Raw genomic sequence first — 56,621 nt, forward strand, 5'->3', positions numbered from 1 at the left:
CGGGCGTGGCGCACCCTGCGGACGTCCGGCTGGGGAAGCCCCATCCGTGATCCCGATACGAAGTGAAGGTGCGAAATTGATACGTCGACACACCCGGCGCCGTGGCACGCGTGCCGCGGCGATGATCGCGACTACTGCGGTGTTCGCGGGACTCATGTCCGGACTCGGCGCATCCTCGGCGACGGCTGACCCGATCATCGACTCCAAGGCGCTGCTGGCCAACCCCACCGCCCCGGACGGATCGAAGATCACCAAGGCGGAGATCAAGGACGACCGCAACCTGCGCCTGTACGTGTACTCGGCCGCGATGGACGAGAACGTCATCATCGACGTGCAGCGCCCTGCCGACGCGTCGGTGCCGCGGCCCACGCTCTATCTGCTCAACGGTGCGGGCGGCGGCGAGGACGACGCCTCCTGGGTCGCCAAGTCCGACGCGCTGAAGTTCCTCAGCGACAAGAACGTCAACGTCATCCAGCCCATCGGTGGCAAGTGGAGCTACTACACCGACTGGATCAAGGACGATCCGACGCTGGGTCGCAACAAGTGGAAGACCTTCTTCACCGAGGAGCTGCCGCCGCTGGTCGACGGCGCGCTGGGCACCAACGGCATCAACGCCATCGCGGGCCTGTCCACCTCGGGCACCACCGTGCTGGCACTGCCGATCGCCAAGCCGGGCCTGTACAAGGCCGCCGCGGCCTACAGCGGCTGCGCGCAGACCAGTGACCCGGTGGGTTCGGAGTTCGTCAAGCTGACCGTCGAGACCTGGGGCGGCGGCGACACCGAGAACATGTGGGGCCCGCAGGGCTCGGAGGAGTGGGTCAAGAACGATCCGTACGTCAACGCCGAGGGCCTGCGCGGGCTGGAGCTCTACATCTCCACCGGCAACGGCATCCCCGGCCCGTACGACACCCTCAACGGCCCCTACGCGCTGCCCGGTTCCTACGGTCTGGCCAACCAGATCCTGATCGGCGGCGTCATCGAGGCGGGCACCAACTACTGCACCAACAACCTCAAGACCCGACTCGACGAGCTGGGCATCCCGGCCACCTACAACTTCCGCCCCAACGGCACCCACTCGTGGGGCTACTGGAACGAGGAGTTCCCGAAGTCCTGGCCGGTGCTGGCCAAGGGCCTCGGCCTGTGAGTGCCACCTGAGCGATCCTCGCTCGACCGCCCCGCACACCCCGAGTGTGCGGGGCGGTTCGCTTTCTCACGCGCCGTTCTCGGTCCAGTACTTCCAGATGCGCGGCGCGTAGTCGGCCAGTGGCGGCACGGTGATGTCGGTGCCCGCCAGCCCGGCCGTGGTGTTGGCGCGGTCGAACCAGCAGCCGAATTCGTTGTGCTCGAGCACCGCCGGGTCGATGCCCACGCTCGGCAGCATCCGTTGTGCGCCCGGCAGCCGCAGCACCGCGCGCAGGGTGTCCTTGGGCATCACCTCCACCAGGTGCGGGGCGCCGGCTTCGTCGGCGAAGAGGTTCAGCGCGTCGACCGCACGGGTGCGGACCGGGTCGACCAGGTGGAAGGTGGTGTGCCGCCCGCCCGGGGCGTGGGCGAGATGATCCAGCGCCGCGACGACGAAATCCACCGGCACCATGTTGGTTTCGCCGAGCCGTGGCACGAGCACCGGCAGCAGCCGTGGCAGCTGGGCCGCCATCCGCAGCATCCGGAAGAACCGCTGGGCGCTGCCCGCCCGGTCGATCTCCCCGGTGCGGGAGTGACCGATCACGATGGCGGGCCGGTAGATCCGCCAGTCCAGGCCGCTGGCGCGGACGGCGCGTTCGGCGTCGAGGTGGACGCGCTGGGCCGGGCGCAGGGTCTGGCCGACGTCGAACATGTCCTCGGTGAAGGCCCCGTGGTGATCGCCGGAGATCTCCACGGTCGAAACATGGTGCAGGCGGGCCGCATCCAATCCGGCGGCGAGCGCGATCGCGTGGTGGGCGGCGCCGGCGGCGGGGTCGAGGTGGAAGACGTGCTCGATGTCCCCGCGGTGCGCGCGCACCCAGGCCGGGTCGACGCGGTCGAGATCGGCCTCGACCGGCCGTACCCGTTCGCCGCCCGCCCAATCGCGCGCGCAGGTGTCGTACCGGCCGCGCTCGTCCGGCGGAACCAGTACGTGCACGGTGTCGCCACGGCGCAGCAGCGCGGGCACGAGGAATCGGCCGATGAATCCGGTGGCCCCGGTGACCAGAGAAGTCATAGCCGATGAACATAGTCGGCCGGGGGCGGTTGTGTGTCCGGTGTCACCGAACCGGTGGGAGTTCGCGGGCCCGAGCTACCCGTGGGCGACCCGCGAACCACCGAACCGCGCCGGCACGACCGGCGCGGTGGCTTCGGGACTGCCGTCAGTCGGCGAAGACCGGCTTGCGCTTGGTGAGCATCGCGGTGGCGCCCTCCGCGAAGTCCGGCGACTGGAGCAGTTCGGTCTGCCCGGCCTTCTCGGTGGCGAGGGTCTCGTCCAGCGCGGCCAGCGTCGCCTGGTTCAGTGCCCGCTTGGTCAGCTCGAGCGCCCGGCGCGGACCGGTGGCGATCTTCTGCGCGGCGGCTTCGACGGCGGCGTCGAGCTCGGTCGCGGGCAGCACCGCGGTGAACAGCCCGGCCCGCGCGGCCTCGGTCGCGGGCAGCCGCTCGCCCAGCAGCGCCATCCGCGAGGCCAGCGGGCGGCCCGCCGCGGCGGCGACGAGCGCGGCCGCGCCGCCGTCGGGCATCAGGCCGATGTTGATGAACGCCAGCAGCAGGTAGGAATTCTCGGCCGCGTAGACGAGATCGGCGGCCAGCGCGATGCCCACACCCACGCCCGCGGCGGCGCCCTTGATCGAGACGATCACCGGCACCGGCGCGTCCACGATCGCGCGCACCAGCCGGTTGGCCGCGTCCATCACCATGTCGGAGGTGATGCCGCGTTGGCTCTCGGCCGCCGAGGCGGACAGGTCGGCGCCGGTGCAGAAATCCCCGCCCTCGCCGGTGAGTACGATCGCCCGGACGGCGCGGTCCTGCGCCGCCGCCAGGAACGTGTCGCCGAGCGCGACCATCGTGTCGTAGTCGATGGCGTTCTTCCGCTTGGGATTGGTGATGGTGACGCGCAGGATCCTGCCGTCCTGAACCGCCGAGAAACCGGCTGTGGCCGGCGCTGCGGACGCGGATTCGGTAGTGCTCATGTGGTGCGCTCCTGATGGGAGATTCGGCGGGCGCCGGACCGTGAATGGTGGTTAACTTTGCGAATTGTGGTTAACTTAAGGTGACTTGTCCGGCGCTGTCAACCACGCGGCGCCGGTCCGGAACGGGAGAGGTGCATGGTCGCGGAACACGGCGAGGTCGATCTCGCGGCGGCGCGACCCGACTCGGGCCCGACCGCGGCGGCGGCCCCGGCCGGGAACGGTTCGGGTGCGACGGCGAACCGCTCGGGCGGCGAAGCCGGCGTGCGGCGTCGGCCCAAGGACCGCAAGGCGCAGATCGTGCGGGCGGCCGCGCGCGCGTTCAGCGAACGCGGCTACTACCCGGTCGGCGTCGACGAGATCGCGGCCGAGGTCGGCATCTCCGGCCCCGCCCTGTACCGGCACTTCGCCAACAAGTACGCGCTGCTCGTGGCCGCCGCCGAGGAGGGCGCCCGGCACCTGCTGCAGGTGGCCCAGGCCGCCGACGACCCGGCGCTCGACCCCGAGCCGCGCCTGGACGCGGTCATCAAGGCGATCAGCGAGCACACCATCGACATCCGCCGCGAGGCCGGCCTGTACCGCTGGGAGCGCCGCTACCTCGAGCGCGAGGACCGGTTGCGCATCCGCCGCATCTACGACGAACTCAACGACACCATCGCCGCCCCGATCGCCCGGCTGCGGCCCGGCGCCGACCCGGCGGACCTGCGGATGCTGTCGGCCGCGGTGATGAGCGCGGTCGCCAGCATCGCCGCGCACCGCACCGCGCTCTCCGGCGCCCGGCTGCTGCCGCTGCTGCGCGACATGTGCTGGGCGATCCTGCGCACCGAGTTGCCGCCCGCGCCGGTGAACACCGAGGACGAGCCCGCCCCGCGCGGCCTGCCGGTCACCTCGAAACGCGAGCAACTGCTCACCGAGGCGATCCGCATCTTCGGCCGCCAGGGCTATCACGAGGCCAGCATCGAGGAGATCGGCGCCGCCGTCGGCATCAACGCCTCCAGCGTGTACCGCTACTTCTCCAGCAAGGCCGACCTGCTCGCCGCGGCCTTCCACCGCACCGGCGACCGCGTCTCGGTGGCGATCACCGAAGCGCTGGCCGAGGCGACCAGCCGCCCCGACGCGGTGCGCCGCATCGCCGCGCGGCAGGCCAAGCTGACCTTCGCGATGCCGGAGATCATGCCGGTGTACTACGCCGAGTTCAGCAACCTGCCGCAGGCCGAACAGCACAAGCTGCGCGCCATCCAGCGCCAGAACGTGCTCGAGTGGGCCAACCTGCTCGACGGTGACCCGATCGAGGCGCGCTTCCGCGTGCACGCCGCGATCGGTCAGGTCATCGACGTCGGGCGGCTGATCCGGTTCGACTCGCGCCCGGCCCAGCTCGCCCGCGTCACCGCGCTGATGGAGGCGGTCCTGCTCGGCTGATCAGGGCCGCCGGGCGTGGCGCAGCTGGAAGATCGCGGTCGCCGCCCGCAGGTGCCGGGGATGGCGATCGAAGGTGGTCAGGTTCACCGTCCCGCGGTAGCGCTTGCGCGCGATCGACAGCGTGCGGCTGAACTCGCGCAATCCCTCGTCGCCGTGGCTGTGGCCGTGCCCGTACTCGCCGACGCCGCCGTAGGGCAGGGCGGGGATCCCGGTGTAGGCGGTGGCCGAGTTGATCGTCACCACACCCACGCGCAGCCGCTCGGCGAAGGCCTCGATGCTGTGCACGTCGCGGGTGAACACCGAGACCGCGACCGCGTTGCCGGTCGCGTTGACGCGTTCGGCCGCCTCCTCCATGCTCGCCACCCGGTTCACCACCAGCACCGGACCGATCGCCTCGCCGGTGACGGCCAGGCTCTCCTCGGGCACCTCGGCCAGCACGATCGGCTCGATATAGGGCTCGCGGATGGACTCCAGGCCGCCGACGACCGCCCGCCCGCCGCGGGCCAGCGCGTCGCGCACCTGCCTGCGCACCACGTCCGCCTGCGCCTCCATGATCATCGGACCGTAGGAGGCGCGCCGGTCGGCGCCCGGGCGCAGCCTGCGCGCCTGGGCGATCACCAGGTGCAGGAAGGAGTCGTAGACCGAATCGGCGACGTAGGCGCACTGGACACCGCTGGGATTCTGGCCGGCGTTGGCCATCGCGCCGTACACCGCGGCCTCGGCGGCGTCGTCGAGTTTGGCGTCGACGTGCACGATCATCGCGCCCTTGTCGTCGCGTTCGACGACGACCGGGGTCATCGTCTCCGCGCACCCGGCGATCACTTCCCGCGCGCCCGCCTCCGTCCCGGCGTAGGCGACCTTGTCGACCTCGGCGCGGCACAATGCGAGCCCGGTGGCGTCGTCGCCGGTCACCGCCTGCAACACCGGCTGGTCGGGAGCCAGCGCCCGCCAGCTCTCGGCGAGCCACACCCCGACCCCGGTGGTCAGTTCGTGCGGTTTGAACACCACCGCGTTCCCGGCCGCCATCGCGTAGGCGATCGAGCCCATCGGGGTGTAGACGGGGTTGTTCCACGGGCCGAGCACGCCGACCACGCCCAGCGGCAGGTAGCCGACGGTGGCCTTGTGGTTGCGGGTGAGCCAGTTGCGGCCGAGGGAGCGCCTGCCCAGCGCGCGGGCGGCGTTGCGGGCGGCCCAGTCGAGATTCTCGATGGCCAGCACCACCTCGATGGCCGCGTCGGCCTCCGGTTTGCCGGTCTCGGTGCAGATCAGCTCGACCAGCTCGCCGGACCGGCGGGCGATGGCGCGCTTCCAGTCCAGCAGCCAGCGCTTGCGGCCGCCGAAACCCAGCCCGCCCCACCACTTCTCGGCAGCGCGGGCCGCGCGGACGGCGCGCGCCACCTCGGCGGTGCGCTGCACCGGATACTCGCCGACCGCTTCCCCGGTGCGCGGGTCGTAGGACGTCAACACACTCGTTCGGCCCGTGCCTCCCGGATGCGCCGCCAGGCGTGGCTGCGCAGACTCGGCCATCGATCACCTCTTCGCAGTATCGACCCGCTGGTGGTCCCACCCGAATCGAGCCGACCCAGCGGGCCGAACTGCCGGCGCGTCCCACCGGACGAGTGAGTTCTCGGTCCCCCGTGGACCACCCTATGGGTGGCCGCGTCCGGCCGACAAGGCGCGCGCACTGCCCTTGCGCTGCCCGAAATCACTTCGACCAGGGGCGATTCCGGGCAGCGGCGAGAACGCCGGGCGAATGTGAGCAAGGACACATTTGATCGGCACTGTGAGCGGGTACAGAACGCCGACCCGACGTTTGAAGTGAATGCCGGTAACATCGCGCCGGGCGGTACGGATCACCACCCCGGACGTGTTCGACAGGTGTTCGGCGATCGAGTCGCCGCCCAGAGACAGTGGAGAGTTGATGCCGAGTTCCCCCCAGGCAGAGTCGGCCGCGGACGGCGCCGTACCGCCCGCGGTCCGCGTCGAGGACGTGCGCAAGTCCTTCGGCGATGTGCACGCCCTGCGCGGCATCAGTTTCACCGCCGCCAAGGCGAGCGTGCTCGGCATCCTCGGCCCCAACGGTGCGGGCAAGACCACCACGGTGAAGATCCTGTCCACGCTGCTGCGTCCGGACTCCGGCACCGCCGTGGTCGCCGGACACGACGTGCGCAAGGACCCGGCGGGCGTGCGCCGCTCGATCATGATGACCGGCCAGTACGCCGCCCTGGACGAGAACCTGTCCGGCCGGGAGAACCTCGAGCTGTTCGGCAGGCTGATGGGCCTGAGCAAATCCGCCGCCCGCAAGCGCGCCGACACCCTGCTCGAGGAATTCGACCTCGTCGGTGCGGGCAGGCGCGCGGTGCGGCACTACTCCGGCGGCATGCGCCGGCGCGTCGACATCGCCTGCGGCCTGGTGGTCCGGCCCGAGGTGGTGTTCCTCGACGAACCGACCACCGGCCTGGACCCGCGCAGCCGCCAGGGCGTGTGGGATCTGGTGCGGGTGCTCAAGGACCAGGGCATCACGGTGCTGCTCACCACGCAGTACCTCGAGGAAGCCGACGTGCTCAGCGACAACATCATCGTCATCGACAAGGGCACCGTCATCGCCGAGGGCACCGCCGACGAACTCAAGGAGCGCACCGGCGGCAGCTACTGCGAGGTGGTCCCACTGGACCCGACCCAGCTGCGCATCGCCGCCGACGCGCTCGGCGACCTGGTGCCCGCCGCGGTGGCCGCCGAGCTGAACGGCGGCGACCGGCTCTCCATCCCCGCGCCCGAGGGCGCCGCCACCCTCGCCGAGGCGCTGCGCAGGCTCGACTCGGCCGGCGTCGAACTGGCCGACATCGCCTTGCGCAGGCCCTCCCTCGACGACGTGTTCCTGTCCATCACCGGCCACTCGGGCGGGCACGCGTGACCGCGGCCGTCACCGATCGGGCCGGCGCGGATCTGTTCGCCGAACTCCCGGCGGCGCGCCCGTCGTCGTTCGCGCAGTGGCGCGCGCTCACCGGCCGGGTGGTGTGGACGATGGCCACCAAGGGCGAGCTGATCGTCGCGTTCGTCACCCCGCTGGTCTTCACGCTCGGCTTCTACCTGCCGCTGCGCTACGTGATGAAGTTCCAGGGCATCGACTACGCGCAGTTCGTGATGCCGATCATCGTGCTGCAGACGATGGCGTTCACCATGCTGTCCAACGCGCAGCTGGCCGCCTTCGAGGCGCTCACCGGGCTGAGCACCCGGTTGCAGACCATGCCCATCGGCACGCTGGTGCCGTTCACCTCGCGCATCTGCGCGGGCTTCGTGCGCTCGCTGACCTCGATGGCGGGCGCCCTGCTGTTCGGGCACGCCATCGGCTTCCGGTTCGGCGCCGGATTCGGGCAGGCCGTGCTGTTCTGCGTGTTCTCCCTGGCGGTCGGCACGGTGCTGGCGATCGGCGCCGACGGGCTGGGGAGCCTGACCAAGAGCCCCGAGCAGTTGAGCCAGGCGCTGACGCTGCCGACTCTCATCTTCGGCATGCTCTCGTGCGGGTTCGTCCCCGAGCGCAGTTTCCCCGAATGGATCCAGCCGTTCGTGCGCAACCAGCCGATCTCGCAGTTCTCCTTCGCCCTGCGCGACATGGCGGCGGACGGGGTCACCTGGCAGGTGCTGTGGGTACCGCTGGTGTGGCTGATCGGTTTGGCGTTGGTGTTCACCCCGTTCGCGGTGTGGGCGAGTGTGAGGCGGTCATGAGTTCGGTGGAGACGACGGCGAGGCAGACGACGGCACCGGAGGAGGCGAGCGCGACGACCGCGGACACCGAGGGTTTCCGGCCGCTGCCGACCGTGCGGCCGCGGTCGGAGAACGCGCCCGCCACCTGGGCCAGGCACAGCCTGCTCCAGTGCAAGCGCCTGCTGATCGGCTGGCTGCGCGACCCCGCCACGACCATCCAGACGCTGATCTATCCGGCGGCGACGCTGCTGATGTTCAAGATCGTGCTGGGCAACGCCATCGGCTCGGCCACCGGCATGCCCGCCGTCTACGGCCAGGTGCCGATGATCACGCTGGTGGCGGCCATGTCGGGTGCGGTGGTGAGCGCGCTCGGGTTCAAGGTCGAGCGCGCCACCGGCCTGCTCGGCCGCTTCTACACCATGCCGATGAACCGGGCGGCCGGGCTCACCGGACGCCTGCTCGCCGAGGCCGTGCGCGTGCTCATCACGACGCTGTTCGTGCTGGCCGTCGGCCTCGCGCTCGGTTTCCGGTTCGGGCAGGGCCCGCTGGCGGCGCTCGCCCTGATCGGCATCCCGGTGCTGTTCGGCGTCGGCTTCGCGGTGCTGGTCACCGCGTTGGCCACGCTCACCGAAGGCGTGCTGCTGGTCAGCATCATCGGCATCGTCAACACGCTGCTGATGTTCTTCAACACCGGCTTCGTGCCGGTCTTCGCCTACCCGACCTGGTTGCAGGACGTGGTGGCGAACCAGCCGATGAGCACGGCCATCGACGCCATGCGCGGGCTCAGCTACGGCGGGCCGGTGGCCGAGCCGCTGCTGAAGACCCTGGCCTGGACCATCGGGCTGATCGTGGTGTTCGCCTGGCCCGCGATCCGCGGTTACCGGCGCGCGGCCGAACGCGGCTGAGCTCGGGGCCGGCCTCAGCCGCGTTCGGGGCTCGCCGCGCGGGCGGGAGCGAACTCGTAGCCGACCCAGCGGTTGCGGTTGGTCCAGCCGACCAGGTCGTAGCGCCAGCGGAACGGCCAGGTGTGCGCCACGGTGTCGACGAGCACGGCGCCGAGCGCGGTGTAGTCGGCATGCGCGGAGAGCAGCGCCCGCTGCCCGCGCTCGGACTGGGTGAAGAACGACTCGAACATGGCGATGGACTGGTCGGTGGTCAACCGGCCCAGCCCGTACAGCCCGCGCATGCGCATCCAATAGACCAGCCGGGCCGCCCGGGGCCACAGCGCCGCCACCGGGTCCGCCCCGGCCAGCACCGCCTGGACCGCGGTGTCGGCCAGGGCGAGCGAGTCCGCCACGCTGTAGCCGGTGCAGGGGTGCATCATCCCGCCGCGGGAGCCGAAGGGGACCGCGCGGGCGGTGCCCCGCCGCGGCGGCGGCTGATCCAGCGGGTAGTGCGCGGCTTCGCTCGGCTCCTCGCCGGTGAGCCGGATGCCGTGCGCGGTGAGGCGGTTGAGGGTGCGCTTGCGCAGCTCGTGCTGGGGCATGCCGCCGCGCAGGCCGAGGCTGGTCTCCTCGAAGATCACCGTGCCGTCGCCGAGCGGCACCGCGTAGAGGAACGAGGGCGGCTCGTCGGGGCCGGCGCCGTTCTCCGGCCGCCAGTCCAGCAGCAGCCCTTCGCCCTCGGCCACCATCGGCGCCGCGGTCTCGGCGTCGACGAAGATGCCGTGCGCGCTGGCGGCCCGGCGCTGCCCGACCGTGGGCAGGCCGCGGGTGTCGAACACGGTGCCCGCCCGCAGCAGGGTGCCGTCGGCCAGTTCCACCTCGTGTGCGTCGACCCGGGTGGCGCGCCCGGCGAGCACGGTGGCGTCGTCGAGGGGGAGCGCGTCACGCAGGCCGGGCTTGGAGAGCACGCAGTAGGGGCGCTGGATCCGGTGGGCGGTCCTGGTCCACACCGTCGGTGCGTCGATGCGGCTGGCGATCGCGGTCGCGGGCAGCCAGTCCGGCAGTTCGTCGATCCAGCAGGAGAACGTCGGCGGCCACAGCCGCTCCGGCCGCGGATCGACCGCGAGCACCCGCAGCCCCGCCCGCATCGCCCGATGCGCCAGCGCGCGCCCGGTGGGGCCGAGCCCCACGACGCAGACGTCGGCTTCCTTGCCGCCACTACCCATGAGGGCATCAAATCGGACACCGGTGCGGTGCGCAACGAGGTGTAGCCCGAATTACTTCGGTGTCACCCAGGTGGTGATGTCGGCGTGGACGACCTCGACGCCGTGCTTGTCGTAGATCGCGACCGGCACCACCAGCTCGGTGCCTTCGGTGATCGCGGCGAAATCGGGGATCCGGGGCAGGTGCGCGACGGCACGCAATCCGGTCTCCGCCTTGGTCAGGTACCGCACGTTCATCGCCTTGGGAATCCAGCGATGGGTGGTCGGCACCGTCGCCTCGCTGAGCATCCCCATCGCCACCTCGGCCAGGTTGCAGGCGGCGATGGCGTGGAAGGTGCCGAGGTGGTTGCGGATGCCGAACCACTTCGGCGCCGACACCTCGCACAGTCCCGGCTCCAGCCGCACCACCGTCGGCAGCACCGTGCCGAAGTAGGGCACCCGCGCCACCATCCCCAGCGAGAACAGCGCGTGCCCGATCCGGTTGTCGGGCAACTTCTTCCACCCGCGATAGGTGGCGGTCGCATCGGTCATGGCCATTATCTTACTTCGCAGTAAGTTCCGAGGACAGTCTCACCAGCGATTGCGCGCTTCCTCGGCGAAACCGATCACCTCGCGCAGCTCCAGCCGCGCACCGCCCTCGTCGACGATCGTGCCCGACCAGCGGCCGAAACACTGGTGCACCTCCATCGCGATCAGGCCCGCGCCGGTGCGCGCGTACCGGTCGTGGTCGGGCGTCAACACCACATCCACCCGGCCCGCCCGGTCCCGCACCCGCCACGGCCGCATCGGGTGGTCCCAGTCGTAGCTCCACTCCAGCTCCTCGCCGATCTTGGTCAGCCGCCCGTTGACGCACAGCCCGTTCTCGGTGTAGCCGGTGCCCGCGGTCCACGTGCCGCCGAACTGCAGGCCCACCGTCCGGCCGTCCACCGCCACCCCCGAGGCGGCCGCCCAGTTCCAGCGGTTGCGGTACTTCCACACCCCGCGTCCGAGATCGAGCGTGCCGAAGGCGGGCAGGCCGTCGCCGCCGAGTTCCCAGCGGTCCGCGCCCCGGCGCACGACACCGGTCGCCGGGCGGGTGTTCTGCTTGCTCGTGTACTGGAACCGGCGCGCCGACCACGGGATGACCACGTTGACCGACTCGTGCCCCGCGGGCCGGGCCACCTCGACATCGATCTCGAGCGGGCCGTCCGGGGTCTGCGCGCACGCGGCGCGCAGCCGGGTGCGGTCGGCCAGTTCCTCGATCTCGACGCGCAGGCCGCCCACGTCGGCGGTCATCCGCCCGGTGCCCGGCCGGTCCGGCAAGGCGAATCCCCGTGCGCCCGGGACGATCCGGTCCACGGTGGTGGCACGCCCGGTGGAGGGCCGGCACACCCACACCGTCGCCGTGCCCAGATAGTCGATGTCGGCGTAGGTGATCGCCGCGTAGAGATCGGGCGCGGTCACGCACCAGTAGTCCCACCGCTTCTTGCGACCCCACGCCCGCGCCAGGTTCGCGCGGTGCAGCGGCTGCCGGGACCAGCCGACGGCGGCGGGATTCAGGCGTCCGCGGGCGTCGCAGAGGTCGACGGGGGCGGTCAACTCGCGTTCGATCATCCCGCGATCATGGCAGCCGGCGCGCCGCCGCGAGCGGGTCCGCGCGAGGGCGGGTACCCTGGCCGACCAGGGCCGAACGACGTGATCCGACCCGTTCCGGGGGCGATTTGAAGTCCCTCCCCGGCGTCGTGCATACTGTTCGGGTTGCCTTGCACGGGGTTGCGTTCGTTTCCTGGTGGAACGGGTCGTGGCCGGGGTGGGGCGAGCAGTACCCAATCGTGTACTTCACCGGGCGACCGGTGTGAGTGCGTCCGGGACGTTGTTCCGAAGCCTGCCGACGAAGTTTTCGATCCGGGCCGAGGAATGAGCGGAGAGGCGACACGCCCGACCGCGTGGACCGGAGAACCATGACAGATGAACAGCGGCGAGAGATCGGGCATGCCCCGGTCGTGGTCTCCACTGAGACGTCTTCGTGTGTTCGGGCTGTGCAAATTGAGGGTGGTACGGACGCCTCCGGCATCCGGGCCACGAAGGAAAGCGGAGAAAAGGACACTTAGCGTGGCGGGACAAAAGATCCGCATCAGGCTCAAGGCCTACGACCACGAGGCGATCGACGCGTCTGCGCGCAAGATCGTGGAGACGGTCACCCGCACCGGGGCCCGCGTGGTCGGCCCGGTGCCGTTGCCGACCGAGAAGAACGTGTACTGCGTCATCCGTTCGCCGCACAAGTACAAGGACTCGCGCGAACACTTCGAGATGCGCACGCACAAGCGTCTCATCGACATCCTCGACCCGACGCCGAAGACGGTCGACGCGCTCATGCGCATCGACCTGCCGGCCAGCGTCGACGTCAACATTCAGTGACGGGGACTCGAGATATGACTGACAACAAGAACCGGCCTGCCGCCGGAATCCTGGGCACCAAGCTCGGCATGACCCAGGTCTTCGACGAGAAGAACCGCGTCGTCCCGGTGACCGTGATCAAGGCCGGCCCGAACGTGGTCACCCAGATCCGCACCGAGGAGCGCGACGGCTACAGCGCCGTGCAGGTCGCCTTCGGCGCGATCGACCCCCGCAAGGTGAACAAGCCGGTCGCCGGCCAGTTCGCCAAGGCCGGTGTCACCCCGCGCCGTCACATCGCCGAGATCCGCGTCGCCGACGCCTCGAGCTTCGAGGTCGGCCAGGAGATCAACGCCGACGTGTTCGAAGAGGGCAGCTACGTCGACGTCACCGGCACCAGCAAGGGCAAGGGCTACGCCGGCACCATGAAGCGCCACGGCTTCCGTGGTCAGGGCGCCTCGCACGGTGCGCAGGCCGTGCACCGCCGGCCGGGCTCCATCGGTGGCTGTGCCACCCCCGGTCGCGTGTTCAAGGGCATGCGCATGGCGGGTCGCATGGGTAACGACCGCGTGACCACGCAGAACCTGTCGGTTCACAAGGTCGACGCCGAGAACGGCCTGCTGCTGATCAAGGGTGCGATCCCGGGTCGCAAGGGCGGCGTCGTGATCGTCAAGAGCGCCGTGAAGGGTGGTGCGCACGCATGAGCGCGGTGAGCACTCAGAAGGACACCGAGAAGAAGGCGAACCTGGTCCTCCCCGTCAAGGAGGCCGGTGGCAAGAGCAACGGCACCGTCGAACTCCCCGCGGAGATCTTCGACGTGACCGCGAACATCGCGCTGATGCACCAGGTCGTCACCGCGCAGCTGGCCGCGGCCCGGCAGGGCACCCACGCGACCAAGACCCGCGGTGAGGTCTCCGGCGGCGGCAAGAAGCCGTACCGGCAGAAGGGCACCGGCCGCGCCCGTCAGGGCTCGACCCGCGCGCCGCAGTTCACCGGCGGTGGCACCGTGCACGGCCCGCAGCCGCGCGACTACAGCCAGCGCACCCCCAAGAAGATGATTCGCGCCGCGCTCCACGGTGCGCTGTCCGACCGCGCCCGCAACGACCGCATCCACGTGGTCAGCGAGCTGGTGGCCGGGCAGACCCCGTCGACCAAGACCGCCAAGAACTTCCTGGCCGAGCTGTCGGACCGCAAGAAGTTCCTGGTCGTCGTCGGTCGCGAGGACGTCACCGCGTGGAAGAGCGTGGCGAACCTGCAGAACGTGCAGCCGATCGCCCCGGATCAGCTGAACACCTACGACGTGCTGAACAGCGACGACGTGGTCTTCAGCGTCGAGGCTCTGAACGCTTTCGTTCACGGCCCGACCGAGGCGGCTCAGGAGGAGAGCAAGTGACCACCATCGCCGACCCCCGCGACATCCTGCTGGCGCCGGTCATCTCGGAGAAGTCCTACGGACTGATCGAGGAAGGCACCTACACCTTCCTGGTGCACCCGGACTCCAACAAGACGCAGATCAAGATCGCCGTCGAGAAGGTCTTCGGTGTGAAGGTCACCAGCGTCAACACCGCCAACCGTCAGGGCAAGCGCAAGCGGACCCGCTTCGGTTACGGCAAGCGCAAGAACACCAAGCGTGCGCTCGTGACCATCTCGGCCGACAGCAAGCCCATCGAGATCTTCGGAGGCCCGGTCGCGTAAGCGGACGGGAATCCAGAAAGCAGAGAAGAACTCATGGCAATTCGCAAGTACAAGCCGACAACGCCGGGCCGCCGCGGCTCCAGCGTCTCGGACTTCGCCGAGATCACCCGGTCCACCCCGGAGAAGTCGCTGCTGCGTCCGCTGACCAAGAGCGGTGGTCGTAACGCCCACGGCCGCATCACCACTCGCCACCGTGGTGGCGGGCACAAGCGCGCCTACCGCATCATCGACTTCCGTCGCCTGGACAAGGACGGCATCCCGGCCAAGGTCGCGCACATCGAGTACGACCCCAACCGGACCGCCAACATCGCGCTGCTGCACTACGTGGACGGCGAGAAGCGCTACATCCTGGCGCCCAAGGGCGTCACGCAGGGCACCCCGATCGAGTCCGGCCCCACCGCCGACATCAAGCCGGGTAACAACCTGCCGCTGCGCAACATCCCGACCGGTACCACCATCCACAACGTGGAGCTGCGTCCGGGCGGCGGCGCCAAGCTGGCCCGTGCCGCCGGCATGAGCATCCAGCTGCTCGGCAAGGAAGGCCCCTACGCCACCCTGCGTATGCCCTCCGGCGAGATCCGTCGCGTCGACGTGCGCTGCCGCGCCACCGTCGGCGAGGTCGGCAACGCCGAGCAGTCGAACATCAACTGGGGCAAGGCCGGCCGTATGCGCTGGAAGGGCCGTCGTCCCACGGTGCGTGGTGTCGTCATGAACCCCGTCGACCACCCGCACGGTGGTGGTGAGGGCAAGACCTCCGGTGGTCGCCACCCGGTCTCGCCGTGGGGTCAGCCGGAAGGCCGCACCCGCAAGCCCAACCGTCCGAGCGACAAGCTCATCGTCCGCCGCCGCAAGACCGGCAAGAAGCGCTGAAGGAGGAGGTAAGAAATGCCACGTAGCCTCAAGAAGGGCCCGTTCGTCGACGACCACCTCCAGGCGAAGGTGGACGTGCAGAACGAGAAGGGCACGAAGCAGGTCATCAAGACCTGGTCGCGTCGTTCGACCATCACCCCGGATTTCATCGGTCACACCTTCGCGGTCCACGACGGCCGCAAGCACGTTCCGGTGTTCGTGTCCGAGAACATGGTCGGGCACAAGCTCGGTGAGTTCGCGCCGACCAGGACGTTCAAGAGCCACGTCAAGGAAGACCGGAAGAGCAAGCGGCGATGACCACGACCGAGACTCAGAACCCCACCGCCCGGGCGACCGCCAAGCATGTGCGCGTCACCCCGATGAAGGCTCGTCGTGTCGTGGACCTGGTCCGCGGCAAGCGGGTCGAGGACGCCCTCGCGATCCTGAAGTTCGCGCCGCAGGCCGCGAGCGAGCCGGTCGCCAAGGTCGTCGCCAGTGCCGCCGCCAACGCCGAGAACAACCTCGGCCTCGATCCGGCCACGCTGGTCATCTCGACCGCGTACGTCGACGAGGGCGCGACCCTGAAGCGTTTCCAGCCGCGGGCCCAGGGCCGCGCGTTCCGGATCCGCAAGCGCACCAGCCACATCACCATCGAGGTCGAGAGCGTCCCCACCGCCGGTGGCACTCGTGGCCGCCGGAAGGGAGGGGCAAAGTAAATGGGACAGAAGATCAATCCCCACGGCTTCCGCCTCGGTATCACCACCGACTGGAAGTCCCGTTGGTACGCGGACAAGCAGTACGCGGACTACGTGAAGGAAGACGTCGCGATCCGCAAGCTCCTGGCCACCGGCATGGAGCGCGCGGGCATCTCGAAGGTCGAGATCGAGCGCACCCGTGACCGCGTGCGGGTGGACATCCACACCGCGCGTCCGGGCATCGTGATCGGCCGTCGCGGCGCCGAGGCCGACCGCATCCGCGCCGAGCTGGAGAAGCTCACCGGCAAGCAGGTGCAGCTGAACATCCTCGAGGTCAAGAACCCCGAGTCGGATGCCCAGCTCGTCGCCCAGGGTGTGGCCGAGCAGCTGTCCAACCGTGTGGCGTTCCGTCGCGCGATGCGCAAGGCCATCCAGTCGGCCATGCGTTCGCCGAACGTCAAGGGCATCCGGGTGCAGTGCTCGGGCCGCCTCGGCGGCGCCGAAATGTCGCGCTCGGAGTTCTACCGTGAGGGTCGGGTGCCGCTGCACACGCTGCGCGCCGACATCGACTACGGCCTCTACGAGGCCAAGACCACCTTCGGTCGCATCGGCGTGAAGGTCTGGATCTACAAGGGCGACATCGTCGGTGGCAAGCGTGAGCTGACCGCCGCGAGCGCTCCGGCCGGCGATCGTGATCGTCCGCGCCGCGAGCGGCCGAGCCGTCCGCGTCGGTCCGGTTCCACCGGCACCACCGCGACCAGCACTGAGGCCGGGCGCGCCGCCACCGCGGTGGTGGAAGCTCCGGCAGAGAATCAGGAGGGCTGACGCATGCTGATGCCTCGTAAGGTCAAGCACCGCAAGCAGCATCACCCGAGCCGCACCGGTATGGCCAAGGGCGGCACGTCGGTGGCCTTCGGTGACTACGGCATCCAGGCGCTCGAGCCTGCCTACGTCACCAACCGGCAGATCGAGTCCGCGCGTATCGCGATGACTCGCCACATCCGCCGTGGCGGCAAGATCTGGATCAACATCTACCCGGATCGCCCGCTGACCAAGAAGCCCGCCGAGACCCGCATGGGTTCCGGTAAGGGTTCGCCGGAGTGGTGGGTCGCGAACGTCAAGCCCGGTCGCGTGATGTTCGAGATGAGTTACCCCAACGAGGAGACCGCTCGTGAGGCCCTGCGCCGCGCGATGCACAAGCTCCCGATGAAGTGCAGGATCGTGACCAGGGAGGAGCAGTTCTGATGGCAACCGGTACACCGGCCGCAGAGCTCCGCGAGCTCACCGAAGAGGAACTCGTCTCCCGCCTGCGTGAGTCGAAGGAAGAGCTGTTCAACCTGCGCTTCCAGATGGCGACGGGTCAGCTGGACAACAACCGTCGCCTGCGCGTCGTTCGTCACGAGATTGCGCGCATCTACACGGTCATGCGTGAGCGTGAGCTCGGTCTGGCCACCGGACCCGCTGGTAAGGGAGATGCGGCATGAGCGAGAAGACTGTGGAGCGTGGCCGCCGCAAGGTGCGGATCGGCTACGTCGTGTCCGACAAGATGAACAAGACCATCGTGGTGGAGCTCGAGGACCGGGTGAAGCACCCGCTCTACGGCAAGATCATCCGCACCACCTCGAAGGTGAAGGCGCACGACGAGAACGAGATCGCCGGCGTCGGCGACCGCGTGCAGCTGATGGAGACCCGCCCGCTGTCGGCCACCAAGCGCTGGCGTCTGGTCGAGGTCCTGGAGAAGGCCAAGTAGGTCGACTCCTCGGCTGAGGTCGAAAGCCCGAAGGCCCGCTTTCCAATGGAAAGCGGGCCTTCGTCCGTATTTCACGCCCTGCGTCTAAATCGCGCTCAGGAGAAAGGGGCGCAGGACATCGCCCATGAAGTCGTGGTGGTCATCGGCGTCTTCAGCTCCGTCGAGCAACGTGTCCAGGATGTCGGCGCTGTCGAGCGTTGCCCGGAAGGTCTGTTCGCGGGCGCTTGTGATGACGAGATGCACCACAGCGGCGTAGATCCGGGAACGTGACGTGAGCACCTGTCCGCCGGACTGTTCGTGCCGTCCGAGGTAGCGCTCGGTCACATCGATCACCTCCTGGAGGACCCGGATTTCGATCTGGTCCTGCTCGTTCCATCTGTGCCTGCATGACCCTGTGGGCTTCGCCGACGTTCAATCCCGCCGGCGGCACGGTGTGGTCAATGGGTGGGAGTTCGGCGCTCATAGGCACAGCGTCCCAATGGATGTCCGGGCGCGGTGTGACGATTTGTCACGGGAGCGACGTGGTGAATTCTCGAATCATGGTTCGGTGGTCGCTCGAGCGTGCCGCCAGGAATCGCTGACGATCGTGTCGATATCGGAGCAGGCAGGGCGCCAGCCCAACTCGGCCATAATCCTCGTGGAGTCGCTGACGAGCTCGGGTGGTTCCGGAGCAGTCGGACCGTGGCGCACCGGGACCGGGCGGCCGGTGCGACGTTCGACCGCGGCAACCACCTCGGCGACGCTGGTCCCGCATCCGCTGCCGACGACGTAACGCACGCTTTCACCGCGCGGCGGTGGATCCTCGACCGACGCGAGGATTGCGCGTGCCGCGTCGCTGACGTGCAGGTAGTCGCGCATCGCACTGCCGTCGCCGTTGATCTCGAGGGTGCCCCGCCCTTGTGCGGCTGCGATTGTCCGAGGTATCAAGCGGGTCGGATCGCGATCATCTCCACCCGCGATGTTCATGAAACGCAGAATTGTCGCCGACAGTGCACCGGCGCGCGCTTGGGCCTGGACCGCGAACTCGGCAGCCAGCTTGCTCGCGGCGTACGGGTGTGGCGGCAAGTCCGGCAGGTCCTCGGTCATCGGCTGGCGATCGGGTGTTCCATAGATCGCGCCCGTGGAGGCGAAAACCAACCGTGATACCCGGTGCGCCGCCATTGCCTCGAGCAGAATCACAGTTCCTGTCGTGTTCACCTGAAAATACGAAAGGGGGTCGACTATCGACTCTCTGGCACGGGTGCGCGCCGCCAGATGGCACACCGCGTCGATACCGTACAGAACCGCCTGTACGGCGGCGGAATCGAGAAGATCGGCCACGCGAGTGTTCGCGCGGCGGACCGGATCGGGATCGCGAACCATCGCGACGGGCTCGTGGCCCGCTGCGGCGAGTTGGTCGACGACCGCTCGGCCGAGATAGCCATTGCCTCCGGTGACGAGTACGCGCACTCTTCCATGGTGTCATCACGGCACCAGCAGTTGGCGATGCTTCCAGGCAAGTGCGATGCACGCCGCGGCGGCAGCGGCCAGCGGCTCGTGGTTGAGAATCCGGCGAACATTGGCGGAGGTGAAGCGTATTCCGACCGTGCCGGGGTCGGAAGGATACAGCTCACCTTCCGCGTTTTGCAGCGCCATCCGGGTGAACACTTCATCGAACACATCAGCGTCGAAGACAGCCACGGTGAGAATTTCACCCGCTGGTGTCAACGGGTCGAAGCCCATCCCGAAGCACCAGGCTTTCACACGACCTTCGTTCAGCGCCAGGGACAATGATCGATACGGGTCGGCTTCGTAGTCGATCGACGTCCCGCGGCTGCCGTCGTGCTCCGCAGCGTCCATGAACTCCTCGAAGAACTCGCGGATCATATTCCGCCAGAGGTCGAAGTCTCGCCTGATGTTCCACGGGCCGATCGCTGCGGGCTGGAAGACACCGGCGGGGATGATATGACTCAACCCGGGAGCGAGAGTGACCGACGTGGTTCCTCGTCTGTGCAAGAAGAACGTAGCCCCATCATGACCCCGTCGGACGGTCAGCGTGTTGATGCTCGGCAATATCGCTCGCCGGGTCGTGTCGAACAGATCCCCGATGTGTCGGCGAAACGGCAGGTCGTCGATCTCGAGCCGCCGTGTCCCGGTGCGGGACAGCCACGCAGCGGCGGTCTCGTGCGCGAGCGCCTCGCACACGTCGACCATGTCGAAATAGGTGGTCAGACCGAATCGCAACCGACCGTGTGATCGGCCGAAGCGAGCATCCATCAGCCGGTATGACGTGCGATTCTCGAACAGCGTGGGTCGGGCGATAGTGCGGATCGCTTGACTGTAGCGCTCGAATCGGGTGCCGTCGGCCCGGACCGGGCGCACTGACTCCGTCTCGATCTCGGTTCCGCTCAGCAAGGGGTTGTTCACCTCGCCATCGAATTCGAGTTCGACCGCGGCCAGTTCGACCGGAGACTCGGCGATCCAGCCTGCCTTCGTGAGACAGGTGGTGTTTTCGATCCGTTCCGCGTCCCAGTACATCCGGGCCGCAATCGTGGTGAGCGCATACCGGTTTCGATTCAGGCTCTGCCGCACGAACTGCCACTGCCGTATGTCGTCGCTCTGTGTACGCAATCCAGCAGGCGTGTTCAGCAATCCGAGGGCTTCGGCAGGGAGGTCCATCGCGTCCGCGAACCGGCGCAGCTGTGCTATGTCTCGGCATCTTCTGGCACCACTGATGTACTTCGTCACCAGGCTGCGTTCCACGCCGAGGACGCGGGCCATCTCGTCGTGGGTAGAGATCCCGTGCGCACTCATGTACGCCTTGATGATTGCGGCGAGCGGCGGATCTCCCGTATCCGGCACGACTCCAGCGTATCCACGTGCTCCCTTCTCCGTGCTGTGTTACCCAGATCTCCCGTACGCGCGCCGCATCTTATGGGCGCAGTGGCGTACGGTTCGACGAGTTGGTGAGCCCAGGAGGGTGCAATGGAGGACTTGGCTTCGGCTCGGTTGGCGGCGGGGGCGTTGTTTCGGGAAGGGGAGCGGGTTCTGTTGGTGCACAAGGTTTATGGCGATGGGTGGGATCTGCCGGGTGGGTATGTGGAGCCCGGGGAGTCGCCTGCGGCGGCGTGCCGACGGGAGGTGCGAGAGGAGTTGGGGATAGTGCGGGAGGTTCGGCGGCTGCTTGTGCATGATTGGGCACCGATGACGGGGGAGGGGGACAAGGTGTTGTATGTGTTCGATTGTGGAGCGATCGGGGGTGCGGAAATTCGTTTGGATTCCGCGGAATTGGTTGAGTGGCGGTGGGTACCGGTGGGCGAGGTGGGGGAGTTGGTGATCGATCGGTTGGCGCGGCGGGTTCGGCATGCTTATGCGTCCGCTGTTGCGGGGGAGACGCGGTATCTGGAGCGTGGAGTGCTCGTGGGGGAAGCGTCGCTCGGTTGAGTCCGCACTGAACCGCGCCTGGTCAACCCGGCTATTCGGACGGGTTCGCGTATTTCCGGTTGCTGATCGCGACGACGATGCGCAGGGCCACGGCCGCGCCGACGGCCACCAGCAGGGCGGTGACAGCGACGGTGAGCCAACCGGTGAGGTCGTTCGGCCAGGTACTGCCGTGGCTGCGGGCGAACAGGTCGTAGGCGGTGTAACCGGTTGCCGCGCCGATCGATACGCCGAGAGCGTGTTTAGTGGTGAACTGCATGGGCTGGATCTCCTCGGTCGGGTCGGTGGGTCACCGTCCACACGGTGGTGACTACTGATCGACGGGGGATCGGCCGGTGTTTACAGTCGCATCTCCAAGGGCGATCGCCGCATGTCGCCTTGTCTTCGCTGACAGGCCCGATCCCTGGACACCGCATCCGACGAAGGCAAGAGACCGTCTCAGAGCCTTGCCTCACGTCGTAGCGTCCGGGCATTCGTGAGTTTCCTGTAGCAGGTCAGTGCCGCGGCATCGCTGCGGCGTTCACGAACCGAGTTCGGCCCGCAACTGCGCGGCCAGCTCCGCCGCTTGCGCAGGTGACCATGGAATAACGCCGTTCTCCGCCATCAGCGCATGGAACTGCTGGCTTTCATACGGAGTGCCCGGAGGCAGGGGCGAGATATGCCAGTGGACATGAGCATTGCCCTGCTGGCTACCGAGCGAGAGCAGATAGGTTCGTTCGGACGGCACAACGGCTTCGACAGCGCGAGCAACCCTGTAAACGACCGCCTGTAGCCGCAGATAGCCACCCTGCTCGAAGTCTCGTACCACATGCTCGAGGTGCAACTTCGGTGCTACCAGAACATGCCCGTACATCGTCGGATACCTGCCGAGGAAGGCGATATGCGTTCCGTCGTCGAGCAGGATCTCATGTTCGGACCCCGGCGCCCCGGCGACCAGGTCACAGATGAAGCAAGACCCTGATCGCACCCGTTCTTCGTACTCCGTCAGATCGAACGGCACCCGTTTCCCGTGCACGTGATTGATCACTCCCTCCCAAGCAAGAGCGTGTCTCGTATCGTCGAAACCCACGCGGCGTGAGTCGTAAGCGTCTGTGCTGCATTATGTCTGGTCGTGATCGATGTTCTGTCGCAGCGTCTGGTACCGGATGGGTTGTGGGCGTCGGTCGAGCGGTTGTTGCCGAAGTTCGAGGTCCGCCCAGGGCAGCGGGACCGCGCCGGTCGGTGAGCGTGCGGTGTTCACCGAGGCGGGATTCGTGCTGACCAGCGGTTGCGCGTGGCGGATGCTGCCGCCCTCGTTCGGGTTGACCGTCCCGACAGCGCGCCGCCGGTTCACCGCCTGGACCGAAGCCGGTCTAACGACGCCGATGCTCTCCGGCCGCTGGTTCGAGCGATTCCGCCGGTGCGGTCCCGACGTGGTCCACCCAGGCGTCGACCGGCGAATTTGCACGCCGACAAGACTTATGCCACTCCGAACTACGTAGGTGGGTCCGCGGCCGCGGCATCGTCGTCCGTATCGCCCGCAAAGGCATCGAACCCAGCGACCGCCTTGGCCGCCATCGGTGAGTCATCGAACGAACGATCTCCTCGCTGACCGGCTACCACCGGCTCAACATTCGCTACGACCGCAAAGCCACACACTTCCTAGGATGCGTCACCCTCGCCGCAGCTCTGACCGGCTACAAGAAACTCGCCAAGGCGAAACCCGCGACATGAGAAATAGTCTCATCGGTATACCCCGAGATCTCTACCCATTGATGATGGAATCGAGATCAGCGGCGATTTTGCGGGCCAGGGCCTCCGAAGCTCTTCGAACGGAACTCTTCAGTTCGGCAGATGCAGGAGAGTCCGAGAGAGAGTCGTGTTCCGTTACGTCTTGACCAGACGCCGATACGTCGACAACCATATTACTCAGGCGAAAAGTAACTTGCGAGGTCGCGCCGCGAATCGAGTCTTCCTGCGCGATAACCAGCGCTTCGTCGCCCAGGTTTAACGACGACGGCTCTTCCTCGGTCGGAGATATCTTGGTCGCGTACTCCCTTGCCGCCCAAATGCTCGTCCGTGCATCACCCACAGGGTCGCTGCCGCGACCGATATCGAATAGCACGCGAACGGCCCGCACCTTCGGGGACCCAGCCGATCTGTCCGTCGTGGAAAAGAGCGCGAAGCGGATCGTGCAACCGTACTGCGACTCTCGCATCGGCTGCGGCGCATCGTCCAGATTCATCCGGGAGAATTCATCTGTGGTGTAGAGCTCACCGGCAAATTCCACCAGCTCGGGCTGGACTGCCCGCGACAATGCGGCGCATCCTCTCGGGAGATTATCGAACCGAGGAAGATCCGAAACCGCAGCCTCGCGCGCACATGCCGAGACGGCCACCGCGATACACACGGTCGTGAACGACGCCCGCAGAGGTTGCGTCCTAACCATCTCCGAATGGCCTTCCCGTCGGTTTCCGTGGTTGCCAGCTGTTGACGTCGAGACCTAGGGTGCGATCGCCCGAGTCGATCAGGGGAATGTCGAATCGCTGCGGCTGAGATGTGTTCGACCCGTTGCGCACGTGCCGCCGCGCATCTCTTATCGCTTCTACTATTCCTGCGCAAGCAATGTCGATGTCGTCGGCGAGGGCCATGCAGGCCGGTTCAAATCACCGAAGCCGCGCTCGAGTAGCAACCCCAGGACTGTTCGTCCATCGCCGCTGACGGTGGCCGTTCACTTGCTTGTCGCGAGACGTTCGATATCGCCACCTGAGAAACCCCATCGCCTTCATCAGATCGTCGGCGAACTGGTTCGACCAGCCCCCCGGCTAGGAAGCCTGCACGTCGAATGGCTCCGCCTCAATCGATGGCTGCGACAGCTCGGCCGATTCTGTGGCCCGCGTGCAGTGTCCGCTCGACCGCGATTATGTCCGCGCCTACTTCGGTGGCGATGGCGGACGCGCTCCAGGAGCGGTCGGCGAGGGTGAGGATTTCGGCGATCTGGTCGACGGCGAGCGGGGAGTGGTCGTGGTCGGCGATGGCGCGGGCTACGGCCCAGATCTGGGCGTCGGCGTCGTCGGCCTCGACTGCGATGGGGTCGGGGTCGGGGGTGATCGGCTCGGTGAGGGCGAGGTCGGGCTCGGTGATGAAGGCCAGCTGCTCGGGGGAGGGCTCCGGCGGGGCGGCGGGTTCGTGCGCGCGGTGGGGCAGCGCGGGGGCGGTGTTCGCGGGTTGCGGCTGGTGCGGGTTCTGGGCGGACGTCCCGGGTTCGGGAACCGCGGGGTATCGGCGGGGCGTCGGTTCCGGCGGTGGGATCGGAGCGTCCGGAGTGTGAGGGGCGGCCGGCTGGGATTCGGCGGGTCGGCGGCGCGCCGCGGATTCGCGCGTGCGGCGGCGCGCGGGCGACGGTTGCGAATCCGCTGGTGGATCGCCTTCGGTGGGCCTGTCGATGACCGGGGCGGGGGCCGTGGTGACCGTTCGCAAGGTCTGTCCGTCGACCCAGGTCGACAGCAGTGGCGCGCGGTCGGTGGCGGTGGGCTTGCGGCGGCGCGGGGCGGGCGTTGCGGGAACGGTGGGGGCGGGTGGCCGCGCCGCGCGGACGCGGGCGGGGCGGGGTTGTTCGTCGGTGTCGGTCAGTCCGCCGGTCAGCAGGGCCAACGGGGCGGCGTAGAGGTCGGCGGGGAGGGCGTCGTCGGTGGGCGGCGCGACTGCCGGACGATCGCCGGTCACGGATGCTGTCGCGGTCCGCGGCATATCGGTGTCCGCTGGGTGCGCGGTGGGATCGACGTGCGCGGTCGGGAACGGCTGTGAAACCGGCGCTTCGTCCACCTCCACACTGTCGATGAGCTGGGCATACCGCGCCGCCACCCACGCGTGCAGCCAGATCACCACACCCACCATCGCGGGGGCGATGGCGTATTCGGCGGCCCGCCCGAAATCCCCGGCGGCCAGGTGCGGTCCGGTGTTCAGCGCGATCGTCGTTCCCAGCAGAGCGACCTCGAAGAACACCACCTTGCCGCGCGGGAGTTCGCGGCCCCAGCGGGCGGCGGTGGTCGCCACGATCATGATGGTGATGATCGGGATGGAGATCATCGCCTCGATGCCGTAGCTGAGCCAGTACAGCGGGTCGGACATGTCGCCGCTGGGCACGAGGTTGCGTTGCACGTTGACCCCCGCCCACACCATGCCGAGCACGACGACGGCGATCAGGGCGCGCGAGGACCATTCGGCGCGACGGTAGAGCTGGGCCAGGCGGGCGTCCTGGTTGGCGACCCGCCTGCGGGCGGCCAGGGCGCGCCGATGCCAGCGGGCGTCGGCCTCCTCGGCGCGGCGGATCCGCGCCGCCGCCCTGCGGTCGCGCTTCTCGGCGGCCAGTTCGACGCGGACGGCGCGGCGGCGTTGGGCGCGGCGCCGGGCCCTCGTCCATTCCGCGAGTTCGCGTTCGGCGGCGATCTCCGCGTCGGAGAGCACCTCGACCAGGGCCGAGTCGTATTGCAGGGGGAGTTTGCCGCGCGCGGTCTGCACCCGGCGGGCCAGCGCGGCGATCTCGTCGCCGGTCCGGTCGGCGTCGGCGGGCTGGTGCTCGGACATCGAAGACCTTCCCCGGGCGCGGGTCGGTGCCGCACGGTTGCTCGAACGTATGTGTGAACGCGACGAGACTAAACCGGGGCCGGGGGTTGGTCAACGCGAGGACGACGACCGGCAGGTCGGCGGAAGGGTCAGGCGAGGGTGGTGTGCCAGACGATCGCGGCGGCGAGCGCACCCGCCCCGTTCACCGACCAGTGCAGGGCGATCGGCGCGAGCAGGCTGCCGCTGCGCCGGCGCAGCCAGGTGAACACCGTGCCCGCGGCGGCGGTCGCCAGCACGGCCAGCGCGATGCCGACGACCTGACCGAGCGGGCCGCCGGGCAGCATGCCGCTGAGCCCGCGGTTGCCGCTGGTGAGCCCGAACGAGGAGGCGACATGCCAGAGCCCGAACAGCAGCGACCCGGCCGCGAACACGCCGCGCGCGCCCCAGGCGCGGTCCAGGGTGCCGTGCAGGACGCCGCGGAAGGCGAGTTCCTCGGGGATCACGGTCTGGAGCGGGATGACGATCATCGAGGCGATGAGGGCGCCGGAGACGGTGGCGTAGCGGTCGGCGAGGAAGAACGGGCGGGTCACCGGCAGCAGCGCGCCGATCGCGACCGCGGCGAGCACCACGCCGACGGCGGCGAGGGCGTAGACCGAGCCGCGGCGCCAGTGCCGGGGGGAGAGGCCGAGTTCGGCCCAGCCGAGTCCGCGTCTGCGGACCAGGGCCAGCAGGATGCCGGCCGCCACCGGCACCGCGACGATGTTCGCCCAGGCCGTGGTGAAGTGGGCGATGAGGTTGGTGCAGGCCAGGACGACCACCACCACGGCCACATCGATGTAGGCATGCAGCGGGCGGCCGCGCTCGGTCGCGGCCACGGGGTCGGATTCACGCACCCGGCCCAGTGTACGGAGCGGATCGGCCGGTTCTCGGGGTGCTGTGCGGGAGGTCATCACCGGTCGGGTACCCGGCGCGCCGGGGAACGAACGTGCTGGTGGTACGGGCTGCGACACCGAGTGAATGAAACGCGTTTCAGAATTTTCCCGATTTCGGCCCGGCTGAACTGGACGGTCGATACAGTCCGCTCATCCGCACCGCACGTGCGAGGTAGACAAGGAGTGATTCGATGAGCAGGACCCGCGACCGGTTCGGTCGTCTCACCGCAGGGCTCGGCGCGGCGGCGGTGGTGAGCTGTGCGGTGGTGGTCGGGGCGCCCCACGCGGCGGCCACCGTGGACGAGTTGACGGTCAACAGCCGGAACCCGCAGGCGGGCTGCGTCTACCAGCTGACGGCGAAGGTGAACCACTGGTTCGAGGTCTGGTTCTACGACAACGCCCTGGTGATCGCGGGCAGTCCGGTCAAGCCGGTCAACGGGGTGGCGACCATCCAGTGGAAGCCGGGCAGGTCGGGCACCCACACGCTGGCCGCCCTGCAGGGGCTGGCCTACGAGATCAAGGTGGACGTCGCGGAGCCGACGCTCACCGGCAGCGCCACCTGCGGCGCCGGGCCGCTGGGCTGGATGGGGTCCTAGCCCGCCCAGCCGGGGTAGTCGGTCCACGCCTGCAACGAGCGGGTGCTCTCGAAGCGGCGCGGCTCGCCGGTGACCGGATCGGTGAATTCGAGCACCGCCGCCAGCAGTTGCAGGGGCCGGGTGAATTCGTGGACCGGCTTGTCGGTGAGCACCGGATAGAAGTCGTCGCCGAGGATCGGCACGCCGAGGCTGTTCATGTGCAGGCGCAGTTGATGGGTGCGGCCGGTGTGTGGGGTGAGCCGGTAGCGACCGAGCCCGTCGCGGTGCTCGAGCAGTTCGACCAGGGTCTCGGCGTTCGGCTCGCCCTCGACTTCCCGGGCCGCGAGCACGTGTTTCTCCTTCACGATCCGGCTGCGCACCACACGGGGCAGCGCGAGCTCCGGATCATAGGGCGCGATGGCTTCGTACTGCTTGCGCACGGTGCGCCGGTGGAACATCGTCTGGTAGGCGCCGCGGCGGGCCGGATCGACGACGAACAGGATCAGCCCGGCCGTCACCCGGTCCAGCCGGTGCGCGGGCACCAGATCGGGCAGGCCGAGCTGTTCGCGCAACCGCACCAGCGCGGTCTGGCGGATGTGCTGACCGCGCGGGATCGTGGCGAGGAAATGCGGCTTGTCGACCACCAACACGGTCTCGTCGCGGTGCACGACGGTCAGGTCGAACGGCACCTCGACCTCGTCGGGCAGATCGCGATGGAACCACACCGCGCCGCCGGGCACATACGGTGCGTCGGGGGCGATCGGACCGTCGAGATCGACGATCGCGCCCGCCCGCAGCAGTTCATCGATGCGCTCGGGTGCGACGCGGGGCAGCCGGTGCACCAGATGATCGCGGATGGTCGCCCACTCGCCCGCTTCCGGCAGCCGCAGCCGGGCGGGATCGAGGCCGTGCCGTTTCGGCAACGGTGGCTGCTGCCTGCGTCTCATCGCCGCCCACTCTAGCCGGTACGCCCGTACCGGTCAGAAGCCGCGCAGCCGGTCCGGTGCGATGCGCAGCGGCACCGAGTAGTCGGCGTAGAACTGCTCGGCGGTCATCGGGATGTCGCGCAGGCCCTCGGTGTACTTGGCGGTGAAGGCGGCGATCTCCTGCTCCGTCGGCCGGTCCTCGGCGATGCGGGCGGTGCCGGTGAACACCACGACGTCACCGCCGTGGACGGTGCTGTTGAAGTGCACCGAGACCCGCGGGTTGCGGCGGATGTTGCGGATCTTCGGGGTGTCGGGCTGGCTGAACAGCAGGAATTGCCCGTCGCGCCATTGGAACCAGACGGGATTGGGCTGCGGCGTGCCGGTCGGACCCACGGTGGTGAGCCAGACGACCTGCTCGCGCTCGAGGCGTTCGGCGACCTTCGCGCCGAACTCGGTGCCGGTGTCCAGGAGCGGGGTGGTGCGGTCGGGTGCGGTCATACCGGAAGGAACACCGGTCCCGCCCGTCCGATTCCGGCCGGTTCGACAGGAGTCGACGCGCGCGGAGTTGCTCGCGTGGAATAAGTTAGCCTTACCTATCCTGTTGCGGTCCGGTGTGTGAAGATGAGGACCGATCCGGCGCGGGCCGGCAGAGTCGAGAGGCGGGGACATGACGGTGGAGGCCACGCCGCTGGCGGCGGGGGAGGCGGGCAACACCCCGCCGAAACAGGTGCGCAAAGCCGAGAAACAACGGGAAGCGGCGGCGCGCAAGGAGATTCTCGCGCCGGTGCGCACGCCGTTGCTGGTCGCGAGCATTCTCATGGGCCTGGCCTCGGTGTGCCTGGTGGTGCCGTTCCTGCTGATCGTGGAGGTGTGCCGGGAACTGCTGGCCGAGCCGGTCGACACCGATCGGGTCTGGCGGCTGCTGGCGACGGCGGTGGCGGTCCTGGTGGTGCGCGCCTTGCTGCAGGCCGTCGCCCTCACCTGGTCGCACCTGGTCGACGGCGGTTTCCAGTTGACGTTGCGCCGGGCGCTGGCCGAGAAGCTGTCGCGGGTGCCGCTGGGCTGGTTCGGCGAGCGCACCTCGAGCGAGGTCAAGAAGTACCTGCAGGACGATGTCGAGGCGCTGCACTACCTGGTCGCGCACGCGCGGCTGGAGTTCGTCGGCGCGGTCACCGTCCCGCTGGTCACCCTGATCTACCTGTGCACCGTCGACTGGCGGTTGACATTGGTGCTGCTGCTGCCGCTGGTGGCCTACGCGGTGCTCTACGGCCGGATCGTCGACCGCGACGGCCGCGACCGGATCGTCGTCTACAACCGGTCCGAGCAGCGCACCAAGCAGGCCACCATCGAGTTCGTCGACGGCATCCAGGTGGTGCGCGCGTTCGGCCGGGCGGGCAAGGCGCACAGCGATTTCCAGGCCGCCGTCGAGCACCAGGCACGCAGCGTGGACCGGATGAAGACGCCGATCATCGGCGTGCAGTCGGCCTCCGACATCGTGGTGACCCCGGTGTTCGTGATGCTCGTCGTCGTGGTCGCGGGCCTGGCCGCGGTCGGACTGGACTGGGTACAGCCGCTGGACGTGCTGCCGTTCCTGCTGATCGGGGTCGGGCTCGGCAGTTCGCTGCTCGGCCTCGGTTACGGCGCCCAAGCGCTGCGCGCGGGCGGTGAGGCGGCGTTGCGCCTGCACGCGTTGCGCAGCGAGCCGGAACTGGCCGAGGGCGCGCCGAGCGCGGCGGCCGGTTCCGATCCGGCGGGGCTGGTGCGGTTCTCCGGTGTCGGATTCGGCTACCGGGCCGACCGCCAAGTGCTGCGCGACATCGATCTGGAACTCGCGCCGGGCACCGTCACCGCGCTGGTCGGCCCCAGTGGCTCCGGCAAGTCCACGCTGGCCAAGCTGCTGCCGCGGTTCTACGACGTCGACACCGGGTCGATCACCATCGGCGGGCGCGACATCCGCGACTTCCCGAGCGAGGAGCTCTACCGCACGGTGGGATTCGTCTTCCAGGACGTGCGGTTGATCCGCGGCAGCATCGCCGACAACCTGCGCCTGGCCCGCCCGGACGCCGACCGGGCGGCGATGGAGCACGCCGCCCGGGCCGCCCAGATCCACGACCGGATCATGGCGCTGCCCCGCGGCTACGACTCCGAGATCGGCGTGGACGCCACCCTGTCCGGCGGTGAGGCGCAACGACTCTCGATCGCCCGTGCGCTGCTGGCCGACACCCCGGTGCTGGTGCTGGACGAGGCCACCGCCTTCGCCGACCCCGAATCGGAAGCGGCCGTGCAGGACGCGCTGGCCGTGCTCGTGGCGGGTCGCACCGTGCTGGTGATCGCGCACCGGCTGCACACCATCACCGGCGTGGACCGGATCGTGGTGCTGGACAACGGCACGCTGGTCGAGCAGGGCGACCACGAGAGCCTGCGCGCGGCGGGCGGGATGTATCAGCGGCTGTGGGAGATCAACGAGGCGGCGCTGGGCGACCTCGCGCTGGTCGAGACGAAAGAGGGCGTTCGATGATCCGCACCGTGCTCGGTCTGGTCCCGGCCGAATTCCGGCACCTGACCCCGAAGCTGTTCGCCGCCATCGTCGCCCAGGCGCTGTGCCAGGCGCTGGCCTACCTGCTGCTGGTGCCGGTGCTCGAGGCGCTGTTCGGTGACGACCTCGGCCGCGCCTGGCTGTGGGCGCTGGGCATGCTGGCCGCGGTGGCCGGTGTGGTGGTGTTCGGGTACCTGAGCGCCGCGATCGGGCTGCGCATCGGCATCGGCATGCAGCGCGGCCTGCAAACCCGCATCGGCGACCACCTGAACGCACTGCCGCTGGGCTGGTTCGAGACCCGCGACGCCGGGCCGCTCTCGCGGCTGATCGTGGAGAACGTGCGCGAGGTCCAGGGGCTGATCGCCTACCTGCTGGCCAAGGTGCTCACCGGGGTCATCGTGCCGCTGGGGGTCGCGGTGGGCATGCTGTTCGTGGACTGGCGGATCTCGCTGGCGATGCTGCTGGCGGCGCCGGTGCTCTACGTGGTGAACGGCCTGGCCAACCGCGCCTACACCGGCGCCGACCGGCGCATGCACGAGGCCGCCGCCGAAGCCGACTCCCGGGTGGTGGAATTCGCGCAGGCGCAGCCGGTGCTGCGGGCCTTCGGCGCGGTCGGTGCGAGCAACCGGGCCTTGGACGCGGCGCTGAGCGGGCAGCGCTCGGCCGGGCGGAAGATGATCGCGGCCAGCGTGCCGGGACTGATCCTGTTCGCGCTGTTCGTGCAGGCGGTGTTCCTGGTGCTGGTGTATGTGGCCGTCGGCCGGGTCACCGGCGGGGCGGTGTCGGCGGCGGCCGCGATCGCGCTGATCGCGGTGAGTTCGCGGTTCATCGAGCCGCTGAACCAGGCCGCGCAGCTGGGCAACGCGTTGCGTTCGGCGGCCGCCGCGGCCGAGCGGATCGGCGACCTGCTCGCCCAGCCGGTGCTTCCCGAGGCCACCGCACCGGTCACGCCGGGCTCGCCCTCGGTGGTCTTCGACAACGTCTCCTTCGGCTACCGCCCCGGTGAGCCGGTGCTGTCCGAGATCACCTTCAGCGTGCCCGCGGGCACCACGACCGCGATCGTCGGGCCCAGCGGCGCCGGTAAGACGACGCTGTTGCGGTTGGCCGCGCGTTTCTACGACGTGGACTCCGGCCGGGTGGCCGTCGGCGAACACGATGTGCGCGACCAGCCCTCGGCGACCCTGCTGGATCAGCTGTCGCTGGTGTTCCAGAACGTCTACCTGTTCGACCGCTCGGTGGCCGACAACATCCGCATCGGCAAACCCGACGCCACCGACGAGGAGGTGCGCCGCGCGGCCGAGGCCGCCCGGGTGGACGAGATCGTCGAACGGCTGCCCGAGGGCTACGACACCCGGGTCGGCGAGGGCGGCGCGACGCTGTCCGGCGGTGAGCGCCAACGGGTCTCGATCGCCCGCGCGCTGCTCAAGGACGCGCCGATCGTGCTGCTCGACGAGGCCACCAGCGCACTCGACCCGCACAGCGAGGCGGCGGTCGTGCGCGGCATCCACGAGTTGACCCGCGAGACCACCGTCATCGTGGTCGCGCACCGGCTGGCCACCATCGCGCACGCCGATCAGATCCTGTTCCTCGAGGGCGGCCGCATCGTCGAGCGCGGCACGCACGAGGAACTGCTCGCGCTGGACGGTCGGTACGCGCGGTTCTGGAACGAGCGATCGCGGGCCGCGGGCTGGCGGCTGGAACCCGCCGCGGTGTGAGCGGCCGCTAGACCGGCTCGGCGGCGGGCCGCGCCGCCGACCACGCCTGCTCGGCCTCGGCGACCAGCGGCCGGACCCGGCGGTGCAGGGCCTCGCCCCGTTTGCTCAGGTGCAGCCGGACCCGGCGGCGGTCGGTCGCGTCGACCTCGCGGAACAGCAGCGCACGGGTGGCGAGCCGGTCGACCACACGGGACAGGGTCGGGGCGGAGGTGAGGGTGCGGGCGCGCAGGTCGGTCATGGCGAGTTCGTCCACACCGGCGAGTGCCTCGACGACCAGCCAGTCGTCCACGGTGAGCTGCTCGGCCGCGAGCACCGTCTCGACGGCGGCGGTGAGCTGCCGCGACGCGGTGACCAGGCGAGCGGTCAGGGATTCGGGCGCCATCGGGCACTCCTTTCCGAAACCGTTGCGGGCGTCGCGGACACCGTGGATACTTTCATCTGAAATGGTATCAGAGCTCGCGGCGCCGCCGCGTTCCCCCGCTCGCCGGAGTCCGTCGTGACCGGCGGCCCGGCGCTGCGCCGCGCCGACTCGTCGGTGTGGCGGCTGGCGATGGTGGTGCCGTTGCAGGGGCCGGCCGGGTTGTTCGGGCCGTCCTGCGAGGCGGTCGGTGAGCTGGCCGTCCGCGATCTCAACGAGGCGGGCGGTGTCCGCGGCCGGGCGGTCGAACTCGAGATCGTCGACGGCGGCGCCGAGCCCGCCGCGGTCGCCGCCGAGGTGGCGCGGCTGGTCGCCGCGAACCGGATCGACGCGGTGACCGGCTGGCACATCTCCTCGGTCCGCAACGCGCTGGCCCCGGTGCTCTCCGGTCGCGTGCCCTACGCCTACAGCTCGCTCTACGAGGGCGGTGAATCGCGCCCCGGCGTCTTCTGCTCCGGGGAGACGCCGTATCAGCAGATCGAACCCGCGCTGCGCTGGCTGCGCGACAACGCGGGCGCCCGCCGCTGGTTCGTGGTCGGCGACGACTACGTCTGGCCGCAGCGCTCGTTGCACCACATCAGGGACTTCGCCCGGGAGCTCGACCTGGACCTGGTGGGCGGTGCGTTCGTGCGGCTGGGCGGCGGCAACATGCGCGAGGTGGTGGAGCGGATCGCGCGCTCGTCCTGCGACGCGGTGCTGATGCTGCTGGTCGGGCAGGACGCGGTGGATTTCAATCGCGCCTTCGCCCGCCGCGGACTGCACGAGGACCTGTTGCGGTTCAGTCCGCTCATGGAGGAGAACATGCTGCTGGCCAGCGGCGAGACCGCGACCCGCGGACTGGTGGTGGCCTCCGGGTTCTTCCGCACGCTGGTCGACGCCGACTCGATGGAGTTGCTCGCCCGCTACACCGCGCTGCACGGCCGGTTCGCCCCGGTGATCGGCGCCGCCGCCGAATCCTGTTACGAAGGCGCGCAATTGCTCGCCACGCTGGCCGCGCGCGGTGACGCCGCGGCGGGTGGACCCGTCGACGGGCTGGCCTACCGTGGCCCGCGCGGGACGGTGGAATTCCGCGGCCGGGAAGCCCGGCAGCGGATCCACCTCGCCGTGGCGAACGGCTACGACTTCGACATCCTGACCACGTTCACCCGCTGACGTCCCCGGCCGCGGTCACCACCACCCGCCCCTGCACCACCCGCGCGCACAACGTCACCTCGCTGCCGGGCGTCCGGTGGCAGAGGATGGCATCGGCGACCGGCTCGGCCAGGAACACCCGCAGGTGCCTGCGCAGTCCGCGCGCGCCGTACACCGGGTCGAATCCGCACGCGGCCAGCGCCGGTGCGACGGTGGCGTCGCACCGCAACCGCACCCCGCGCCGGGCCAGGCGGGCCGCCAGCCGGTCGATCTCGAGTGCGGCCACCCGCACGGCGGTGTCGGTGTCGAGCGGGTCGAGCACGATGGTCTCGTCGATGCGGTTGAAGAACTCCGGGTCGAAGAAGTTCTCCACCGCCCGCCGGACGATCGCGTGCGTGCTCGCGCGGTCGGTGCCGCGCCACCGGCGCAACGGCCCGCCGCGCAACCGCCGCGCCACCTGCGCCGACCCCAGATTCGAGGTCAGGAACACGAAGCTGTTGCGGAACGAGATCCGCTCCTTGCCGTTGGCCAGCCGCAGTTCGCCGGTGTCGAGCACGTGCAGCAACGCGCGGATCACGGTGGCGTCGGCCTTCTCGATCTCGTCGAAGAGCACCAGGCCGGGGGTGTACGGGTCGCCTTCGATGGTCGCCTTGTCGAACAGCGTCAGTGATTCCTTGCTGCCCGCGTAGCCGGGCGGCGCGCCGGTGAATGAGGCCGCGTAGTGCTCCTGGGCGAGGGCGTTCATGTCGATGCGGCACAGGTCGTCCGGGCCCGAGCGCAGTGCGGCCGCGGTCTGGCGCACCAGCTCGGTCTTGCCGACGCCGGTGGGGCCGACCAGCAGGATCGCCGCGCGCGGGCGGTGCGGGTCGGCCGCGCCGACGTGCGCGAGGGTCACCGCGCGCACGACGGCCTCGACCGCGGCCGGTTGGCCGAGAATCGCCGAGCCGAGCCGCGCAGCCAGCGCCTGCCGGTCGAATCCCGTCGCAGGGGCCGGGTCGGGCGCCGGGCGACGCGACCCGTTCTGGTCGTGGAACATGTCGGTCAGGTACGGCATGCGCGGCGCCCCTCAGGCTTCCAGCGTCTGCTCGACCGGCAGCGAGCCGACCCGGCAGTCGGCCACGCCGACGGTGTCGCGGGTGATCGCCTCCACCCGCTCGCGCGCCTGCTGCGCGTCGGTCACCCACAGCTTGTAGAACTCGAAGGGGCAGTCGGCCACGCCGCGATCGCCGTCACCGGCCGCGTGCACGCCGGAGTAGCCGCGGTGCAGCAGCTTGAACAGATGGTTCTGGGACTGGTCGTGGGCGCGGGCGTCGCGGATGGCCGAGATCGACAGCTGCGCGTACTGGATGCCGTATTCCTCCTCGCCGGTCTCGCCCAGGGTCCGGCCGTCGAAGCCGATCAGCGCCGAATGCCCGAAATACGAGTAGACGCCGTCGAATCCGGCCGCGTTGGCGACCGCGACGTAGCAGTTGTTGGCCCACGCCATCGCCTTGGCCATCAGCACCTGCTGATCCTTGGACGGATACATGTAGCCCTGGCAGCGCACGATCAGCTCGGCGCCCTTCATCGCGCAGTCGCGCCAGATCTCCGGGTAGTTGCCGTCGTCGCAGACGATGAGCGAGATCTTCAGGCCCTTCGGCCCCTCGGTGACGTAGGTGGTGTCGCCGGGGTACCAGCCCTCGATCGGGCACCACGGCAGGATCTTGCGGTACTTCTGCACGATCTCGCCGTGATCGTCGATCAGCACCAGGGTGTTGTAGGGCGGTTTGCGCGGATGGTCCTCGTGCTGTTCGCCGGTGATGGAGAAGACGCCCCACACCCCGGCCTCGCGACAGGCGGCGGAGAAGATCGCGGTCTCCTCGCCGGGCACGGTCGCCGCCGTGTCGTACATCTCCTGCTCGTCGTACATGATGCCCTGGGTGGAGTACTCGGGGAACACCACCAGGTCCATGCCGGGCAGGCCGGATTTCATGCCGACGAGCATGTCGGCGATGCGGCGGCAGTTGTCGAGCACCTCGGCCTTGGTGTGCAGCCGCGGCATCTTGTAGTTGACGACGGCCACGCCGACGGTGTCGGGGCTGGACGAGATATCGCCGTGTCGCATGGTTCTACTCCTTTGTAGGGGTGGGGTTTTCGCGGGGTTCAGTGGTTGGCGGGCTGGTTCAGTGGTAGGCGGGCTGTGGCGCCCGATGCGTGCGGCTGGGGGAGCCGAGCAGCCAGGCCAGCGCGAGCGCGGCGGCCAGTCCGGCGGCCCAGACCAGGGCCAGCCCGGCGGTGGGATGGAAGTTGCCGGTGAGCATGAGGAAGGCGGGCAGGGAACAGGTCGGCTGGCTGAGCAGGATCAGCGCCCACCCGGTGACGCGGGTCAGCTGTTCCCGGCCCAGGGCGAGCACCAGGAAGAACAGGCTCCACAGCACCGCCCAGGCCAGCCAGATCACCCCGGAGACGGGATCGTCGGTGCGGGTGAACGCCACCGCGGCGTAGACCAGCGCGGCCACCGCGACGAAACCGGAGAACCAGCCGAGCCCCTGGGGCGGACTGTCCAGGAAGGTACCGATGCCGACGTAGAGGTAGGTGAACCCGAACAGGTACAGCCCCGAGGCGGCGAGCACCGCGGCGGGGTCACCCGCGGCCTGGATCAGCAGGGCCGTCGGCAGCACGCACTGCAGCGCGCCGACGAACAGGTTCAGGATCGCCGCCGACCGGGCGGGCACCACCTCGAGCAACATCAGCCCGTTGACCAACAGGACGGCTCCGACGTAGAGCAGACCGACCGCGCCCATCTCGCGCTCCAATCCGTTTCATCTGAAATGATTTCATCGGAAAGTACGTGAGCCGGATCACGGTGTCAAGGGGTGGGCGGCAGCCCGAATGCTGGTCGAGACGGCCGGCACGACGGCGGGTTATGCGCTGGTGCTATCGAACGCGGCCGCCGGTGACCCCGTCGAGTCCGGCGGCTGTCGCGGCGATATCGACCGCCGGGTCGCCGAGCGGCTCGCGGAGGAAGGCGTCGAGCAGGGCGACGGTGGTGCGGTGGGTGTCGGCGGGCTCGCGCGGGCCACCGACGAACCGGCCGAGGACCGCCTGCGCGGGCGGGACGAGGAAGAAGGGGACGTCGGTGAAGCCGAAATGGTTGGCCCCGGTGACGGTGTACCGGTGGCCGGGCGCGGCCAGGCGGGCGAGGAGAGCGCCGTTGCCGTCGAGGTAGCGATCGGAATGGCCGGTTTCGGCGCGGTCGCTCTCCACCAGCAGGACCGGGCGGGTCAGGGTGCGGCCGGGCAGATCGCCGTAGAGCGTGCCGTCGATGTTGGCCGCGGCGGCCACGCGCGGGTCCTCGGCCAGGACCGCCAGCGCGGCCGCGCCGCCGAACGAATGACCCACCGCCGCAATGTGTCCGGTGTCGATCCGGTCGGCGAGTGGGCCGAGGAGGTCCGGTCCGGTGAGCTGGTCGAGGACGTAGCGCAGGTCCGCCGCCCTGGTGCGCTGCTCGTCGGTCAGGTCGTCGTCGGTGCCGGTCGCGACGGTGGTGGCGAGGCGGCCGTCGGCCAGTTCGGTCACCGCCGACTCGAAGGGATGGTCGACGGCCAGCACGACGAAGCCGCGACTGGCCAGATCGGCGACCAGGCCGGTGTAGAAGGCCCGCGGTGCACCGTAACCGGGGGAGAACAGCACCACCGGCCACCGCTCGCGCGCGCCGGAGACCGGCACGTCGGTCGTGGCGTGGGTGTCGATCCGTCCGTAGCCGCGCATGAGCGCGCCGGGGATGCCGGACACGCTGCCGGGCAGCCGGTCGTACCCGTCGATGTAGACGTATCGCCGGCCGGACCGCTGATCCGCCGGATACCAGGCCTGCACAACGACATTGCGGCGCTTGCCGGGTGCGGTCGGTTCCGCGCGCTGCTCGTCGACCCAGCGATAGATCTGCGAGCCGACGGCGTATGGACCGGTGGGCGCGGGCAATTCGGGCACCGGGGCGGGCGCGAGGGCGAGGACCGCCACCACCGCCCAGATCCCGACCACGACACGTGCCGACACCGCGATCACCCCGGTGCGCGGCCGGATGCCCTGGCGGACCGCGAGAACGGCCGCGGCGACGGCGAGCAACAGCGCCGGCAGGAACTGCCAGTAGAAGCCTTCGAGCAACCACTGGCCCAGCCAGCCCGCGAGCAGCAGCGGCACCGCGACGGGCAGTGCGCGCACCCCGATGCGCGGCGCTGCCACCGCGAGAGCGGCGAAGATCAGGGTGAGGACGACGAGGATGACGTCGAGGGTCGACATGGTCCGCACTCGATTCCGGTCACAAGCGGCCCGGTGCCGCCCACGCCGGATCAGCTTCGCCGATCGCGGGGCCTACTTCCAGTACGCCTGGTACTTGATGGCCGTCTTCGGCAGGCCGTGGGCGTGCTTGAGCGTCTTGACGATCGAGCGGGTGGTGTGCCCGTCGCAGGCCACCCAGGCGAACGCGTCGGCCGGACAGCTCATCTCCTGTGCGGCCTCGCGCAGCAGCCTGCCGTCGTCCACCCGCTGCAGCCAGGTCACCTGGTGGTGCGGCTTGTTGCGCAGCGGCAGCTTCTGGTCCGACTCGTACTGCCACTCCAGCCACACCCGGGCGGGGGTGTCGCCGATGGCGTCGAGCAGGGTGTTGATCGCGGGCAGCGAGGCGGTGTCGCCGAAGACGACGTACTCGCTCGGCGTGGTCTCGGGGAGGCTGAAGTTGGAGCCGAGCACGGTGGCGTCCAGCGTGTCGCCGACGGCCGCGCGTTCGGCCCACCGGCAGGCCGGCCCGCCGTGCAGGGCGAATTCGATGAAGAACCGGTCGGCCTCCGGATCCTGGTCGACCAGCGTGTAGCCGCGATGGTGCAGCTTGTCGCTGTGTTCGTCGGGGATCCAGAGTCTGATCCACTGGGTCGGGTGCACCGGGTGGTTGGCGAGCAGTCCGCCGCCGGTGAAGCCGAGGCGGATGTACTTGTCGGTCACGTATTCGCTGGAGGTGACGGTGAGTGTGTAGTCGTCGCCGCCCCAGGCCTTGACCAGAACTCCGTTGAATCCCTTACCCATGCGACTAAGGTTAGCCTAACGACACTTGATTTGTCGCACCCGCGGGAAATCCGATCCGGAAACGACGAGGACCCCCGGGTGTGCCGGGGGTCCTCGCCGATGTCGTCGTCGGAGCCGGGCGCGGCTAGACGGTGCAGGGCAGGAAGGCGACGCTGGCCACGGTGCACTGCGACTCGCGGGTCAGCTTCCAGGTGCCGTCGATCTGCACCCAGGTCAGATCGAAGTAGAAGGGGTCGAAGCCGTCGACCGCGGTCTGCAACTGGGCGGTGAGGGTGTCACCGCTGACGCTGGTGGGGCCGAGGATGGTCCAGCGGAAGCTGGGCGGGGTGGCGGCCATCGCGGCGGCGACCTGGTCCATCAGCGGCAGGCCCGCTTCGCCTGCTTCCAGTTCGGCGGCGCGGACCGAGGGCGCGGCGCCGGTGTTGATCGCGGTCTGCAGCTTGGCCTTCAGCTCGCCTGCGCTCGGGGCCTGGGCCCGCAGGGGTGCGGTGACGGGGGCGGCGGTGGCCGGGGCGGCCACGGTCGCGGCGCCGAACGCGCCGATCAGAGCGGCGGCGGCGAGCGTGACGACCTTCTTGTGCGCGGTGCTGAGCATGGGTGTTCCATCCAATCTTTCGTGGGTGGGTGCTCCGGTGATGCCTGGCACCCGGGAAGCAATATAAGGTAAGCCTATGCAAATATGAACCGGCGGGTTCGCGACAGCGGGCGCGACGACGGATACGGACGCCGGACGGCGCTCGCGAGAGAGTGGGAGAGCGGAGTGGAGACACTTCTGGTAGTCGGCGCGGGGCCGAAAGCCCTGGCGGTGGCGGCGAAGTCGCACGTGTTGCGCCAACTCGGACTGTCCGCGCCACGCGTGATCGCCGTCGAGGCACACGCGGTCGGCGGCAACTGGCTCGCCAGCGGTGGCTGGACCGACGGGCGGCACCGGCTGGGCACCAGCCCGGAGAAGGACATCGGTTTCCCCTACCACTCCACGTGGGCACGCGGCCACAATCGCGAGATCAACGAGGCCATGATGGCGTTCAGCTGGACCTCGTTCCTCGTCGAGCACGGCACCTACGCCGAATGGATCGACCGCGGCAGGCCGAGCCCGCAGCACCACGTGTGGGCGAAGTACCTGCAGTGGGTGGCCCGCAAGATCGACCTCGAGCTGGTGCTCGGCAAGGTGCGCACCATCCGGCAGCGGCCCACCGACGGCGGTGCGGGCTGGTCGGTCGAGGTGGCCGGCGCCGACGGCGCGACCACCGAACTCGAGGCCGACGGCCTGATGATCACCGGGCCCGGCCAGAGCACCAAGGCGCTGGCGAAACATCCTCGGGTGCTGAGCATCGCCGAATTCTGGGATCTGGCGGGCAAGCGCAAGCTGCCGATCAGCTCGCGGGCCGCGGTGATCGGCGGTGGCGAGACGGCGGGTTCGGCGCTGGACGAACTGGTGCGCCACGAAATGCTCACCATCTCGGTGATCTCCCCGATGGCGACCATCTACACCCGCGGCGAAAGTTACTTCGAGAACTCGCTGTTCAGCGACCCGGCCAAGTGGAACGCGCTCAGCATCCAGGAACGGCGCGACGTCATCCGGCGCACCGACCGGGGCGTGTTCTCGGTGCGGGTGCAGGAAAGCCTGTTGGGCGACAACCGGGTTCATCACCTGCAGGGCCGGGTGACCCGGATCGTCGGGCAGGGCGACGGCGTCGCGGTGACCCTGCGCAACGAGATGCGCGCCGATCAGGTGCACAACTTCGACCTCGTCGTCGACGCCACCGGTGGGCAACCGCTGTGGTTCCTCGACCTGTTCGACAGCGAATCCGCCGACCTGCTCGAACTGGCCGTCGGTGGCCCGCTCACCCAGCAGCGCATCGAATCCTCGATCGGCTACGACCTGGCGGTGACCGGGCTCGGCGCCAAGCTGTACCTGCCCAACATGGCGGCGCTGGCGCAGGGGCCCGGCTTTCCGAATCTCAGCTGCCTCGGCGAACTCTCCGATCGGGTGCTGCGCGCGGAGCCCGCGCGGGTGCGGGCGGGCGCGCGCCAACTCGCCGCGCAGTGACACGAGCGGGCCCGTCCGGAACGCCTTCCGGGCGGGCCCGCTCGGTCGGTGGGGTCAGGCCCGGAGGGCGGGCATGTCCTGCGGCTCGCGGGGCAGGACGTAGAGCGCGATCCGGCGGTCCGGGCGCACGTCGAACTCGCCGAGCAACTGCCAGCCGTTCTTCTCCAGCGCTTTGCGCATCGGGAGGTTGCGATGATCGGGATCGCAGAGCAGCCTGCGGCATTCGGGTTCGGCAGCCCAGACCGCGCCGGGCAGCAGGCCGATCCAGCCCGAGACGACGCCCTTGCCGAGCAGCACGGTCTCGGCGGTGGCGATGTGGAAGGCCATGTCGCGCGGGCCCGCGTGGTAGAGCCGGCCGATCTCGTCCTTGGCCGGGCGGTACAGCTCCACGTAGGCGACCTCGCGGTGACCGATCTCGGGCCGGTCGAGCGCGGCGAAGTCGACGCCGAGCACGCAGGGGCGCGAGTAGGTGCCCGCGAGCTGGGCGGTCAGGTTGTCCAGGCGGCGCTCCAGCGGCCAGTCCTGCTCCCAGGTCTGCACCAGGTGCGGGCGCGACATCCACTCGGTGATCATCGCCGGATCCGAACCGTCGGCGTCGACCACGCGCAGCGAGTAGGGAGCACCGAATTCGGGCACCACCGGTGCGGGAGCCCGGCGAACCTCGTCCGGGATGTCGGTCAGCTCGCGTGCCAGCCGGGATGTCGTTTCGACACGCGGTGTCCCGGTCGGGTTCATCGACGTCGTGCTCCGTTCGCTCGTCACCTTGGTCATCCGAACCTTGGTCATCCGATTCGGTAAGGCTAGCCTATACTAACGCGAGCAGATTGATTTTGATCCGACCGTCGATGCGATGTCGGCGGCGTGTAGGGAGACGCAAGATGGCACGAGAACTCGGCTGGCTCAGGCAATTCCAAGCGCCACGATCCGATTCCCTGCCACCACTGATCGTCTTCCCGCACGCGGGCGCGGGCGCCTCGGCCTACCGGGCCTTCGCCAAGACGCTTTCCGAGAACTTCGACGTCGTGGTGGTGCAGTACCCCGGCCGCCAGGACCGGGCGCGCGAGGCCGCCGCCCAGACCCTGCCGGAGCTGGCCGAGGGCACCCTCGCCGCCTTCCGGGAGTCCGCGCACCACACCGGCGCGCCGCTGACGGTGTTCGGGCACAGCATGGGCGCGATCGTGGCCTTCGAGTTCGTGCGCCTGGCCGAAGCGGCGGGCCTGCCGGTGCGGCTGCTCGCCGCCTCCTCGGCCGCCGCGCCAGGACGCATCGCCGAGCTGCCCGGCCATCCCACCGAGGACGAGGAACTCCTCGACCACATGACCGCGCTCAACGGCACCGGCGCCGAGGTGATGGGCAGCCGCGACGTGCTGCGCATGGCCTTGCCGGTGATGAAGGCCGACTACCGCGCCTTCGACGCCTACGCCTGCCCGGCCGACGTGCGCATCGCCGCCCCCGTGCGGGTGCTCGGTGGCGACGACGACCCCTTCGTCGCCCCGCGCGACCTCTACGCCTGGTCCGCGCACAGCAGCGCCGAGGTGGCGGTGACCCTGTTCGCGGGCAACCACTTCTATCTCAACGACCACGTCGAGGGCATCGCCGTACTGCTCGTGCCGGAAAAGAGCTCGGTCGCGTGAGCGCCGCCGACGATCCGATCGTCATCGTGGGCATGGGCGTGGAAGCGCCCGGCGGCGTGGAGACCCTGCCGCAGTACTGGTCCGCGCTGGCGAGCGCCACCGAACTGATCGGACCGTTCCCGCGGGACCGGGAGTGGCCGCTGGCCGAGATCTTCGCGCTCGGCCGCCGGGAGGGCTGGTCGCCGGTGCGCGACGCGGGCGGCTTCCTCACCGGCGCCACCGAATTCGACGCCATGTTCTTCGGCATCACCCCGCGCGAGGCGGTGGCGATGGACCCGCAGCAGCGGGTGGGCATGCGGGTGGCCTGGCGCGCGCTCGAGCACGCCGGGCTGAACCCGGCGGGCCTCGACGGCGCGTCGGTGGGCTGCTACATGGGCGTGTCGATGATCGAGTACGGGCCGCGCGCCTCCGCCGTCAACGACTACAGCGGCTTCCGCGCCACCGGCACCGCGCTGGGAGCGGTCGCCGGACGCATCTCCCACGCGCTCGGCCTGATCGGCCCCTCGGTCAGCGTCGACACCGCATGCGCCTCCTCACTGACCGCTGTGCACCAGGCCGCCGCCGCCATCCGCGCGGGTGAATGCGACTGGGCGCTGGCGGGCGGGGTGTGCGTGATGGGCACCCCGGGTGCGTTCTACGAGTTCTCCAAGAACAACGCGCTGGCCACCGACGGCCACTGCCGCCCCTACGCCGCGGACGCCACCGGCACCCTGTGGGGCGAGGGCGCGGGGGTGGTCGTGCTGGAGCGGCAGTCGCGCGCGCTCGCGCAGGGCCACCGCATCTACGGGCAACTGCTCGGTTCCCGGATCAACCACAACGGCAAGGGCGCGCCGCTGGCCGTGCCCAACGCGACCGCCCAGGAACGGCTGGTGCGTGACACCCTCGCCGTCGCGGGGATCGAACCCGAACTCGTCGGGCTGGTCGAGGGCCACGGCACCGGCACCCCCGTCGGTGACCCGCTCGAGCTCACCGCGCTCGGCGCCACCTACGGTGCGCCCGGCGCGAACACCCTGCTCGGCTCGGTGAAGTCGAACGTCGGGCACGCCCAGGCGGCCTCGGGCATGCTCGGCCTGATCAAGCTGCTGCTGTGCGGGCTGCACGGCGAGATCGCCCCGACCCTGTGGGCCGACCGCCCGACCACGGAGGTCGACTGGGACGCCACCACCCTGCGGCTGGCCGCGCAAGCACAGCCGTGGAAGCCGATCGACGGCGTGCGCTACGGCGCGGTGTCCTCCTTCGGCGTGGCAGGCACCAACGCCCACGCGATCGTCGCGATGCCCGTGCTCGAGGAGGACAGCGATGTCTAGTTACCTGCTCCCCGACGGGACCGTGCCGGTCCTGATCTCCTCCGACACCGCCGACGGCGTGCGTGCCGAGGCCGCCGCCGTGCTGGCCTACCTGGACGAGCATCCGCGGGTGAGCCCGGAGCGCGTGGCGGAGATGCTCTTTCGCACCCGCGTCGCGCGCCGCTACCGCGCGCTGGCGATGGTGCGCACCCGCGAGGAACTGCTCGACGGGCTGCGCGCCGTCGTCGCGGACACGCCCTCGCGGGTGGTCGTGACCGGTGACGGTGCCGCGAGTGCGCGCCGCATCGGGTTCGTCTTCCCCGGTCAGGGCAGCCAGCGGCCCGGCATGGGCCGGCTGTACTACGACGTCTCCGACGCCTACCGGGCCGCCGTGGACGCCTGCGCCGCGATCCACCGGGAGCGGTTCGAGCACGACCAGCCGCTGCACTACCTGCTCGGTGACGAGGGCAGGTACCAGGACACCGTGTGGGAAGTGCAGCCCGCGTTGATGTTCCACATGTACGGCCTGGCCGCGATGTGGCGTGCCGCGGGCGTGGAACCGGCCGCCACCGTCGGCCACAGCCAGGGCGAGCTGGCGGCGGGCGCGGTGTCGGCGGTGATGACGCTGCGCGACTCCGTGCTCGCGGTGACCCACCGGGCGCGCCTGGTGGAGCGGATCTCGCCGCGCGGCTACTCGATGGCGGTGCTCGGCATGGACCGCGAGGAATGCGAAGCGCTGCTGGCCCGCCATTCCGGCTGGGCCGAGCTGTCGGTGGTCAACGCCCCGCACATCCTGGCCATCTCCGGGGACCGCGACACCATCGTCGACATGGTCGAACTCGCCACCGCGCGCGGGCAGTTCGCCCGCGAGATCAAGGTCTCCTATCCGGCGCACACCTCGATCGTGGCCGAACTGCGCGAGCACTTCATGTCCTTCCTCGGCGACGAGATGAGCGGCGAGTGCTTCACGGCCAGCGAGATCCCCTGCTACGGCGCCACTTTGGGCGCCGCGATCACCCCCGACCTCACCCATCGTGACTACTGGTACTGGAACCTGCGCAACCGCGTGCGGTTCGACCGCGCGGTGGTCGCCGCCGTCACCGACGGGGTGGACACCCTCATCGAGGTCGCCGAGCACCCGGTGCTGCAACTGGCGTTGCAGGAGAACCTGACCCTCGTGCCGCGGGAGAAGCTGCCGCTCGGCCGCGACGTCAAGGTGCTCGGTACCTCGCTGCGCACCGCCGAGGGCCTGGCCGAATTCACCAGGAATCTCGCCACCATCGCCGTGCACGACCTCGACTACCGGTGGGACGCGCTGCGGACCGACGACGGCGCCGCACCCAGGCCGCCGTTGCGCGACTTCCCGCACACGATCATGCACCCCAGGCGGCTGTGGGCCGGGCCGGACCTGCCCGCCGCCGAGCCGCAGCCGGACGCCGCCCCCGCACCGGAACGGTTGGTGGAGACCTGGATTCCGCTGGACAAGCGGTCGATGCTGGCACCGCGCACACTGGCCGTGGTCGACCACACCGGCCGCTGCGCCGAGCTGGCCGATGCCCTGGTCGCCGCCGCCGACCGGCACGGGGCCACCGCGACCGTGCTGGACGCCGCCGCGCTCGCCGGTGACCTGCCGGAGTTCGACACCGCCGTCGTCCTGCTGCCCGAGCTGCCCGACACCGACGGCGCCGCGGCGCTCGACGACTTCGCCGCGTTCTTCGCCGACCGGGCCTGGGTGCCCGCGCTCGACCGGCTGGGCCCGGGCGGGCAGTGCTGGCTGGTGACCACCGGCGGGGAGAGCGTGCTCGCCGACGACCCGGTGCCGCACCTGTTCCACGGCGCGGTCGCCGCGGGCTACCGCAGCGCGGGCATCGAACGGCCCGGCATCCTGTTGCGCCACCTCGACCTCGCCGCGGGCGCGGGGCCCGACCAGGCGGCCCGCATCGTCACCGCCGTGCACACCGCAGGCGAATGCGAACTGGCCCTGCGCGGCGGCAAGCTCTACGTCAAGCGCCTGGTCGTCGACCCGGCCACCGACGCGAGCGCCGCCGACACCGACCTGTCGCATGTGCTGATCGTCGGCGGCACCGGACAACTCGGGCTGCGGTTCTGCGAGCACTTCGCCCACGCCGGAGCGGGCCGGGTCACGCTGGTGAGCCGGTCCGGCGAGACCGAGCGCGTCGCCGGTGAACTGAACCGGCTGCGCCGCCTCGGCCGCACCGAGATCGTGGTCGAGGCCTGCGACGTGTCCGATGCCGAAGCGGTCAAGCGCTTCGCCGCGACCATCGAGTCGGCGCCGGTCAGCCTGCTCATCCACGCGGCGGTCAACTACGTCGACGCCGAACTGCCCGACATCACCGCCGAGATGGTCACCGAGGCGGCCGGCTCCAAGGTGCTCGGCCTGGGCACCGTGCTCGACATCGTGCCGTTCACCGAGCAGCAGCGGATCCTGCTGTGCTCGTCGACCGCCGCCACGCTCAGCGGTCGCGGTCAGATCCTCTACGCGGTGACCAACCGGATGCTCGACATCCTGGCGCGCCGGCTGCGCGCGCAGGGCCGCGACGCCATCTCGATCGAATGGGGCCTGTGGAGTGTCGCCGGGCCGCTGGACGAGGCGGGCTTCGCCCGGGTCGCCGACGCGGGCGTCCACCCGATGGCGCCGGGGGACGCGATCACCGCGGGCTTGGCCGGCCCGTGGGGTGACGCGATGATCATGTCCGCGGACTGGGCGTTCCTGCGTGAGGTGCTCGACACCTTCGGCCAGGGCAGCGTGCTGCCCGAGATCGCCGCTCCGGCGGCGGCGTCCGCGCCCGAGCCGGACGTGGTCGAGCCGGTGGTCACCGAACAACCGGCGGCACCCGCCGCCGCGGACCGGCCGCTGGCCGAGCGGATGCTCACGCAGTTGCACAAGGTGATGGGCACCGACGGCTCCGAATCCATCGACGGCTCCGTGCCGTTGGTGGCGCTGGGCCTGGACTCGTTGCAGGCGCTGGACTTCCGCAAGCGCGTCAAGGCGGAACTGGATCGCGACCTGCCGGTCGCGGCGATCCTGGGCGGTGCGTCGCTGGACGACGTCGTCGCGCTCATGGCAGAGAACACCAACTAGGGCTGAGGGGCCAGATTCATGTCAGACACCGATGCCGCGAACCTGTCCGTGCTGGAGCGCCGCAAGCTGCTGTTGCAGCGGCGGCTGCGCGAAAGCGGTTTGGCCACGGCCGAATCGGACGCGCAGCGGGCCCAGGCGGGCGAGCGGTACCCGCTCTCGCCCGGTCAGCGGCGCATGTGGTTCCTGCAGACCAGGGACGCCGCCGACACCACCCTGAACATCTGCCTGGCCTACCGGCTCACCGGCGCGCTCGACGAGCAGCGGCTGCGCGAGGCGTTCGGTACCGTGGTGGCGCGCCACGACCTGCTGCGCACGACCTACGGGGTGGACGAGCAGGGCGAGCCGTACCAGGTGTTCACCGACGACGTGGTGCTCGCCTGGCAGTCGCACGACCTCACCGACCTGCCCGAGCAGGGCCGCGCGCGCCGCGTCGAGGTGCTGGCGCGCCGGGAGTTCGGCAGGCCCTTCGAGCTGGCCGCCGAGACCCCGCTGCGGGCCACCCTGGTGCGCACCGGTGCCGAGGAGCACGTACTGGTGCTCGTCGTGCACCACATCGCCTTCGACGACGAATCGTGGCCGGTGTTCTTCGCCGAGGTCAACGCCGCCTACAACGGCGCGGAGCCGGGCGCCGCGCCCGCGCAGTTCGTCGCCGCCGAGGTGCTCGCCGGACCGGACGAGCCGGCCGAGGCCGACGTCGAGTACTGGCGGGCGAGCCTGCGCCCGCTGCCCGAGCCGCTGGAACTGCCCGGCTCGGCGCCGTCGCAACCCTCCACCCAGGCCGAGCGCCGCACCCTTGCGCTGCCCGCCGACCTGATGAACCGCGTGGACGCCTTCGCCCGCGACCGGTCGGCGACGCCGTTCATGGTGCTGCTGGCCGCCTTCGACGCCCTCGTGCACCGCTACACCGCCGCCACCGATTTCCTGGTGTCGGTGCCGGTCACCAACCGCCGCGCCGCCACCGAGGGCCTGATCGGCTACTTCGGCAACACCCTGCTGCTGCGCGCCGCGGTGCGCCCGCACGACAGCTTCACCGGCCTGGTCGAGGCGACCAGGGAGACCTGCCTGAACGGCTTCGCCCACCAGAGCGTCGGCATCGACCGGGTGGTGCGCGAGGCGAACCCGGAGCGGGTCGCCGGCCGCGACGGCATGGACCAGCTGGTGCGGCTGGGCTTCAGCGTGCGCAAGGGCTCCGACGCCTTCGCGCTGCGCGGGGTCACCGCCCAGCAGTTGGAGCTGGGCGCGCCCACCGCGCAGGTGCCGCTGGCGCTGGCCGTGGTGCTCGAATCCACCGGCGCGCTGCTCGAACTCGAATACCAGACCGACGTGCTGTCGGCCGAACTGGTCGAGCAGCTGCTGCGGCACTACCTGCACCTGCTCGACAGCGCCCTGCGCGAGCCCACCCGCCGCCTCGCCGACCTGGCGATGCTCAGCCCCGAGGATCGCGCCGCGGTGCTCGAGCAGTCGCACGGCGAACTGGTGCCCGCACCGGCCACCACGATGGTGGCGCTGCTCGAGCGCGCCGCCGCCCAGCGCCCCGGCGACCTCGCGCTCGTCTCCGACGACACCGAACTCACCTACGACCAGCTGCACCGCCGCGCGAACCGGGTGGCGCGACTGCTCATCGCCGAGGGCATCGGCACCGAGGACATCGTCGGCCTGCGGATGACCACCTCGGTGGAGTTCGTGGTCGCCATGCTCGCCGTGCTCAAGTCCGGCGCCGCCTACCTGCCGATCGATCCGGCCTACCCCGAGGACCGCATCGAGTACCTGGTGGAAGACGCCGAACCCGCCCTGGTGCTCGGCCCGGTCGAGTTCGCCGCCGCCGAGTCGGCCGCCGCCGACCTGCCCGACACCGCGCCCACCGACGCCGACCGGGTGCGCCCGTTGCTGCCCGGCAACCTCGCCTACGTCATCTACACCTCCGGCTCCACCGGCAAGCCCAAGGGCGTGCCCGTACCGCACGCGGCCATCGCCGAGCACGTGGAGAGCTTCACCGCGGAGTGGGGCATGACCGCCGAGGACCGGCTGCTGCAGTCCTCCTCGGTGAGCTTCGACGCCTCGCTGCTCGACCTGTTCGTCACGCTCTCGCTGGGCGCCCGGCTGATCGTGCCCAAGCCGGACGCGTTCCGCGACATCGCCTATGTCGCCGACCTCATCACCCGCCGCGGCGTCACCGTGCTGCACATGGTGCCGTCCATGTTGAGCACGTTCCTGCTGCTGCCCGAGGTCAGCGAATGGCGGGCGCTGCGGCACGTCCCGGTCGGCGGCGAGGCGCTGCCGGGCGAGGTGGCCGACAAGTTCGCCGGCGTCTTCGACGCGGAACTGCGCAACCACTACGGTCCCACCGAGGCGGTGGTGTGCTCGACCCACATGCCGGTGGAAGGTCCGCAGGGTACCGGGGTGGTGCCGATCGGCGTCCCCAACCGCAACGTCTACACCTACGTGCTCGACGAGGCGTTGCAGCTGGTGCCCGCGGGCGTGGTCGGCGAGCTGTACCTGGGCGGCGACCAGCTGGCCCGCGGCTACCTCGGCCGCCCCGAACTGACCGCGCAGCGTTTCGTCGCCGACCCCTTCAACCCCGGTGCCCGGCTGTACCGCACCGGTGACCTGGTGCGCCGCAACCACTTCGGTGAGCTGGAGTTCGTCGGCCGGGCCGACGAGCAGGTCAAGGTGCGCGGTTTCCGCATCGAGCTCGGCGAGGTGGAGGCGGCCGTCGCCACCCATCCCGCGGTCGGTCACTGCGTGGTCGTCGTGGCCGAGGACCCGGCCGTCGGCCCGATGCTGGCCGCCTACGTGGTGCCCGCCGCCGACGAGATCGCCGGTGGCGAGATCGATCTCGAGGAGGTCCGCGCGCACGCCGCGGCGGTGCTGCCGCAGTACATGGTGCCCAGCGCGTTCGCGGTGATCCCGGAGATCCCGCTGACGGTCAACGGCAAGCTGGACAAGCGGGCCCTGCCCGCGCCCACCCCGGCCGTGGAGCGCAGCTTCCGTGAGCCCGCCACCGCGACCGAGCGACGCCTCTGCGCCATCTTCGGGCACCTGTTCAAGATGGAGCGGGTCGGTGCCGACGACTCGTTCTTCGAACTCGGCGGGCATTCGCTGCTCGCCGCCCGGCTGGTCGCGCAGATCCGCGCCGAGTTCGGCATCGAGCTCGACGTGCGCGCGATCTTCGACACGCCCACCGCGGCGGGCCTGGCCGCCCGCCTGGTGGCCCGGTTCCGCGACGAGTTCGACATCGACCTGGACTCGATGGACGCCGACTTCGACGGCGCGGACACCGAATTCGTCGGTGCCGACATCGACTTCGTCGAGGCCGAGGGGGCGCTGCCCGGCGGGTCCGCGCGGCCGCCGCTGGTCGCCGCGGAGCGACCGGAACGCATTCCGCTGTCGTACTCGCAGCTGGCCATGTGGTTCCAGTACCGCATGGAGGGCGCGAGCGTGGCGGGCAACCTGCCCTTCGCCATGCGCATCGACGGCGACCTCGACACCACCGCGCTCGCGGCCGCCCTCAACGACATCGTCGCCCGGCACGAGGCGCTGCGCACCAACTTCCCCGAGCACGACGGCGTGCCGTATCAGCTGGTGCACCCGAGCCTGCAGATCGAACTGCCGGTGCTGGCGACCAGCGAGGAGGACCTGGACGCCACCCTCGACGAGCTGCGCGGCTACCTGTTCAGCGTCGAGACCGAGCCGCTGATCCGGCCCACCCTGCTGGTGCTCGGGCCGCGCACTCACGTGCTCTCGCTGCTGGTGCACCACATCGTCGCCGACCACGCTTCGCTGGGCATCTTCCTCGACGACCTGATCACCGCCTACCGGGCGCGGGTGGCCGGGAGCGCGCCGCGGTGGGCCGCGCCCGCGATCCAGTACGCCGACTACGCGCTGTGGCAGCGGGCGGCGTTCGACCACGAACCCGCCGGTGCGCCCAGCGAATTCGCCCGCGCCGAGATCGAGCACTGGCACGGTGTGCTGGCCGGGCTGCCGGACGAGATCTCGGTGGCACCGGACCGCCCGCGCCCGCCGGTGCTCGGCAAGCGCGGCGAGGTGGTCACCTTCGTGGTGCCCGCGGCCGAGCGCGCCGCCCTCGAGGGCCTCGCCAAGCAGAGCGGCGTCAGCGAATTCATGCTCTACCAGGCGGCCGTCGCGACGCTGCTGCACACCCTCGGCGGCGGCACGGACATCGCCCTCGGCACGCCGGTCGCGGCCCGCGTGGAGCCCGCGGTCGGCACGCTCGTCGGCCTGTTCGCCAACATGGTGGTGCTGCGCAACGACCTCGCCGGCGATCCCACCCTGCGCACCGTGATCGCGCGCAGCCGCGACGTGGTACTCGACGCGCACGCCCACCAGGAACTGCCGATCGAGCGACTGGTGGAGGCGCTGAACCCGCCGCGCTCGCGCTCGCGTAATCCGTTGTTCCAGAGCATGATCCACTTCCGTGGCGCGGACTGGGCGCCGGCGCCCACCGCGTTGAGCGAATCCGGCGACACCACGCTCACCGTGCTGCCGACCGATTTCGACATCTCGTTCCTGGATCTGAACCTGAGCCTGAACGTCGGGGTGGACGGCAGCCTGGAGGTGCGCGTGGTCGTCAACGCCGACCTCTACGAGCCGGCCACCGCGCGCTCGATCGCCGACGCCCTGCGCGCCACGCTCGCCGCCTTCGCCGCCGACCCCGACCGCAAGGTCTCCGAACTGCGGGTGCTGCCACCGCAGGAACTCGAGCGGCTGCTCGCCCCGCCCGCGCCGCGGGACACCGCCGGCGCGGGCGCGGTGTCCGGCGGTTCGGTCGAGACCGAGCGCACGCTGATCCAGCTGCTCGAGGAACTGCTCGACATCACCGATGTCGAACCCGAGGACAACTTCTTCGCCCTCGGCGGCGACAGCGTGATCTCCATCCAGTGGTCCGCGCGGGCCGCGGCGCTCGGCCTCGCCCTCACCCCGCAGCTGGTGTTCGAGCACATGACGATCGCCGAGCTGGCCGCCGCGGTCGACGCCGCCGGACCGGTGGATGCGCAGGCCGAATCCACGGCCGCGCCGCAGCCGGAGTCCGCGCCGATGAGCGCGTCCGGCCTCGACTCGGACGCACTGGCCGCGCTCACCGCCTCCTGGCAGGCCCAGTCGTGACCGGGGCCACGCCGCAGATCGAGGACGTGCTGGCGCTGAGCCCGCTCCAGGAGGGACTGTTCTCCCTGGCGCGGGTCGGCGGCGACGACCTCGACCTGTACACCATGCAGTTCGTGGTCGACATCGACGGACCGCTCGACGTCGCGCTGCTGCGCCGCAGCGCGCAGGCCATGCTGGACCGCCACCCCAACCTGCGGGCGGCGTTCTGGGATCGCGACGTGCCCAAGCCGGTGCAGATCGTGCCGAGCCACGCCGAGCTGCCGTGGACCGAACGGCAGGCGCAGCCGGCGGAATTCGCGACCATCGCCGAATCCGAGCGGCGCAGGCCCTTCGACCTGAGCCGCGGCCCCGCGCTGCGGATCGTGCTGCTGGAGGTGCCCGAGCAGGCGCGCAGGCGGATGATCCTCACCGCCCACCACATCCTCATGGACGGCTGGGCGGTCGCGGTGTTCTTCACCGAACTGCTCGCCGTCTACCGGTCGGGCGGTGACCTGTCGGTGCTGCCCGCCGCGCGCCCCTACCGCGACTACATCGCGTGGCTGGCCGGACAGGACACCGCCGCGGCGACCGCACGGTGGGTCGAGTACCTGTCCGGACTGAACGGCGCGCTCATGCTCGCCGACGGCTCGGCGCAGGTGCGCGGCGCCGTGCCGGAAACCACCGCGGTCCGGCTGTCGGCGGCGGAGAACGAGCGGTTGCAGCAGTGGGCGCGGGCCAACGGACTCACCCTGGCCACCGCCGTCCAGTTCGCTTGGACGGTGGTGCTCGGCAGGCTCACCGACCGCCGCGACGTCGTGTTCGGCACCACCATTTCCGGGCGGCCCGATCAGCTGCCCGGGGTGGAGGGCATGGTCGGGCTGTTCATCAACACCGTCCCGGTCGTGCATCATCTCGACCGCGACACCACCGTGGTCGAGCAGTGCGTGCGGATGCAGCGCGACAGCGCCGCCATGCGCGACATCGGTTACCTGAGCCTGTCCGCCGTGCAGCGCGCGGCCGGGCACGGCACGCTGTTCGACACGCTGTTCGTCTTCGAGAACGCCCCCATCGGCGACGCCATCCAGACCGTCACCGCGCCCGACGGCGCGCGGTTCCGCCCGGTCGAGATGGAGAGCCTGGCGCACTACCCGCTCACGGTCGTCGCACACCTCGACGGACCCGAACTGCTGGTGCTGGTGGAGGCGATTCCCGAAGCGCTGCCGTACTTCTCGCCCGCCGACATCGCCGAACGCCTGCTGGCGGTGCTGCGCGCGCTACCCGACTCGAGGTCGCTGACCCCGGACGCGCTCGACATCCTCACCCCGGCCGAGCGGGCCGAGTTCGGCGGGACAGCGGCGACGTCGTCCGCCGACGAGGCGGCCGACCTGGCCGACGTCGCGGGACTGACGATCTGGGAGCTGTTCGAGCGCCAGGTCGAGCGCACCCCGGACGCGCTCGCCCTCACCACCGGCGCGGGGGACCGCGTCACCTACCGCGAACTGCACGCCGCCGCGGCCCGGCTGGCCGGTGAACTGGCCGAGCACGGTGTCGGCCCGGAACGGGTCGTGGCGCTGACGCTGCCGCGCTCGGCGCAGTCGCTGGTGGCGATCCTCGCCGTGCTCGCGGCCGGCGGCGCCTATGTGCCGGTGGACATCGCGCTGCCGCAGACCAGGATCGACTCCATCCTGCGCCAGGCCGCCCCGGTGCTCGCCCTGACCGTGGCCGCCACCGCGGCATCGGCCGGTGACGTTCCGACGCTGGTACTGGACGATCCGGCGGTCCGGCAGCGCATCGCAGCGCGGGAACCCGTCGCGCCCGTCGTCGCCCGCCATCCCGAGCAATGCGCCTACATCATCTTCACCTCCGGCTCCACCGGCGAACCCAAGGGCGTTGCCGACACCAACGCCGCGGTGGCCGCCTATTTCGCCGACCACCGCGCCCGCTGCTACCGGCCCGCCACCGCACGCCTCGGCCGCCCGCTGCGCATCGCGCACGCCTGGTCGCTCAGCTTCGACGCCTCCTGGCAGCCGATGGTCGGGTTGCTCGACGGCCAGGCACTGCACCTGTTCGACGCCGAGGAGATGCGCGACGCGGGCCGGATCGTGGCGGGCATGGCCGAATTCGGCGTCGACATGATCGACACCACCCCCTCGATGCTCGCCCAGCTCGACGCGGCCGGGTTGCTGGAGCGGCGGCTGCCGGTGCTGGCCCTCGGTGGTGAGGCGATCGACACCGCGCTGTGGAATCGCCTGCGCGCGTTGCCTGACACCGCCGTCTACAACTGCTACGGCCCCACCGAGACCACGGTGGAAGCCGTCGTCGCCCCGGTCGGCCGCTACGAGACACCCACCATCGGCACCCCGAACGCCGGAATGGCGGGCTACGTGCTGGATTCCATGCTGCGGCCGGTGCCGCGCGGCGCCGTCGGCGAGCTGTATCTGGCCGGTCCGCAGCTGGCGCGCGGCTACGTCGGCAAGCCCGGGGTCACCGCGGACCGGTTCGTCGCCGACCCGCTGCGCCCCGGCGCCCGGATGTACCGCACCGGCGACCTCGTGCGCCGCCTGCCGCACGGCGGCTTCGCCTATCTCGGCCGCGCCGACGACCAGGTGAAGATCCGCGGCTACCGCATCGAGATCGGCGAGATCGAGACCGCGCTGCGCAGGCTGCCCGGCGTGCGGACCGCCGCCGTGACGGTGGTGCGCCGCGCCGGCGGCGCGAGCCTGGTCGGCTTCGTCGTCGGCGACACCGCGTCGGCGGGCGAGGCCCCCCGGCTGCGCGCCACGCTCGCCCAGCGCCTGCCCGCCTACATGGTGCCCGCCCGGATCGTCGTGCTCGACCAGCTGCCGGTGAACGCCAACGGCAAGCTCGACGGCCACCGGCTCACCGCGCTCGCCGAACAGGCGCTCGCCGGCGGCGGCGCCGACCGGGCCGAGCCGACCACCGACACCGAGCGCGCGCTGTGCGAGGTGTTCGCGGAGTTGTTCGACGGCACCGCCCCCGGCATCGACGACGACTTCTTCGCCCTCGGCGTGGACAGCATCGTCGCGATCTCGCTGGTCAACAAGGCCCGCAGGCGCGGCATCACGCTGAGCCCGCGGATGGTGCTGTCCGCCCCGACCGTGCGCGAGCTCGCCGCCGCCGTGGACGCCGCCGTCGAGATCGCCGGTCCGGCCGAGGCCGCCGAATACGGCGAGGTGCCGCCGCTGCCGGTGGTGTCCTGGATGTACGAGTACGGCAACCACCGCCGGTTCACCCAGTCCGCGCTGCTGCGGGTGCCGACCGCGATGCCGCCCGCCACGCTGGCGGCGGTGCTGCAAGCCCTGCTCGACGGCCACGACACCCTGCGCGCGGTGGAGGCCGACACCGCCGACGGCCCGCGGCTGGTCACCCGCGAGCCCGGCGTCGTGCGCGCCGCCGATCTGCTCACCCGGGTCGAGCTGCCCGGCGCCACCGAGGCCGAACTCGACGCCGCGATCCGGACGCACGCCCGCGCCGCCAACGACGCGATCGACCCGCGCACCGGGTCGATGGTGCGCGCGGTGTGGTTCACCGGCGCACCGGACGGGGACATCCTGCTGCTGGCCGTGCACCACCTGGCCGTGGACGTGGTGTCCTGGCACATCATGCTCGCCGGCCTCGCCGAGGCGTGGCAGGCGGTGGAGTCCGGCGCCGCGCCGAAGACGTTGCCGGAGTTCACCTCCTACCGCCGGTGGTCGCAGCTGATGTGGCAGCGCGCGGCCGAGCCGCAGGTGCTCGCCCAGCGCGACTACTGGGCGAGCCAGGTGCGCGACCCGGATCCGGCACTGGGCCGCCGTCACCCGCATCCGGCCACCGACACCTGGTCCGGCCTGCGGGTCACCCCGGCACTCACCCCCGTCGCGGTCACCGAACAGGTGCTGGCCGGCCTCGGCAGGGACGAAGGGGTGCGCGAATTCCTGCTCGCCGCACTGACCCTCACGCTGGCGAGCTGGCGGGTCGAACGCGGTGACGATCCCGGCGCCGGTGCGCTGATCGCCCTGGAAGGGCACGGTCGCGCCGATGCCACCCTCGGCGCCGACACCAGCAACACGCTGGGCTGGTTCACCAGCGTGTTCCCGGTACGGCTCGGCACCGGTGCCGCCGCGGTCGACCTGGCCCGGGTCGAGGCCGACCCGAGAATGGGTCGGGCGCTGCTGGATTCGGTCACCGCGCACCTGGCCGCGATCCCGGAGCAGGGGCTCGACTACGGCCTGCTCCGGTACGTCGCGCGCGCCGCCGAACTGCGGACCGGGGCCGAGCCGCAGGTGGAGTTCAACTATCTGGGCCGGGTCGATCTGAGCGGCAGCGTCGGTGCGCCCTGGTCGTTGCTCACCGGGCCGCGCAACGAGGCGTTGCCGCTGGACCCGGAACCCGACCTGCCGCTGCGGTACGCACTCGACGTCATCGCCGCCGTCGGCAGCACACC

General features: G+C 70.3%; 51 protein-coding genes and 1 pseudogene (1 of these 52 only partly in view). 28 read left to right on the top strand and 24 right to left on the bottom strand.

The genetic code is table 11. The features are described from left to right. The first annotated feature begins 121 nt into the window (after window positions 1–121). Window positions 122–1,144, top strand: a complete 1,023-nt coding sequence (locus tag CRM89_RS25655) for an alpha/beta hydrolase family protein (RefSeq protein WP_060593171.1) — start codon at window positions 122–124, stop codon at window positions 1,142–1,144. 66 nt (window positions 1,145–1,210) lie between these two features. Here the strand turns inward: CRM89_RS25655 and CRM89_RS25660 are convergent, their stop codons facing one another. Together CRM89_RS25660 and CRM89_RS25665 are read right to left on the bottom strand one after the other, a co-directional pair. Next, window positions 1,211–2,197 (bottom strand): SDR family oxidoreductase, encoded by a 987-nt coding sequence (locus tag CRM89_RS25660; protein WP_086842524.1) that lies wholly within the window; start codon window positions 2,195–2,197, stop codon window positions 1,211–1,213. A gap of 145 nt (window positions 2,198–2,342) precedes the next feature. Continuing rightward, window positions 2,343–3,155 carry an enoyl-CoA hydratase gene (locus CRM89_RS25665; protein WP_086842522.1) on the bottom strand — a complete coding sequence of 271 codons (813 nt, stop codon included), beginning with the start codon at window positions 3,153–3,155 and terminating at the stop codon, window positions 2,343–2,345. 135 nt (window positions 3,156–3,290) lie between these two features. Between CRM89_RS25665 and CRM89_RS25670 the strand changes: the two genes are divergently transcribed. After that, window positions 3,291–4,571, top strand: a complete 1,281-nt coding sequence (locus CRM89_RS25670; protein WP_098086520.1) for a TetR/AcrR family transcriptional regulator — start codon at window positions 3,291–3,293, stop codon at window positions 4,569–4,571. Here the strand turns inward: CRM89_RS25670 and CRM89_RS25675 are convergent, their stop codons facing one another. After that, complete coding sequence (locus tag CRM89_RS25675) at window positions 4,572–6,098, bottom strand: aldehyde dehydrogenase family protein (RefSeq protein WP_082668692.1); 1,527 nt, start codon at window positions 6,096–6,098, stop codon at window positions 4,572–4,574. 394 nt (window positions 6,099–6,492) lie between these two features. Between CRM89_RS25675 and CRM89_RS25680 the strand changes: the two genes are divergently transcribed. Genes CRM89_RS25680 through CRM89_RS25690 form a run of 3 tightly spaced genes read left to right on the top strand, consistent with a single transcriptional unit; the run spans window position 6,493 to window position 9,181 of the window. Continuing rightward, complete coding sequence (locus CRM89_RS25680; RefSeq protein WP_011207258.1) at window positions 6,493–7,485, top strand: daunorubicin resistance protein DrrA family ABC transporter ATP-binding protein; 993 nt, start codon at window positions 6,493–6,495, stop codon at window positions 7,483–7,485. After that, a complete protein-coding gene (locus CRM89_RS25685) occupies window positions 7,482–8,297 on the top strand; it encodes an ABC transporter permease (protein ID WP_086842520.1) in 816 nt (271 codons plus the stop codon). The genes CRM89_RS25680 and CRM89_RS25685 overlap by 4 nt, the downstream gene beginning before the upstream one ends. Beyond that, window positions 8,294–9,181 (top strand): ABC transporter permease, encoded by an 888-nt coding sequence (locus CRM89_RS25690; protein WP_011207260.1) that lies wholly within the window; start codon window positions 8,294–8,296, stop codon window positions 9,179–9,181. The genes CRM89_RS25685 and CRM89_RS25690 overlap by 4 nt, the downstream gene beginning before the upstream one ends. Before the next feature lie 14 nt (window positions 9,182–9,195). Here the strand turns inward: CRM89_RS25690 and CRM89_RS25695 are convergent, their stop codons facing one another. The 3 genes from CRM89_RS25695 to CRM89_RS25705 are packed head-to-tail and all read right to left on the bottom strand — an operon-like array spanning window position 9,196 to window position 11,976. Next, window positions 9,196–10,386, bottom strand: a complete 1,191-nt coding sequence (locus CRM89_RS25695) for a lycopene cyclase family protein (protein WP_098086521.1) — start codon at window positions 10,384–10,386, stop codon at window positions 9,196–9,198. Window positions 10,387–10,437: 51 nt separating this feature from the next. After that, window positions 10,438–10,914: a hotdog fold domain-containing protein gene (locus tag CRM89_RS25700; protein WP_086842514.1), complete on the bottom strand. Its 477-nt coding sequence runs from the start codon at window positions 10,912–10,914 to the stop codon at window positions 10,438–10,440. Between the two features lie 39 nt (window positions 10,915–10,953). Further along, complete coding sequence (locus CRM89_RS25705) at window positions 10,954–11,976, bottom strand: DUF2804 domain-containing protein (RefSeq protein WP_098086522.1); 1,023 nt, start codon at window positions 11,974–11,976, stop codon at window positions 10,954–10,956. A 498-nt stretch (window positions 11,977–12,474) separates the two neighbouring features. On the opposite strand from CRM89_RS25705, the gene rpsJ reads away from it, so the two are divergent. Genes rpsJ through rpsQ form a run of 11 tightly spaced genes read left to right on the top strand, consistent with a single transcriptional unit; the run spans window position 12,475 to window position 17,745 of the window. Next, window positions 12,475–12,780, top strand: coding sequence for a 30S ribosomal protein S10 (rpsJ, locus tag CRM89_RS25710; RefSeq protein ID WP_003938093.1), 306 nt, complete (start codon window positions 12,475–12,477; stop codon window positions 12,778–12,780). A 14-nt stretch (window positions 12,781–12,794) separates the two neighbouring features. Beyond that, complete coding sequence (gene rplC, locus CRM89_RS25715; protein WP_011207264.1) at window positions 12,795–13,460, top strand: 50S ribosomal protein L3; 666 nt, start codon at window positions 12,795–12,797, stop codon at window positions 13,458–13,460. Then, complete coding sequence (rplD, locus tag CRM89_RS25720) at window positions 13,457–14,149, top strand: 50S ribosomal protein L4 (RefSeq protein WP_011207265.1); 693 nt, start codon at window positions 13,457–13,459, stop codon at window positions 14,147–14,149. Before rplC ends, rplD begins: the two co-directional genes overlap by 4 nt. Next, the gene (gene rplW / locus CRM89_RS25725) at window positions 14,146–14,451 is read left to right on the top strand and encodes a 50S ribosomal protein L23 (RefSeq protein WP_011207266.1); all 306 of its coding nucleotides are present in this window, start codon (window positions 14,146–14,148) and stop codon (window positions 14,449–14,451) included. Before rplD ends, rplW begins: the two co-directional genes overlap by 4 nt. Window positions 14,452–14,484: 33 nt before the next feature. Beyond that, window positions 14,485–15,321: a 50S ribosomal protein L2 gene (gene rplB / locus CRM89_RS25730; protein ID WP_060593157.1), complete on the top strand. Its 837-nt coding sequence runs from the start codon at window positions 14,485–14,487 to the stop codon at window positions 15,319–15,321. 15 nt (window positions 15,322–15,336) lie between these two features. Beyond that, the gene (rpsS, locus tag CRM89_RS25735; RefSeq protein WP_011207268.1) at window positions 15,337–15,618 is read left to right on the top strand and encodes a 30S ribosomal protein S19; all 282 of its coding nucleotides are present in this window, start codon (window positions 15,337–15,339) and stop codon (window positions 15,616–15,618) included. Continuing rightward, on the top strand, window positions 15,615–16,016 hold the full coding sequence (gene rplV / locus CRM89_RS25740; protein WP_011207269.1) for a 50S ribosomal protein L22: 402 nt from the start codon (window positions 15,615–15,617) through the stop codon (window positions 16,014–16,016). Before rpsS ends, rplV begins: the two co-directional genes overlap by 4 nt. Continuing rightward, a complete protein-coding gene (rpsC, locus tag CRM89_RS25745; protein WP_011207270.1) occupies window positions 16,017–16,820 on the top strand; it encodes a 30S ribosomal protein S3 in 804 nt (267 codons plus the stop codon). It begins immediately after the preceding gene. Between the two features lie 3 nt (window positions 16,821–16,823). Beyond that, window positions 16,824–17,240 (top strand): 50S ribosomal protein L16, encoded by a 417-nt coding sequence (gene rplP / locus CRM89_RS25750; RefSeq protein ID WP_011207271.1) that lies wholly within the window; start codon window positions 16,824–16,826, stop codon window positions 17,238–17,240. After that, on the top strand, window positions 17,240–17,479 hold the full coding sequence (gene rpmC, locus CRM89_RS25755) for a 50S ribosomal protein L29 (protein WP_011207272.1): 240 nt from the start codon (window positions 17,240–17,242) through the stop codon (window positions 17,477–17,479). Before rplP ends, rpmC begins: the two co-directional genes overlap by 1 nt. Further along, on the top strand, window positions 17,476–17,745 hold the full coding sequence (rpsQ, locus tag CRM89_RS25760) for a 30S ribosomal protein S17 (RefSeq protein ID WP_011207273.1): 270 nt from the start codon (window positions 17,476–17,478) through the stop codon (window positions 17,743–17,745). The genes rpmC and rpsQ overlap by 4 nt, the downstream gene beginning before the upstream one ends. A gap of 84 nt (window positions 17,746–17,829) precedes the next feature. Here rpsQ and CRM89_RS25765 read toward each other — a convergent pair whose 3' ends face one another. The 3 genes from CRM89_RS25765 to CRM89_RS25775 form a co-directional block, all read right to left on the bottom strand. Next, window positions 17,830–18,069, bottom strand: a complete 240-nt coding sequence (locus CRM89_RS25765; RefSeq protein ID WP_127516312.1) for a hypothetical protein — start codon at window positions 18,067–18,069, stop codon at window positions 17,830–17,832. Window positions 18,070–18,282: 213 nt separating this feature from the next. After that, window positions 18,283–19,194 carry an NAD-dependent epimerase/dehydratase family protein gene (locus tag CRM89_RS25770; RefSeq protein WP_098086523.1) on the bottom strand — a complete coding sequence of 304 codons (912 nt, stop codon included), beginning with the start codon at window positions 19,192–19,194 and terminating at the stop codon, window positions 18,283–18,285. A gap of 15 nt (window positions 19,195–19,209) precedes the next feature. Continuing rightward, on the bottom strand, window positions 19,210–20,586 hold the full coding sequence (locus CRM89_RS25775) for a helix-turn-helix transcriptional regulator (protein ID WP_098086524.1): 1,377 nt from the start codon (window positions 20,584–20,586) through the stop codon (window positions 19,210–19,212). 123 nt (window positions 20,587–20,709) lie between these two features. Here CRM89_RS25775 and CRM89_RS32325 point away from each other — a divergent pair, with 123 nt between their 5' ends. Then, window positions 20,710–21,168, top strand: a complete 459-nt coding sequence (locus CRM89_RS32325; RefSeq protein WP_098086525.1) for an NUDIX hydrolase — start codon at window positions 20,710–20,712, stop codon at window positions 21,166–21,168. Between the two features lie 31 nt (window positions 21,169–21,199). Here CRM89_RS32325 and CRM89_RS25785 read toward each other — a convergent pair whose 3' ends face one another. Next, the gene (locus CRM89_RS25785; RefSeq protein WP_098086526.1) at window positions 21,200–21,424 is read right to left on the bottom strand and encodes a hypothetical protein; all 225 of its coding nucleotides are present in this window, start codon (window positions 21,422–21,424) and stop codon (window positions 21,200–21,202) included. A gap of 261 nt (window positions 21,425–21,685) precedes the next feature. Continuing rightward, complete coding sequence (locus CRM89_RS25790) at window positions 21,686–22,192, bottom strand: HIT family protein (RefSeq protein ID WP_216641988.1); 507 nt, start codon at window positions 22,190–22,192, stop codon at window positions 21,686–21,688. Between the two features lie 84 nt (window positions 22,193–22,276). Between CRM89_RS25790 and CRM89_RS25795 the strand changes: the two are divergent. Then, window positions 22,277–22,878: pseudogene (locus tag CRM89_RS25795) on the top strand (transposase). Between the two features lie 31 nt (window positions 22,879–22,909). Here the strand turns inward: CRM89_RS25795 and CRM89_RS30550 are convergent. From CRM89_RS30550 to CRM89_RS25805, 3 genes are all read right to left on the bottom strand, one after another. Next, the gene (locus CRM89_RS30550) at window positions 22,910–23,461 is read right to left on the bottom strand and encodes a hypothetical protein (protein ID WP_127516314.1); all 552 of its coding nucleotides are present in this window, start codon (window positions 23,459–23,461) and stop codon (window positions 22,910–22,912) included. A gap of 539 nt (window positions 23,462–24,000) precedes the next feature. Then, complete coding sequence (locus tag CRM89_RS32145) at window positions 24,001–25,731, bottom strand: hypothetical protein (protein WP_098086527.1); 1,731 nt, start codon at window positions 25,729–25,731, stop codon at window positions 24,001–24,003. A 128-nt stretch (window positions 25,732–25,859) separates the two neighbouring features. Continuing rightward, the gene (locus tag CRM89_RS25805; RefSeq protein ID WP_229434876.1) at window positions 25,860–26,603 is read right to left on the bottom strand and encodes a CPBP family intramembrane glutamic endopeptidase; all 744 of its coding nucleotides are present in this window, start codon (window positions 26,601–26,603) and stop codon (window positions 25,860–25,862) included. 230 nt (window positions 26,604–26,833) lie between these two features. Between CRM89_RS25805 and CRM89_RS25810 the strand changes: the two genes are divergently transcribed. Beyond that, the gene (locus CRM89_RS25810) at window positions 26,834–27,238 is read left to right on the top strand and encodes a hypothetical protein (protein WP_060593152.1); all 405 of its coding nucleotides are present in this window, start codon (window positions 26,834–26,836) and stop codon (window positions 27,236–27,238) included. On the opposite strand, the gene CRM89_RS25815 is transcribed toward CRM89_RS25810, so the two are convergent. Further along, window positions 27,235–28,164 (bottom strand): RluA family pseudouridine synthase, encoded by a 930-nt coding sequence (locus CRM89_RS25815; protein WP_098086528.1) that lies wholly within the window; start codon window positions 28,162–28,164, stop codon window positions 27,235–27,237. The genes CRM89_RS25810 and CRM89_RS25815 overlap by 4 nt on opposite strands. 33 nt (window positions 28,165–28,197) lie before the next feature. Further along, the gene (locus CRM89_RS25820; RefSeq protein WP_098086529.1) at window positions 28,198–28,641 is read right to left on the bottom strand and encodes a TIGR03667 family PPOX class F420-dependent oxidoreductase; all 444 of its coding nucleotides are present in this window, start codon (window positions 28,639–28,641) and stop codon (window positions 28,198–28,200) included. A 169-nt stretch (window positions 28,642–28,810) separates the two neighbouring features. On the opposite strand from CRM89_RS25820, the gene CRM89_RS25825 reads away from it, so the two are divergent. Together CRM89_RS25825 and CRM89_RS25830 are read left to right on the top strand one after the other, a co-directional pair. Beyond that, window positions 28,811–30,661 (top strand): ABC transporter ATP-binding protein, encoded by a 1,851-nt coding sequence (locus tag CRM89_RS25825; protein ID WP_098086530.1) that lies wholly within the window; start codon window positions 28,811–28,813, stop codon window positions 30,659–30,661. Next, window positions 30,658–32,394 (top strand): ABC transporter ATP-binding protein, encoded by a 1,737-nt coding sequence (locus CRM89_RS25830; RefSeq protein ID WP_098086531.1) that lies wholly within the window; start codon window positions 30,658–30,660, stop codon window positions 32,392–32,394. Before CRM89_RS25825 ends, CRM89_RS25830 begins: the two co-directional genes overlap by 4 nt. 7 nt (window positions 32,395–32,401) lie before the next feature. Here CRM89_RS25830 and CRM89_RS25835 read toward each other — a convergent pair whose 3' ends face one another. Beyond that, a complete protein-coding gene (locus CRM89_RS25835) occupies window positions 32,402–32,776 on the bottom strand; it encodes a MarR family winged helix-turn-helix transcriptional regulator (protein WP_098086532.1) in 375 nt (124 codons plus the stop codon). A 114-nt stretch (window positions 32,777–32,890) separates the two neighbouring features. Between CRM89_RS25835 and CRM89_RS25840 the strand changes: the two genes are divergently transcribed. Next, the gene (locus tag CRM89_RS25840) at window positions 32,891–33,964 is read left to right on the top strand and encodes a substrate-binding domain-containing protein (RefSeq protein WP_170916134.1); all 1,074 of its coding nucleotides are present in this window, start codon (window positions 32,891–32,893) and stop codon (window positions 33,962–33,964) included. Here CRM89_RS25840 and CRM89_RS25845 read toward each other — a convergent pair. From CRM89_RS25845 to CRM89_RS25870, 6 genes are all read right to left on the bottom strand, one after another. Further along, the gene (locus CRM89_RS25845) at window positions 33,954–34,997 is read right to left on the bottom strand and encodes an AAA family ATPase (protein ID WP_060593147.1); all 1,044 of its coding nucleotides are present in this window, start codon (window positions 34,995–34,997) and stop codon (window positions 33,954–33,956) included. The genes CRM89_RS25840 and CRM89_RS25845 overlap by 11 nt on opposite strands. Window positions 34,998–35,009: 12 nt before the next feature. Further along, on the bottom strand, window positions 35,010–36,047 hold the full coding sequence (locus CRM89_RS25850; protein ID WP_011207287.1) for an aliphatic amidase: 1,038 nt from the start codon (window positions 36,045–36,047) through the stop codon (window positions 35,010–35,012). Between the two features lie 58 nt (window positions 36,048–36,105). Beyond that, on the bottom strand, window positions 36,106–36,726 hold the full coding sequence (locus tag CRM89_RS25855) for an AmiS/UreI family transporter (protein WP_011207288.1): 621 nt from the start codon (window positions 36,724–36,726) through the stop codon (window positions 36,106–36,108). Between the two features lie 133 nt (window positions 36,727–36,859). Next, a complete protein-coding gene (locus tag CRM89_RS25860; protein WP_228822120.1) occupies window positions 36,860–38,221 on the bottom strand; it encodes a hypothetical protein in 1,362 nt (453 codons plus the stop codon). Between the two features lie 72 nt (window positions 38,222–38,293). Beyond that, entirely contained in the window at window positions 38,294–39,001 is a 708-nt protein-coding gene (locus CRM89_RS25865; protein ID WP_011207290.1) for a siderophore-interacting protein, read from the bottom strand. A 124-nt stretch (window positions 39,002–39,125) separates the two neighbouring features. After that, window positions 39,126–39,596, bottom strand: a complete 471-nt coding sequence (locus CRM89_RS25870) for a hypothetical protein (RefSeq protein WP_098086534.1) — start codon at window positions 39,594–39,596, stop codon at window positions 39,126–39,128. Between the two features lie 165 nt (window positions 39,597–39,761). Between CRM89_RS25870 and CRM89_RS25875 the strand changes: the two genes are divergently transcribed. After that, window positions 39,762–41,051: a SidA/IucD/PvdA family monooxygenase gene (locus CRM89_RS25875; RefSeq protein ID WP_098086535.1), complete on the top strand. Its 1,290-nt coding sequence runs from the start codon at window positions 39,762–39,764 to the stop codon at window positions 41,049–41,051. A gap of 54 nt (window positions 41,052–41,105) precedes the next feature. Here the strand turns inward: CRM89_RS25875 and CRM89_RS25880 are convergent, their stop codons facing one another. Next, window positions 41,106–41,786, bottom strand: coding sequence for a GNAT family N-acetyltransferase (locus CRM89_RS25880; RefSeq protein ID WP_098087126.1), 681 nt, complete (start codon window positions 41,784–41,786; stop codon window positions 41,106–41,108). A gap of 143 nt (window positions 41,787–41,929) precedes the next feature. Between CRM89_RS25880 and CRM89_RS25885 the strand changes: the two genes are divergently transcribed. The 5 genes in view from CRM89_RS25885 to CRM89_RS25905 are tightly spaced (at most 18 nt apart) and all read left to right on the top strand, a layout consistent with a single transcriptional unit that may run on beyond the window. Then, window positions 41,930–42,685, top strand: a complete 756-nt coding sequence (locus CRM89_RS25885) for a thioesterase II family protein (protein WP_098086536.1) — start codon at window positions 41,930–41,932, stop codon at window positions 42,683–42,685. Beyond that, window positions 42,682–43,992: a polyketide synthase gene (locus CRM89_RS25890; protein WP_076573635.1), complete on the top strand. Its 1,311-nt coding sequence runs from the start codon at window positions 42,682–42,684 to the stop codon at window positions 43,990–43,992. Before CRM89_RS25885 ends, CRM89_RS25890 begins: the two co-directional genes overlap by 4 nt. Beyond that, window positions 43,985–47,074 carry a nocobactin polyketide synthase NbtC gene (gene nbtC / locus CRM89_RS25895; RefSeq protein WP_098086537.1) on the top strand — a complete coding sequence of 1,030 codons (3,090 nt, stop codon included), beginning with the start codon at window positions 43,985–43,987 and terminating at the stop codon, window positions 47,072–47,074. The genes CRM89_RS25890 and nbtC overlap by 8 nt, the downstream gene beginning before the upstream one ends. An 18-nt stretch (window positions 47,075–47,092) precedes the next feature. Continuing rightward, the gene (locus CRM89_RS25900) at window positions 47,093–52,198 is read left to right on the top strand and encodes a non-ribosomal peptide synthetase (RefSeq protein ID WP_098086538.1); all 5,106 of its coding nucleotides are present in this window, start codon (window positions 47,093–47,095) and stop codon (window positions 52,196–52,198) included. Beyond that, on the top strand, window positions 52,195–56,621 hold the 5' portion of the coding sequence (locus CRM89_RS25905) for a non-ribosomal peptide synthetase (RefSeq protein ID WP_098086539.1). The gene runs 142 nt beyond the window's last position; only the first 4,427 of its 4,569 coding nucleotides appear in the window; its start codon is at window positions 52,195–52,197; its stop codon lies beyond the right edge, outside the window. Before CRM89_RS25900 ends, CRM89_RS25905 begins: the two co-directional genes overlap by 4 nt.

The organism is Nocardia sp. FDAARGOS_372, assembly GCF_002554515.1.
Taxonomy (GTDB): Bacteria; Actinomycetota; Actinomycetes; order Mycobacteriales; family Mycobacteriaceae; genus Nocardia; species Nocardia farcinica.

Excerpts from the sequence above, each read along its gene's own strand:
- CRM89_RS25655 (WP_060593171.1), top strand. The coding sequence starts at position 122 with ATGATCGCGACTACTGCGGTGTTCGCGGGACTCATGTCCGGACTCGGC.
- CRM89_RS25660 (WP_086842524.1), bottom strand. The coding sequence starts at position 2,197 with ATGACTTCTCTGGTCACCGGGGCCACCGGATTCATCGGCCGATTCCTC.
- CRM89_RS25665 (WP_086842522.1), bottom strand. The coding sequence starts at position 3,155 with ATGAGCACTACCGAATCCGCGTCCGCAGCGCCGGCCACAGCCGGTTTC.
- CRM89_RS25670 (WP_098086520.1), top strand. The coding sequence starts at position 3,291 with ATGGTCGCGGAACACGGCGAGGTCGATCTCGCGGCGGCGCGACCCGAC.
- CRM89_RS25675 (WP_082668692.1), bottom strand. The coding sequence starts at position 6,098 with ATGGCCGAGTCTGCGCAGCCACGCCTGGCGGCGCATCCGGGAGGCACG.
- CRM89_RS25680 (WP_011207258.1), top strand. The coding sequence starts at position 6,493 with ATGCCGAGTTCCCCCCAGGCAGAGTCGGCCGCGGACGGCGCCGTACCG.
- CRM89_RS25690 (WP_011207260.1), top strand. The coding sequence starts at position 8,294 with ATGAGTTCGGTGGAGACGACGGCGAGGCAGACGACGGCACCGGAGGAG.
- CRM89_RS25695 (WP_098086521.1), bottom strand. The coding sequence starts at position 10,386 with ATGGGTAGTGGCGGCAAGGAAGCCGACGTCTGCGTCGTGGGGCTCGGC.
- CRM89_RS25700 (WP_086842514.1), bottom strand. The coding sequence starts at position 10,914 with ATGACCGATGCGACCGCCACCTATCGCGGGTGGAAGAAGTTGCCCGAC.
- CRM89_RS25705 (WP_098086522.1), bottom strand. The coding sequence starts at position 11,976 with ATGATCGAACGCGAGTTGACCGCCCCCGTCGACCTCTGCGACGCCCGC.
- rplC (WP_011207264.1), top strand. The coding sequence starts at position 12,795 with ATGACTGACAACAAGAACCGGCCTGCCGCCGGAATCCTGGGCACCAAG.
- rplD (WP_011207265.1), top strand. The coding sequence starts at position 13,457 with ATGAGCGCGGTGAGCACTCAGAAGGACACCGAGAAGAAGGCGAACCTG.
- rplB (WP_060593157.1), top strand. The coding sequence starts at position 14,485 with ATGGCAATTCGCAAGTACAAGCCGACAACGCCGGGCCGCCGCGGCTCC.
- rpsS (WP_011207268.1), top strand. The coding sequence starts at position 15,337 with ATGCCACGTAGCCTCAAGAAGGGCCCGTTCGTCGACGACCACCTCCAG.
- rplV (WP_011207269.1), top strand. The coding sequence starts at position 15,615 with ATGACCACGACCGAGACTCAGAACCCCACCGCCCGGGCGACCGCCAAG.
- rpsC (WP_011207270.1), top strand. The coding sequence starts at position 16,017 with ATGGGACAGAAGATCAATCCCCACGGCTTCCGCCTCGGTATCACCACC.
- rplP (WP_011207271.1), top strand. The coding sequence starts at position 16,824 with ATGCTGATGCCTCGTAAGGTCAAGCACCGCAAGCAGCATCACCCGAGC.
- rpmC (WP_011207272.1), top strand. The coding sequence starts at position 17,240 with ATGGCAACCGGTACACCGGCCGCAGAGCTCCGCGAGCTCACCGAAGAG.
- rpsQ (WP_011207273.1), top strand. The coding sequence starts at position 17,476 with ATGAGCGAGAAGACTGTGGAGCGTGGCCGCCGCAAGGTGCGGATCGGC.
- CRM89_RS32325 (WP_098086525.1), top strand. The coding sequence starts at position 20,710 with ATGGAGGACTTGGCTTCGGCTCGGTTGGCGGCGGGGGCGTTGTTTCGG.
- CRM89_RS25785 (WP_098086526.1), bottom strand. The coding sequence starts at position 21,424 with ATGCAGTTCACCACTAAACACGCTCTCGGCGTATCGATCGGCGCGGCA.
- CRM89_RS32145 (WP_098086527.1), bottom strand. The coding sequence starts at position 25,731 with ATGTCCGAGCACCAGCCCGCCGACGCCGACCGGACCGGCGACGAGATC.
- CRM89_RS25810 (WP_060593152.1), top strand. The coding sequence starts at position 26,834 with ATGAGCAGGACCCGCGACCGGTTCGGTCGTCTCACCGCAGGGCTCGGC.
- CRM89_RS25815 (WP_098086528.1), bottom strand. The coding sequence starts at position 28,164 with ATGAGACGCAGGCAGCAGCCACCGTTGCCGAAACGGCACGGCCTCGAT.
- CRM89_RS25820 (WP_098086529.1), bottom strand. The coding sequence starts at position 28,641 with ATGACCGCACCCGACCGCACCACCCCGCTCCTGGACACCGGCACCGAG.
- CRM89_RS25825 (WP_098086530.1), top strand. The coding sequence starts at position 28,811 with ATGACGGTGGAGGCCACGCCGCTGGCGGCGGGGGAGGCGGGCAACACC.
- CRM89_RS25830 (WP_098086531.1), top strand. The coding sequence starts at position 30,658 with ATGATCCGCACCGTGCTCGGTCTGGTCCCGGCCGAATTCCGGCACCTG.
- CRM89_RS25835 (WP_098086532.1), bottom strand. The coding sequence starts at position 32,776 with ATGGCGCCCGAATCCCTGACCGCTCGCCTGGTCACCGCGTCGCGGCAG.
- CRM89_RS25845 (WP_060593147.1), bottom strand. The coding sequence starts at position 34,997 with ATGCCGTACCTGACCGACATGTTCCACGACCAGAACGGGTCGCGTCGC.
- CRM89_RS25850 (WP_011207287.1), bottom strand. The coding sequence starts at position 36,047 with ATGCGACACGGCGATATCTCGTCCAGCCCCGACACCGTCGGCGTGGCC.
- CRM89_RS25855 (WP_011207288.1), bottom strand. The coding sequence starts at position 36,726 with ATGGGCGCGGTCGGTCTGCTCTACGTCGGAGCCGTCCTGTTGGTCAAC.
- CRM89_RS25860 (WP_228822120.1), bottom strand. The coding sequence starts at position 38,221 with ATGTCGACCCTCGACGTCATCCTCGTCGTCCTCACCCTGATCTTCGCC.
- CRM89_RS25865 (WP_011207290.1), bottom strand. The coding sequence starts at position 39,001 with ATGGGTAAGGGATTCAACGGAGTTCTGGTCAAGGCCTGGGGCGGCGAC.
- CRM89_RS25870 (WP_098086534.1), bottom strand. The coding sequence starts at position 39,596 with ATGCTCAGCACCGCGCACAAGAAGGTCGTCACGCTCGCCGCCGCCGCT.
- CRM89_RS25880 (WP_098087126.1), bottom strand. The coding sequence starts at position 41,786 with ATGAACCCGACCGGGACACCGCGTGTCGAAACGACATCCCGGCTGGCA.
- CRM89_RS25885 (WP_098086536.1), top strand. The coding sequence starts at position 41,930 with ATGGCACGAGAACTCGGCTGGCTCAGGCAATTCCAAGCGCCACGATCC.
- nbtC (WP_098086537.1), top strand. The coding sequence starts at position 43,985 with ATGTCTAGTTACCTGCTCCCCGACGGGACCGTGCCGGTCCTGATCTCC.
- CRM89_RS25900 (WP_098086538.1), top strand. The coding sequence starts at position 47,093 with ATGTCAGACACCGATGCCGCGAACCTGTCCGTGCTGGAGCGCCGCAAG.